Here is a 57,671-nt window from a genome sequence, read left to right as displayed (position 1 = left end):
ACTTAATGAAAAACCGCTTTAGAGGGTATTTCCCAGTGGTCATCGATGTTGAAACCGCGGGTTTTAACGCGAAAACTGATGCACTATTAGAAATTGCAGTCAGCATGCTGAAAATGGACGAGGACGGTGTACTCGGGCTTGATAAAACGCTCCATTTTAATATTGAGCCCTTCGAAGGTGCAAATCTTGAGCCTGAAGCGCTGGCTTTTACCGGTATCGACCCAACCAACCCACTCCGTGGTGCCGTCAGTGAGAAAGAAGCCTTTTTAGAGATCTTTAAAGAAGTCAAAAAAGCACAAAAAGCGGCAGGTTGTCATCGCAGTATTATTGTTGCTCATAATGCGTCTTTCGATCACGGCTTTGTCACCCAAGCTATAGAACGTAATAGCCTCAAGCGTACGCCATTTCACCCTTTTGCCACCTTTGATACCGCGACATTAGCGGGATTAGCAATTGGACATACTGTACTAGCAAAAGCCTGTGCGATGGCTGGTATTGCTTTCGATAATCGCGAAGCGCATTCTGCTCTTTACGATACTGAACGCACAGCAGAGCTATTCTGCCTTATCGTCAATCGCTGGAAAGCGCTAGGAGGCTGGCCGTTTATTGCTGATGAAACCGATAAAAGCCTAAATGATATCGATACGACTCCTTCAGAGCCAAGTGAGCTGAGCTAATCATTTTAGATTTAGCGAACAAAAGCTTGCTGATGTAAATCGCGCTATAGCAAACAAAAAGACGAAGACAATCCATCTTCGTCTTTTTGTTTAAACTGCTAGCGCCATAAAACCAAATCAGTGACTATTCCAAGTATCCACGCTTACTTAACCACTCTAAAGCCCAGTCTTATCATCAAGCTTTAACGCATCGATTACGGCAAAGATCTGATGAAGCTCTCTAAAAAGCTGCTCAATATCATAGCTAAAATCCAACGGTTTAAGGATATCTAACTTAGAGTCAAAGTAATTATGCTTAGTGGGTATTTTCATAAACAGTTTCCCCTCTTTAAAGCTCGCTTCTAGTTGCGAGCCATAAAAACTAGATAATGACTGAAAGCGTGCCATGGTAGTTGGAGTTAACAAATAACGCGCTTCAATCTGATCACTACTATAAACCTCAAATTGACGCTCAAAGTTCACATCCTCAAGCTTCACTCGAGACAAATCCTGTTTAAAGGCTTGGTATTTATTACCAATAGCGCCCTTATCTAGCCTCACCTGAGTTTCACCAACAAATTTTTTAAAAGTATCAAACTCAATAACAATACCGTCGAAAATGGTTTTATATTTAGTTTTATTATCTTCGGTACCATTAGCTACAGATAGATTGAGCTCGCGAACAAGAAAAGCTATACCTTTATATTCACCTTTAACACTATCTTGAAAAAAGCCTCTATCGTATTTAGGCAAAATACCATACCGCTCATACTCTTTAAGCGCTGGTAGATTCTTAGGGTTAAGCATAAAGCTCTCACCAAAGTAACCCAGCACAAGCTGATGAATGACTTTAATGACGCCATCACGAAACTTAAATGTTTCGCTTCCCGCCCAAAAATTTACCGCTACGGTCACAATCATTGCAAAAATAAACAACAGCAAACCACCAACAAGCGCAAAACCATCGCCATTAGAAATAGCTAAAGCATAAAACATACAAGCAAAACCAAACAATCCTGAGAATATGGCTATATAAGAAATCGGTTGACTAATTTTTCTTCGCTCTTGGTATTTAGCGACAATAGGTATACGTTTTGCTTCATAGCGACGCCATTTGGGCGCGATGTGTTGTTGGAAGTATTGGGCAAACGAGTGTTTGTCCTCGGCCGGAATATTAAACTCCATCGGGTTCATACAATATCCTTTATGTATTAATTCTGCAGAAATCCCATTCTGCTTTTAACGCTAAAGCTTAAAAAACTCTTTTTATACAAAAAAGCTGCGATTAACGCAGCTTTTATTATGCTAACACTAACTACAACTTAATAATTATAGAGAGTCTGCATTATCAGTTAGGTAAGAAGCAACGCCTTCTGGGCTTGCATCCATACCCTTGTCACCTTTTTCCCAACCCGCTGGACATACGTCACCGTGATCTTCATGGAATTGAAGTGCATCAACCATACGGATCATTTCGTCAACGTTACGGCCTAGTGGCAGGTCATTAACGACTTGGTGGCGAACCTGACCTTCTTTGTCGATTAGGAAAGAGCCACGGAATGCAACACCCGCTTCTGGATGCTCTACATCGTAAGCTTTACAAATCTCGTGCTTAACGTCAGCAACTAGAGTGTATTGAACTTGGCCAATACCGCCCTTGTCTACTGGTGTGTTACGCCATGCGTTATGAGTAAACTGAGAGTCGATTGAAACACCGATAACTTCAACGCCACGCTTCTTGAACTCGTCCATGCGGTGATCGAAAGCGATCAACTCTGATGGACACACGAAAGTGAAGTCAAGTGGATAGAAGAATACTACAGCTGGCTTTCCTTTAATTGCTTCTGATAGGGTAAAGCTATCAACAATTTCACCATTACCTAGTACCGCAGCAGCTGTAAAATCAGGGGCCGGACGGCCTACTAATACGCTCATTTTATTTCTCCGTCTATGGATTGCTAAAAACGCTGTTTCGTTTTAAATCTAAAGCATTATAGGCAGTGTATTTCTTTGCACAAGCTATTTGAGAACAATATCACCTTTTTAAATGAACATTTGATTAACCGATTACAGTCTGCACAATAACACCAAATCCCCACATTACCATTCACACTTTATTTTCATATTTAGCTACAGCTAATTCACAAACCAGATTGAATTCAAGATATAGCTTGCTGATGCTGGACATCTGGGGCAGTAACAGGCAAAAATGGCTGAATACCTCAAATATAAGAAATAGATTAATCATATTATGAATGCTGTTGTCATCGCTGTATGCCTAATGTTAGGCCTCAGTTTAGCTAGAGTGAATATCGTCATTGCACTTACAGTGTCCGCATTAGTCGCAGGACTTGTTGGCGGCATGGATCTGCATCAAACGGTCGCGGCTTTTAATACTGGTCTTGGCGGCGGTGCTCAAATCGCCTTAAGCTACGCCTTATTAGGTGCCTTTGCTGTTGCCCTTTCCCATTCAGGTTTAACAACTTTAATCTCAAATAAGGTTATTAGCTTATTAGGTAAAGAACAAAATAGTACCAACAATCAACGAGTGCGTTGGGTGCTGCTATTATCTATTCTTGCGATGGCTATCTCTTCACAGAACCTCTTACCCATTCACATCGCCTTTATTCCAATTTTGATCCCACCTTTACTGCATGTGATGTCAAAATTAAAAATGGATCGGCGTTTAGTGGCTTGTGTATTGACTTTCGGTTTAGTGACAACCTACATGGTATTACCTGTCGGTTTTGGTGGTATCTTCCTTTACGACATCTTGTTAACCAACCTCAATAGTAATGATTTACAAGCAGTCCAAGCGCAAGTCGCGCCAGCCATGATTATCCCAGCTCTTGGTATGGTGTTCGGTTTGTTGGTCGCAATTTTTATTAGCTATCGTAAGCCACGTGAATATAAAGAAGAGCAAATTCTTGCAGCTGAGCCAGAAGAAAGTCTAAATAAACGTAATATTGCTATCGCCGCTATTGCTGTTGTTTCAACCTTAGTCGTCCAGCTTTATACTGGCTCAATGATTTTCGGTGCTTTGATTGGCTTTATTGTGTTTAGTTTCTCTGGTGCCCTCAAGCATGTTGCGGATCAAGATATCTTCAACCAAGGCGTGCGTATGATGGCCAACATTGGTTTTATCATGATCTCAGCCGCAGGTTTTGCCGCAGTGATTAAAGGCACGGGGGATGTTGCTAGCTTAGTCGAAATAATGAATACGGCGATTGGCGATAACAAAGCTCTAGCCGCCTTTTTAATGCTACTTGTCGGCTTACTTATCACTATGGGCATCGGCTCATCGTTTTCAACCATCCCTATTATTGCTGCAATCTATGTACCTTTAGCCATGAGCTTTGGCTTCTCAGTTGAAGCCACGATTGCTCTAGTTGGCACCGCGGCAGCGCTAGGTGATGCGGGCTCGCCAGCATCAGAGTCGACCTTAGGCCCAACCGCAGGCCTTAATGCTGACGGTCAGCACGATCACATGAAAGACAGCGTTATCCCAACCTTTATTCACTACAACATTCCTTTGCTAGTGTTTGGTTGGATTGCCGCCATGGTGCTCTAGGTCCTATAAAAATGAAAACAAAAAAGGAGCCATTTGGCTCCTTTTCTTATTTTGAGATTTATAAATACTTATTTAGTACCAAAAATCTTATCACCTGCATCACCAAGACCTGGCAAAATGTAGCCTTGCTCGTTTAGGCAGTCATCAATTGACGCAGTATAAAGCTCGATATCCGGATGCGCTTTCTCAAGTGCAGCAACACCTTCTGGTGCAGCTACGAGTACAAGAGCTTTAATCGCTGTACAACCACGCTCTTTTAGTAGGTCGATGGTAGAGATCATCGAACCACCAGTCGCAAGCATTGGGTCAACCACTAACGCCATGCGCTCAGGCATGTTGCTTGCAAGTTTTTCAAAGTATGGAACTGGCTCAAGTGTCTCTTCGTCACGGTAAATACCCACAACAGAGATACGCGCACTTGGAACGTGCTCTAATACGCCATCCATCATACCAAGGCCGGCACGTAAGATAGGTACTACAGTAACCTTCTTACCTTTGATCTGTTCAATTTCAACAGGACCATTCCAACCTTCAATAGTGACTTTTTCAGTTTCAAAGTCAGCCGTTGCTTCATATGTTAGTAAACTGCCCACTTCTGCCGCTAGTTCGCGAAAACGCTTGGTGCTGATATTAGCTTCGCGCATTAATCCAATTTTATGACGGACTAAAGGATGTTTAACTTCAACGACTTTCATCTTGTTCTCCTAGTTTTCTAACGTATTTTTTACGGTAAATTTTAACGATTTTAGTAGATTTGTTCGCGTAGGCAAACTTAAAGTTTCAAAAAGGCGGTAAATCGTGACCTCTGTCGCTAAGTTTATTGAAAAACTTAGCTTTCGACGCTAACCACAAGCTGGTAGAATGGCGCCGCATAAAATCCTATAACAATCTATACCCGTACCCGAAGAGGATCTCCGTGAGCACTCCTACTACCCCACTAAGCTATAAAGATGCAGGCGTTGATATTGATGCCGGAAATGCACTAGTTAACAACATCAAGTCAGCAGTAAAACGTACCCGCCGTCCAGAAGTTATGGGCAACCTAGGTGGTTTTGGTGCACTTTGTGAGCTACCAACTAAGTATAAGCATCCAGTACTGGTTTCAGGCACTGATGGTGTTGGCACTAAGTTACGTCTTGCTATCGATTACAAAAAGCACGATAACGTTGGTGTTGATTTAGTTGCCATGTGTTCAAACGACCTTATCGTTGCAGGTGCAGAGCCTCTGTTCTTCCTAGACTACTATGCTACAGGCAAACTTGATGTTGAAGTTGCTACAGCTGTAGTAAAAGGGATTGCTGAAGGCTGTGTACAATCAGGCTGTGCATTAATTGGCGGTGAAACTGCTGAAATGCCAGGCATGTACGAAGGTGAAGACTACGACCTAGCAGGTTTCTGCGTTGGTGTTGTAGAGAAAGAAGAAATCATCGACGGCACTAAAGTGCAAGACGGTGATGCGCTTATCGCATTAGCTTCAAGCGGTCCTCATTCAAATGGTTTTTCGCTTATCCGCAAGGTATTAGAAGTGAGCAAGGCAGATCCTGAGCAAGAACTGGCAGGTAAACCTCTGATCGACCATTTACTTGAACCTACAAAAATTTACGTAAAATCACTGCTTAAGTTGCTTGAAGAGCACGATGTTCATGCAATGTCACATATTACAGGTGGTGGCTTCTGGGAAAATATCCCACGCGTACTACCTGAAGATTGCAAAGCAGTGGTAAACAGCGACACATGGCAATGGCCAGTCGTATTTAACTGGTTGATGGAAAACGGTAATATTTCAGAATTTGAAATGTATCGTACCTTCAACTGTGGTGTTGGTATGGTTGTCGCCCTACCAGCAGATAAAGTCGATTCAGCCTTAACACTGCTAAATGCAGAAGGCGAAAACGCATGGTTAATCGGAAACATTGCCAAGCGTAACGGCGAAGAAGAGCAAGTGGAGATCCTGTAATGCCCCAGAGTTGTCGCGTTTTAGTATTAATTTCAGGTAATGGCAGTAATTTGCAAGCCATTATCGATGGTTGCGATGATAACCTTCAAGCCGAAGTTGTTGGTGTCATCAGTAATAAGCCCGACGCCTACGGATTAGTTCGCGCTCATCACAACGAGATTGATACCAGCTGCGTGATAGCTCACACAGGTGAAACTAGACAAGAGTACGATGCACGCTTGCTTAAAGTGATAGAAAAGTACCAGCCAGATCTTGTGGTCTTAGCAGGCTTTATGCGCATTTTAAGTGACGAATTTGTGCAACGTTTTGAAGGTAAGATGGTTAACATCCACCCTTCACTCTTGCCTAAATATACAGGTTTGAACACCCACCAACGCGCAATCGATGCAAAAGATACCGAGCATGGAGCAAGCGTGCATTTTGTTACGCCAGAGCTTGATGCCGGTCCAGTGATCTTACAGGCTAAAGTCCCCGTTTATGAAGACGATACTGCCGATACATTGGCAGAACGTGTTCACGAACAGGAACATGCTATTTACCCGCTAGTCGTTAAATGGTTCAGCCAACAACGTTTAGCAATGCTAGACGGCATCGCCCAGCTTGATGGTCAAGCACTACCGGCTAACGGTTATGCTGCTGACTAAAGAAATGTTTAAATAGCAAAAATACAAAGGCACCTTAGGGTGCCTTTTATAATCCATTTATAAAACCCTGCTAAGTCATCTACTTAACTTCCACAATATCGCCTGGCTGCCAACTCTTATCAAACCAAGATTCTAATGGGCCATAGAGACGTAACAAAATAAACCAACCTTTATTGGGTACTGTTTGGATCCAGTTACTCTCTTTGCCTGTAGGAGCCTCAGGACCGAAGTAAATATCCACGGAACCATCGGCATTTTTGGTCAAATCGTCACGCTGATTATTTCGACTTGGGAATTTCTGTCCGGTCTGCAACTCCGAACGAGTTTGCGTATCATAAGCAACCACCGACCAGAAGTTCTTTGCTGGAACATCGGCAGGAATATTCAGCTTGTAGGTCTTGCCACCGTTCAAATACATTGAGTCTTTTGATTTATCTAGCATAGCGTATTGAGAGCCCTTTCCAATCAGCTTCAACGCCATTGCAGGGGTGTTCACCGTCGCCATATAGAAGAAGTAAGTGCGGGCATCTAAATTACGCCCCCCTTCACCATCATCAATTAACCAGCGGTAATCACCGCCAATAAAAGCCGTTTTCCAAAGCCTATCTGGATATACGTATACCGTATCATCTTGGGGTTGAAACATTAGCGCTCTTGCGGACGCATTACCGATTGCAACACCGTCTGTCAGTAAAGCGGCCATGTGTTCGTCTGGTGCAAAAGGCTTACCCTTTTGAATCCCTATACTCGCCATCAAGCCTCGAAGTTCGGGGTCGATAAATGACACAGGCTCCTTCTCTAGTACTGGCTGGATCTCTTTGAAGAAGTGAAAATCATTGGCATGCACCGTATTAAACTCTAAGCCACTGCCCGACTGAAACTCCATCTTTGGCGGCTGACTCTGCTTGGCCAGAGGATAGATTTTTAGGTGTTGCTTAAATGCTTGAACGGCTGAATCTGTCTTACCATCTTTTAAAAAGCCGCGCGCAATGAACCAATTGGTATAACTTGTTGAACGCGAAACAAAGTAACCTTCTGGCACCTCACCTTTGTAATCAGGAGGTAAAATCAGGTATTTGCCCCCTTTACCTTTATCAGGCCCCACGATTCCCATATCCGTAACAAAACGGAAAAAGGCATCATTAATCGTAGTTGGTCCCATTCCAGCTGGCACTTCAACAACAGTGGGGCCATCACGTTCAAGGTCTAAAAATGCTGAAGCATAAACCGTGTCGGTATTACCGGTTAAGAAAAGTGGATTTGAGTCCATCAACTTATCAAACAGTAGTACTTGATTTGATTGACTGACCCCTAGACTTTCATGGCCAATTCGTAGCGCTTCTACAGAAGCCATAGGGATCGCATTTAAAAACGTTTCAGTTGCACGAATAGTATTGAGGTTGTCATAAATTTTACGACTAGTCTCAACCGTTGGCGCTCCGTCATGGAACTCCAATGTACCGATACTCGTTTCAACCTTGGTAGGTGTCATGATGTTAGCAGGGATCTTGTTGTTATAACCTGGAGTAGAGTTATCTGCCGCCAGTAACGGTGATGACAATCCCAACAGTAGAGCGGTGGATGCTAAAACTGACTTGAAAGCAAGTTTGGTATTCATTATCGTCCTTAGTTTTATTTCACTATCATTCCTTTACCTTACAGACTAGGAGCTGAATAAAAGCTGGTCAATACAAACATTGACTGTAAGCGGCCTGAAGTCCGATTACTTTATTCCTTCTCTTCAATCACTTCTCAATATAGACGACTCATCCTTCGCTAACACCACACAGTTACGCCCCTGCCTTTTAGCAAGGTAGAGCGCCTTATCTGCACTATCAAGCACGAGTTGCCAAGATTCAACGAGGGTCAGTGCATCTATAGGTTGCCCGACGCCAACCGAAACGGTTAAGTGCAATTGCAACTCTGCAACCTCAATTATCGCTTCGCAGATCGCTTGACGAATACGCTCGAAGTGCCCTGTCAGTGCTGATACCGTTTGTGGACAAGAGGTCTCAGGCCAGCTAAGTAATAAAATAAACTCTTCTCCTCCCCAGCGAATAAGCAGGTCATCTTTTCGGATCTTGCTCTGGATTAGTTGGCCTACCCGAACTAACACCTCATCACCGATATCATGACCATAGGAGTCATTGACCCTCTTAAAGTGATCGATATCGATAATAGCTAGACACACCCTAGTATCTTTAGATGTTGGTAGTTGCCCTTGCTGCGCCAAATAATCTAAGAAGTAGCGACGGTTATATAGCCCAGTTAAGGTGTCTAGGTTAGACTGCTTATATAGCTCTCGATTAGAACTTTGTAGATTCTTATTATCATTTTCAAGTCCGTAACGCTTCCAGATCAACAGTGAAATGGAAATCACAGACACGAAAATAATAAAGAAAAGTAGCTTTTCGCGAAGTTTTTGTTCCGCAAGTCGGGCATCTTGCGCATCATTCTCAGCTTTTAACACCGCAAGCTCCTGCTGGCGATATTTCTCTTGATAACTTTTACTCAACTCAAGGCTCATCTTGGCTCGCCTATCAAACAGTAAAGCTTTATCTTCTTCGTTAGCCTTACGCTGATAATCCAATGCGCTTTTATAATCTCCCTGCGCCTCATAGACTAAGGCATAAGTATTATAGGTATCAGCTAATCCCGCCCTTGTACCTATTTGGCTATATAAGGTCTCACTCTTTACCAACGCCACGAGAGCATCATCAACTTGCCCCAAATTAAATAAAGCCTTAGCCAATATTCTGCTACAGTCACTTTCAAATAACAGATACCGATTTACAGAGGCGAGTGCAACACACTCTCTACCTATATCAACGGCCAACTGATATTGCTCTATCGAAAGGTAATAATGCGCCCAAGAGGTCTTGGTATTCACCTTCACGCGCAAATTGCCACTTAACTCAGCATTTTTCTGGGCAGCGATTAAATAGGGAACGCTCTCACGCACCCTACCTAATTGATCTAATATAAAAGCGGCATTGTTATTAAATACACTGAACTGCTCATAGCTGCCGCCATATTCGTCAATATGTGCTAACGCCTCATTATTAGAGTCCCAAGCTTTATCCCACTCCTGAAGATCGACATAGATAACCGCAACATTAGACAGAACCTTACTAACATAAGGATCAGCCGGTTGTGATCTAAAGATATCGAGAGCGTTTAGATAATACTCAAGTGCAACATAGTACTGATTTTGAAAATAATAAAGCGCTCCTTTGGTATTAAAAGAACGCCCTGTCAGATGGTCGAAATTAGCAGCCTTCGATAAACGAATGGCGTCATCAACCAAAGCCAATCCATCTTTAAAACGACTCTGTTTAACAGCAAAAGTAGCCTGCCACATTTTCGCTTCGGCGATCAGCCAAACTTTATTTAGCCTTTGTCCCGCAGTCAGCATCTTTGATATCGCAAGCTCAGCGGCCTCTGGACTGCCATTTGACATCTCTATGTCATGTAAAATGCGATAATAGGCAAATGCATGATGAGCTGACTGCTGCGCCTGCTCTTTGGGGATCTCTTGCGCCAATTGATGACGTTTATGGTCCGGATCAAGGGTCTTATCATTAAGCAAAGCCAAAATCCGCTGACCATTGCTTAATTTTTCGATGGTATGTAGTGGTGAAAACTCGGCTGCATTCACCGCAATAGAACTGCATACCAGAACCAAAAAAATAAAAAACGTAATAAACTTTTCCATAAGAGTATCACTGGTTTTGTATAAGAATGGCAACACAACCTAAGGTTTACAAACCTATATTAGGGAAGTAAAACATAATGTTAGTGGCTTTCTATCTTCATAATTTAATCAATAAAGACACAGTATCTTAAATACCACTAAGGTCAATCAAATTATAACAACTCATCAATTACTACCAACAATACCAACTCAAGCCACTAATACTTGAATCTTCACTGTCCCACGTGATGACATTGTTAGTATCAGCTCAATAAGTTAAGACGAGTGTACTGAGCCCTCAATTAAACCAAGTATTAAGCAGCTAATCGCTCGCGCAATATTAAGTAACATTTTTACAAATAGATTATCAGCTCGCCCCCTTGCCATAGGGGGTAATCTTCCTCCATCATGCCTATTAATACCGCTAAAAAGTCTAAAACAACAATAATAGGACCTATTCATGCGTTCAATTTTGCCTCTTTGCGCACTCGCCTTACTAAGTGCTTGTAGCCAACACCCAAGTAATATTAGCAAGCCAAACGACGTCACCTTCGATGAGGCTCGCTTTCGCCAAGACATAAAAAACCTCGCTTCAGATGAATTTGAAGGCCGCGCGCCGACAACCAAAGGCGAGCAGCTAACACTGGATTACCTGAGTAATGCATTCGCAAAAATGGGGTTAGAGAAACCTAACGGCAAAGATTACCTCCAGGCGGTACCAATGGTGAGTTACACCGCATCGGAGCAGCAGGAAATTCAATTAGGAGAGCAACAGCTTAAATACCGCCAAGATGTGGTATTAGGTAGCCGTCATGATATTGCAAGCATAGATATCAACGAGGCACCGCTGGTATTTGTCGGATACGGTATTAATGCGCCAGAGTATCAATGGAATGATTATCAAGATATAGATATGCACGGTAAAATAGCGGTGATCCTCGTCAATGACCCAGGTTTTGCTCGGCCCGACTCTGGCAAGTTTAATGGTAAAGCCATGACCTATTACGGCCGCTGGAACTATAAGTTCGAGGAGGCCAGTCGCCAAGGCGCCTTAGGCGCAATTATCATTCACGACACTAAGCCTGCTTCTTACCCTTGGTCCGTCGTGGAAAACAGTTGGACTGGCGCTCAACAAGATTTGGTACGTAGCCCAGCCGAACAAGCACAGCGTGTACAAGTCGAAGGTTGGATCACCTATGATGTAGCCACCGAGCTATTTGATCGTTCGGGTTTGTCACTAGCAACCATTTCAGATCGGGCAGCCGCCAGCGCCATCAATCTAGCGTTAAACCAAACCGCCTCAATTGCCTTTGAAAATAGAGCCGAGTATGCCAACAGCTACAATGTCGTTGCTACCTTGCCCGGTAGTAGCCGCGCAGATGAACATATTCTGTTTACCGCTCATTGGGATCATATTGGTGTAGATGCCAGCAAAGATGGCGATCAGATCTACAATGGCGCCCTCGACAATGCCTCTGGCACCGCAGGCATATTGGAAATTGCGCGCCAGTTTGCCAAGCAAGCTAAAAATGGTCACCCTCTCGCACGTTCAGTCACCTTTATCGCCACGACAGGCGAAGAACAAGGCCTATTAGGTTCTCGTTATTACGCTGCCAACCCTATCTATTCACTCGACAAAAGTGTGGCTGTATTCAACTTAGACAGTACCAATATTTACGGCCGAACCACTGACTACACCATAGTCGGCAAAGGTAAGTCAGAACTGGAAAACTATCTAGTGAATGCGCTCAAGAGTCAAAACCGCACCGCCAAACGCGAGAAATATCCTGAATCAGGCGGTTTTTTCCGCTCCGATCATTTCAGCTTCGCCAAAGAAGGTGTGCCAGCGGTATTTGCGGGCGGTGGCAGTGAACCAGTTGACGAGGCCACCGCACAATACAAGGCGCAGATGAAACAGAAAATGAAAGGCTGCTATCACAATGTCTGCGATGAGTATCGTGAAGATTGGGATCTTTCTGGGGCGCTGGAAGATCTAGCTATCTTCTACCAAGCCGCCTTCGAATTAGGTAACAACCACGACTGGCCCGGTTACTACAAAGGTACAGAATTTCATGCACTGCGCCCAGCACAAGAAAAACAGCCAAGCCAAGAAAGTGCCCACAAGAGCAAGGAGCTAACTAACTTCTAACTGAGCAGTGAAATACCGCTTTCCAACACGCCGACTTACAATTAACGAGTCGGCGTTTTTTTTGTTCCTCCTTAATACAACCAACTACAGACTTCTCAAACTGTAACTACTTCGTTCAAAATTCAAACTAAAAACTGATATTTATCGACTTATTTCGCCAAAGCGGTTTTAAACGCTTGTCATTGAGAATTATCCAATCTCCAACCACCCCAAACGCCACAGAAATAGATAAACCACACGATAATGCACAAAAAATTAAACAATCATCATTTGATCAGATTTAAAACCAAGATTTCACACAGTAAAAACGCAAAAATACAATAAAATCATTAAATGCAGATTTGTATTATTGAGTTTTCGATGGCAGAGTAATAGTCAATTGAGTTTAAGACAGAATTTTTTGGAGTGAGCTATGTGTTCAATTTTTGCAATTTTAGATATCCAATCTGACGCGACGCCGCTGCGCCAAGTCGCTCTAGAGATGTCCAAACTTCTGCGTCACCGAGGCCCTGATTGGTCAGGAATTTACAGCAGTGACAAAGCTATTTTGGCCCATGAACGTTTAGCCATCGTTGATATTGAACACGGTGCACAACCGCTACTTAGCCAAGATGAATCTATCGTATTAGCCGTTAACGGTGAGATCTACAACCATAAAGAGTTAAAGGCCGAGCTTGGCGACAAATACAGCTACCAAACAAACTCTGATTGCGAAGTGATCTTGGCTCTATATCAAGAGTACGGCACAGAGTTCTTAGATAAGCTCAACGGCATTTTTGCCTTCGTACTTTACGACAAGGCTCGTGATACCTACCTTGTCGGTCGAGACCATATGGGAATTATCCCACTCTACACAGGCCGAGATGCTGAGGGTAACTTCTACGTTGCATCAGAGATGAAATCGCTCATGCCTGTATGTAAAACCGTAGAAACCTTTACCCCAGGCCACTATCTGTCGAGTGAAAAAGGCGAGCTTACCCATTACTATCAACGTGACTGGCGTGAATTTGCCGCAGTGCAAGATAACCCTGCCAGCGCAGAAGATGTACGTGACGCATTAGAAGCAGCAGTTAAGCGACAATTGATGTCTGACGTGCCTTATGGTGTCTTGCTATCCGGTGGCCTCGACTCATCAGTCATCTCAGCCATCACCCAAACATTTGCTAAGCGCCGAATTGAAGACGACGGTGAGAGCGATGCTTGGTGGCCCCAGCTTCACTCGTTTGCTGTTGGCCTTGAAGGTGCGCCTGATCTTGTTGCAGCACAAAAGGTGGCCGATGCGATTGGTACTATTCACCACGAAATCACCTTTACCTTCCAAGATGGTATTGATGCGATTAAAGACGTGATCTATCACCTAGAAACTTACGATGTCACCACCATCCGCGCTGCGACCCCTATGTATTTGATGGCGCGTAAGATCAAGGCTATGGGTATTAAGATGGTGTTGTCAGGTGAAGGCGCCGATGAGCTATTTGGTGGTTACCTATACTTCCATAAGGCACCAAGCGCTCAAGCTTTCCATGAAGAACTCGTGCGTAAGCTGGACAAGCTACACCTATTCGATTGCCTACGCGCTAACAAAGCGATGGCGGCTTGGGGACTTGAGGCTCGCGTACCTTTTCTAGACAAAGAGTTTATGGATGTGGCGATGCGCACCAACCCTGACGCAAAAATGTCTAAGAACGGCAAGATCGAGAAGCACATTTTACGCGAAGCCTTTGAGCATAAATTGCCTAAAGAAGTGGCTTGGCGCCAAAAAGAACAGTTCAGCGACGGCGTTGGTTACTCTTGGATCGATGGTCTTAAAGATCACGCCGCGCAAAAGGTGGACGATCTACAATTAATCAACGCTAAGTTTAGATTCCCATACAACACCCCGGAAACGAAGGAAGCCTATTTCTACCGTACTTTCTTCGAGGAGTTGTTCCCGCTGCCAACTGCCGCAGAAACGGTACCAGGCGGTAAGTCAGTAGCTTGCTCAACCCCTGAAGCACTGGCTTGGGATGCGAGTCTGCAAGGGATCATCGATCCATCGGGCCGCGCCGTGCAATCGGTACACGATAGTGCTTATTAAGCCACAGCTCATAAACCAAAGCATTTAGCTGATCCTTGCTCAATTAAAAAGCCACTCGTTTGAGTGGCTTTACTGTTTAAAGGTTAGCAATACAAGATGATGTGTTAATTAAGCGCTTTAAAATAGTGCTGATTAATATCCACGATCTCAATAGTTACACTCGAGACCGACGCAGTGATAAGCGCAATCGCATCATACACTCGTTCAAGCAGCAGAGACTTTTGCTCATCTGTGCGCCCAGGCATGATAGCGATATTAAGATGAATAAAGTTTGCCTCATCTAAATCACCCACTTTAAAAAATTCACAACTGTGGGCACGGGTCTTGATTGCCTGAGGCTCAAACAGCTCCGACTCGACGAGGCCGCGGTGACATGCAGTCACTAGGGCTTCAATCGATAGCAACTCGGCTAAAGGTGCGGAATATTCAATCGTGCAATGGGGCATTTTCTACTCTCTTTGCTAGTAATAAAGAATAATAGGAGTTTATTCAGACCAGACGGCATATTCATTACCATTAGGATCGAGAAAGTGGAATCGCCGACCTCCCGGAAAAGAAAATATCCCTTTGCAGATCTCCCCTCCCCCTCGCACCACACTAGCTTGTGACGCCTCGAGTTCTGTAGAGTAGATCACAATCAATGGACAGCCTGAGTCCGTGGTGAATGCCTTGTCGCTAACAAAAAAGCCGCCTGTTATACCGACATCGACAAAGCAAGTGTAGTCAGGGCCGTAATCGACAAACTCCCATCCAAAAACTTGATGAAAAAACACCTTCGTCTTATCGATCTCTTTCACCGGGATCTCAAGATAGTTAATACAATGATGTTGGTTTTGACTTTGTTGCATCTATCACTCCTGTGAACCTGTGTTTACCCCTCTCGCCATTGATTAAAACATATTCAGTTTTAGATAACAGCTACTAGATAAATAGGTTAATCAAAAGAATGCAATATCCATTAAAAAGGGAGCCTAAGCTCCCTATTTCACACCTTTTAACCGTTAACAACTTAACCTTGAATAAGCGCCGCTGCTAGACCGATTAAGCCACCGAATACTCCGCCCCAGACCACTAACCAACCAAGGTGCTCACGGATCATCTCCTGCACTATCTCTTTAACAAGTTGTGGCGTTAACTCATCGAGTCTTTGGGTCACAATCTCTTCCACTTTTGCACGCATATCCGCAATCATGTTCGGCTGTTCAAGCTCGGCTTTTAGTAACTCATAAAAGTCGTCACCTTGGGCGATTTCACTCAACGAACTCTTCATTTTTTCAATAAAAGGTTCACGTAGCGGCGTTATGGCATCAGTGCCACCGAACATAGCCAGCATACCGCCAAAGGAAGATTGTGCCACGGTACTTACGAGAGCATCGAATGCTGGCGAAAGGTCAATTTTCTCAATCACTGGTTGCAGATTTAACTGCTTTTCCACACCGCCTTTCTCAGACAAGAAACGATCAATATTTTCCTCGGTAAAGAATTGCTTCATCATAAGGTGCGCAATCGCCGCCTTAAACTCCTCAAAGCGTGAAGGGACGACACCAGAGCCATATAAGCCCGGCACCTTTTCAAACAGCATATGGATAGCGAGCCAGTTGGTCACCGCACCCGATAACGCAAATAACCCCACTGTTAATACGATCGGTAAGGCAAAAAAATAGCCTACAGCAACAAGAATAGCAGCAAGCAGATTGGTGATAACACTCTTATTCAAGCTAATTCCCCAGAGCAAAATTGAAAACGCGCTATGGTATCAATCAAGAAAGACCCGAGGCAATAGCCTTACAGCCATCGAATTAGCTAAGCGTCACAAACAGCTTGTTTAATGACCAGCCTAATTATAGGTAGTGATAGTAGGTAACACTTTGTATTAAAAAAGATTAGCTCTATAAAAAACTGCGCCCCATTTATCGTTAACAAATATTTTCACTAAAAACGCCAAAAGCATATGATACACGGCTCATTTAAATGATAATAAGTCTAAAATTGAAATAGGTGTATCAGCCTTTAACAGACCCGCCTTGGGGCTCTCCCGTTAAAGCGATAAACACTCTGCCACATTTAATTCGACGAAGGTCAGTATGTCTTTTATCAAAAATTTACTTAAACCTATACTCAATGGCTATCGGCAACGCCCTAGATATCAGCGCCTGCTCATCATACTTTCTGCCATTTACCTTAGCTTTACCGCCCTTTTAGGCCTCTTAGTTCCCTATATTGTTGTCAAACAAGCGCCTAAGCAACTATCTGAACTACTGCAGCGACCAGTGACCTTAGAGCAGGTAAAGATCAATCCTTTTACCCTAGAAGTCGCTATTGATAACTTCGAGCTTCACGAAACCAATAATCTGCCCTTTATCGGCTTTAAACAGCTCACCTTTGAATACCAATTTTGGGACTCTATTTTTAATGGTGCATTTAGCGTTGCCGACATCACATTGACCAGCCCGGCAATCAATGTTGAGCGTATAAAAGCACCGCAAACATTGCGCTTTAATTTTTCAGATATTATCGACACTTTAGCTAATCGCACTAAAGAGGATGCCAGCGAAGAATCAACAAAAACGACTGCTATTCCGCATTTTATTATCTCCAACCTCGCTATCGTAAATGCTGATTTAAGTTTTATTGATCATGTCACGAATAGCCGACTACACTACCCTGAACTCAATCTAAACGTTAAGTTTTTCGATTCAGAGTATGCAATCCAAACGGCGCTAGAAAATCTTGGTGAGCAACAAAAAACTAATCACTACTCGATACAGGTGGTTGGCCGTGAAGGCGGGAATATTGCAACTCAAGGGATAGTGCAGCTGGATCCCCTTAACATTGTCGGCGACGTGCAATTAAATGACATACAGTTACCACAGTTCTGGTCGTTTATCTCTGAGCACTTTGCGCCTGAACTCACCTCTGGCCGTTTGAGTCTATCGAGTAATTACCAACTTCAGATGCAAGACAACAAATTCGAAGTCACTACAGACCTCGGACTAGTCCAACTCGACGAGGTTAACTTTGATTACCAAAAACAGTCGATAATCAAGCTGCCTATGCTTGCGCTTAAAGGGATAGCCTTCAATCTGCTGCAGCAAACTGTTACGGCTGAAAGCTTAGATACCAACGGTCTAGTCCTTAACGCTAAAGTGAATAAAGACGGTGCTGATCTTGCCACGCTATTCACTCCATTAAGTGAAACCAGCTCCGCAGCACAAGAGACTAAAGCAAAGCCCTTCACACAAGCTGTTGATAACAATCAAGACCTAGTGCAAAGCAAGTCCAGCTGGACGGCCGTACTTAAGGGGATCAACCTTAAAGATTATCAAGTCAACCTCACTGAGCAGTTGCTGACTAAAAGCACCCTTTGGCAAATAGACGACATTAACCTCACCACTGGCGCAGTAGAAGCAAGTCTGGCTAAGCCGATAGACTATCAACTGTCACTCAATATCAATCAAAAAGGGATAGTTACGACTACCGGCAGCATAGATGTATTAAAGCAGTTGGTGAACGCCAAAATGTCTGTTACCGAGTTTGCCCTGCCGCAATTACAAGACTACCTAAAGCCTTATGTAAATATCGAGCTTAAGCAAGGTGATTTTAATACCCAAGGAGAGCTTGTGATCGATGCTAAAACCGAGCAATTAAGCTATATCGGCGAGTTAGCGATTAACGATCTACTCATTAAAGACACAGTACAGAAAAAAGAGCTACTCAAATGGAAAGGCCTAGCCATCAACCGTATGGCATTTGATAAGACCGCCAACCGCCTCGATATCGACCATATAGTCCTAAATCAGCCCTTTGGCCGTATTATCATTGCTAAAGATAAGAGCACCAACATCGGCGATCTTGTGGTACAACCGCAACCCGAAGCCCCAATTGAAAAGTCTAAAAGCGCGCAAGCAAAAACCGCCGTCACCGCCAACGTGACGACTAAAAATAGCAATGACAAAGCATCTACTCAGCCTTTGGCGTTAACCATCAATAAAATCAGCTTTAAAGATGGCTCAACCTTCTTCGCTGATAACTCATTAACCCCCAACTTTGCCGCCAGCATCGAACACTTAGACGGTAGCATCAGTAAATTGTCATCAAGCAGTGAGCAAACTGCATCGGTCGATATTAAAGGTAAAATAGACCGCTATGCCCCCGTCACACTAAAAGGCGATATAAACCCGTTACTAGAACGGCCCTATCTCGATCTTGCCCTAAGCTTTAAGCATGTTGAGCTAACCTCAGTGAACCCATACTCGGGTACCTATGCCGGCTATTACATAGATAAAGGATTGCTTTCTTTAGATCTAAAATATCGACTCGATGACAACAAATTAGTCGGTGACAACCACTTGGTGGTAGACCAGTTAAAACTGGGAAAACCCAGCGACAGCAGCCTAGCAACTACCTTGCCGGTCACCTTAGCCATCGCACTACTGCAAGATAGGCATGGAGTGATTGATTTAGGCCTGCAGGTTTCTGGCGATGTTGACGACCCAAGCTTTAGCATTGGCAGCATAGTGATGAAAGCCTTTACTAATGTGATCACCAAAGCCGTGACCGCTCCCTTTAGTTTGCTCGCCAATTTACTTGGTGCCGATGAAGGGGAACTCGATAAGATCAATTTCGCTGCAGGTATCGCAACTCTAGACAATAGAGAGCAAGAAACTTTAGACAAGTTAGCCGAAGGACTGAATGACAGGCCCATGCTGACCCTCAATGTTGAGGGAGGCGTTAACATGCTTGAAGACAGCCATGCTCTCAATGAACTTAAGCTTAAACGTAAACTGGCCCAAACCGCACAGCTTGATATCAAGACACTTCCAGTAGCACTTTCCCCAAGTAGCTACCCTACAACAGGGCCGCTATCTGATGCACTCATTGCTCTGTATGAGACAGAGCTTGGTCGTTCGGCTCAGGCTGTAAAAGATAAGATAGTGGCAGAACATCAAGGGGAAGAAAAACTAACCCCAGAGCAATTATCTCAGCGCTGGCATATGGCGCTGTATAACTTTACCTTAGGCGCCCAACGTATTGCCGAGGATGCACTCGGAAAGCTGGCTCAACAACGGGCAACTGCGGTGAAAACCTACTTAATCGAAAAAAGAAATATCGCGCCGGAAAGAATATTCCTGCTCGATAGTCGAGTCGAGCTTAACACTGGCTCAAGCCAAGCCTTGTTAACCTTGTCCGCCAAGTAAGCTTATCTTTAGATGAAACACAAGCCACAGAAGGCACACTAATGATTAGTGTGCCTTTTTATTCTCCTTGCAAAATAGTCTCTCTTTCACTTTTGTTATTAGATTTAATCAGTTAATGTCGATCCTATGACCTAAGTCTATACATACTCATTCGCAGCTAAAATCTAAGGAGTGATAGATGAAACTCGCCCTACTGAGTGATCCGAATACCGAAAATGCCCAAGCGGCAATCAATGCGCTACTACAATCGCTCATTAGCATTAATAAGCATTCGCCGTTAAGGGTTGGCTATATCGCATCGCAGCCCGATCCACATCGAGAGTTCTATCAACAAGCTCAGCAAATGTATCAAGCCCTCGGTGCCGAACTCAGTGTTTATCTCGAATTAGAGGGAGGATTTTCACAACAATCTCTCGAATGCTTACTAAACTGCGATGCCATTCATCTCTCAGGCGGCGATACTTACCGTTTCTTAAAGGGCCTTAAAAATAGAAAGCTATTGCCGGTGCTGCGCCAGTACGCCATTAATGGCGGTGGCCTTATCGGCATTAGCGCTGGAGCTATGATTATGACCCCCTCGATTGCAAGTGCCAGCCTTTGTGGCGATATCAACCACTGTGGGCTCGATGATTTAAGCGCCCTCAATCTCGTGGACTTTATGTTTACACCTCATATTGACCAAGCACAGCTGCAAAGCGACCAATTTCAACAACAGCTAGCTGTATTCAAGCAGCAACTCTGTTTATGCCCAGATGATTCCAGTCTCCTATTCATTACAGGTAAAGTTGAACAACTCGGCGTTTGTCAGTGGCATTTATTGTAAAAATGAAAAGTGCTCTTTATCCAATACTTTCAACCCTGTAACACTTGAGTTAAAATCTGCCCGAGTATCAATACATCAGAGGTAGTTAATGTTTATTATTCGTTGGGTATTAGGTCGTATCATTTTGTTTTTAAACTTTATTTTTGCGCCTAAAAAACTGAAGCGTCCACAAGAAGAGCAACAAAGAATTAACAGCGAAACCAGCAACATGACTATTTACGAGTATAAGGCATGCCCATTTTGCGTAAAGGTTCGTCGCTCACTGCGCCGTCAAGGCTTAAATATCGTCACACTCGATGCCAAGCAAGAACCGCACAAGAGTACATTACTAAACGGTGGTGGCAAGCTGCAGGTCCCTTGTATGAAAATTGAAGAAAACGGCCAATCGACTTGGATGTATGAATCCTCAGAGATCATCAACTTCCTCGATAAGAAATTTGCATAAGTAAAGTCTATAAAAAACAAAAGGCAGCATAAGCTGCCTTTTTCATCTCTATCTCAAGCCGATATTTCTAGGCTACCTAGCATTTGTTGGTGCAATCAGTGTCGCGTTATCTGGCAGGTCTATATGGGCGATATCTTCACGCCTCATCATCTAGCCTCATCGCCTCTTTGATCTCATCACTGCTAAAACCTTTACGGGATAAATAAGCGTATGCTTTAGACTTCTGTTTATAGTCAGTTAAGTCATAACGCTTTTTAGCTAGCTCCTCTTTGCAACTGTGATAAAAATCGACATCCCCAGTAAGCGTCAGTTGATACAAAGTCTCTTCAAAATCGCTCAAATCAATCAGTCGCTGCTTTAGCTCCTGCTCAATAAGAGTCAGACCTTTACCTTTGTTATATAACTTGATTATTTCACTGCTTAAGTCGACTTTATCCGCCTTCACCGCCAATTTACTGCGCAGAGTGTCACGCTGTGGATGCTGTGATAAGGCGTGCTCTATCTCTACTCGAGAAAATCCTTTTGACGTCATCTGAGCGAAGACTTTCTCTTTGTTAGTGCCATGAAAGTTATCATACTTGCCGAGAAGCCTAGATGTAGCCATCTCAAAGGTATCGACATTTTGCTCATCCATCACCCGCTCTATGGCGCTATCGATCTCAGAAATGGAGACGCCCCGCTGCTGTAATTTGCGCCTTATAGCACCTGTGCCTAACTCATGGCTAAAGGCCAGCTCGCAATAGCGTACTGCAAATTCAAAATCACTTTTTAGATAGCCGCTCTCAATAAGTCTAGCCAGTACAGTATCGATCCACTCTTGATTTTCGGTTTTCCGTTCAAGCTTGCTGCGAATTTCATTGATAGTGAAATCTTGCTGGCTTAGATGCCAATAAGCACTATTAAAAACATTATCGATGGTTTTAGCTTGACGTAGTGGTGGGCGCTGCATAACAAATTGAACTTAAATTGAAAAGTAACCAGAGCCAGTGTAGCAGATCCCTGCTCAGTTAAAGAATATTCAGTTAAAGAATAAAGAGTAAGAAATAAGAGTTAAGAGTACAAAGAGACGCCGAGAGAGCCCTGACTCGGCGTTCGTTTTCAAAAAATTATCTCACCTTATTGATCATGCCTTTAAGCACAATATCGTGGTAGCTCACCAATCCCGCTATCTTACCGCTCTCAATCACAGGCGCCTTAGTAATACCAAAACGCTCAAATAGACGCGCACTGTAACGCACATCCATCGTACCGGGGACTGATAGCACGGGCTTGACCATGATCTCATATACATTGACTCTCTCGGGCGATCTATCCTGTGCCAGCACTTTCTTAGCAATGTCACTCATCAGTACCATGCCAAATTCATCATCGTCATGGCGTTTATTAACAAACAGCACGTTTACCTTGCTTTTAACCGCGTGTTCAATGGCATCGGCCACGGTTTTCAACCCATCAATCATGGCGTAATCTTGACTCATGACATCATGATTTCTGACTAAGTTTTCGCTTTTCATATTTGATCCTCAATATCATGAGTAAGTTTTTGTACTTGATGGGCAACGCCAACGGCGTCTTCCACATCAATTTGAATCGCAATGCCTTTACCCGAATCGCTGTCAAAACCGCCAACTTCGCTGACCGTTTCTAATATCGAGCGACATAGGTGCTCTTCAACCAACAACAACACCACGTCACGCTGCACGTCTAACGATAGGCCCATAAAAGTTTTCTGTTTATTCAGCCCTTCACCACGAGCGTGATTAATAACTGTCGCCCCCGTCGCTCCTTTACTGCGAGCCGCATCGAGGATCGAATCGGTACAGGCGTCATCAATAAACACCAAGATCAGTTTAAAGCGCATTATCTCGCTCCTTTTGGGTTCTATTCTTAAGTTCCACTAACTGGGCATAGCCCATCACAGTGATCATCGGAAATAAGCTGGCAAAGGCGATAAGGCCAAAGCCATCAATCAGTGGGTTGCGCCCATCGACATTGGTGGCAAGTCCCAGACCTAAGGCTGCCACTAACGGCACGGTAACGGTGGATGTGGTCACTCCGCCAGAATCATAAGCCAGAGGCACTATGGTTTTAGGCGCATAAAAGGTTTGGATCACCACCAGCACATAGCCCGCCATGATGTAGTAATGAATAGGGTCACCCACAACGATACGAAAACAACCTAACGCGATACCAAAGGCGACACCGATTGCCACCGAAATACGTAAGCCCTGAATACTTATGGTGCCACCGGAAACCTGATTTGCCTTTATCGCAACCGCGATAAGTGATGGCTCAGCAATCGTGGTACTAAAGCCTATCGCCGCCGCAAAAATATAGACCCAATAATAGTCCTGCCAGCCATTAACGGTATTTTCAAGATCGTCTTCATGGATAAACTCATGGGAGGTGAGCTGCTCGGCCATACTCTCACCGATCGGAAATAGTGCCATCTCAAGACCCACTAAGAAAAAGCTTAGTCCTAAAATGACATAAACAAAGCCAGCAGCGACGCGGCGCCAATTTGCCACGGGCCTTCTCAACACACCAAGCTGAAAGCCAAATAGAATGATCGCAATAGGGACCACATCCCTGATGGTCACCAGCAAGGTATCGAGTACTTGCTGCAACATATCCATTAAAGCACTCCTTTTAAAGCACCAGCATTCCGTAGATCAGCACAAAGATCATCGGCATTAAGCTGGCAAACGCGATCAAACCGAAACCATCAAGCATGGGGTTACGCCCCTTAATCACAGTTGCCAAGCCCACACCTAGAGCAGTCACTAAGGGGACAGTAATCGTAGACGTCGTCACCCCGCCCGAGTCATAGGCGACACCTATGATGTTTTCTGGGGCAAATGAGGTCAAAATCATGACGATGATATACCCTGAAATAATCAGGTAATGGATCGGCCAGCCTTTTAAGATTCTGACCACCCCCAGTAAAATTGCCAGCCCCACCGAAAGCGCAACCGTTAGCCGCAATCCCAAAGCATAGCCATCCATAGATTCTTCGGTCGGTGCTATTGCTCCAGCATCAGCGGCAACCTCAGCCGCCTCGTTTGCGACGGCGGTTAATGCGGGTTCAGCGAGCGTTGTACCAAAGCCAAGAGAGAAAGAAAAAACCACCAGCCAAAAAACACTGCCTTTACGCGCTAGGGCATGTGCTAAAGACTCCCCGATAGGGAACAGCCCCATTTCGAGACCAAATACAAAGAAAGTTAAACCGACGACGATGAAGACAAGGCCGATGAGTATAGAAAAGAGGTTATCTGGTGCTTGCTGTAGCACAAATACCTCGAAAAAGCAGACCACCAAGATTATCGGGATCAGATCTTTAAAACTACTAAACAAGGCTTTGAAAAGCTGATTAATTGAAGCCATAGTCACTCCTTTGAGGCCACATTTTCAGTGTGCCAAAACCAGCAAAGATAACAACAAACAATTAACAAACGTTGCAATAAATTTGAGCTAGATCAAGCCAGACTCGAGTGAACCAGCCAAATTGGACCTTGGCCACCCGAAAATTGAATCACGCATAATGAAAAATGGCCACACGGCATGTTATACCGTGCTCATCAGTGCCTGGATTGGCGCATTATCACGCGCAAAGTTTAATTAACAAGCTAAACGCTACAAATACCCAAACTTAATAAGCACATTTTTAGCAAGATCCACTCAAAAAAGATTAAAACCACGCCAGAAAGATAAAATTAGAGAAATATTTTCACTCTATTAGTGAAAATCAATCAAAAATGGAAATATTCGATTGACAGCTTTCACCCACAAATGTTTCTATATAGTCACTGAAACAAACAAGATGAATTTTAAATGACACAGTTTATTACTTTCCAAAACATTAATTGGTGGTGGCACTTCCCAAATTAGCGGGTGGTGTGGAACTGTGTGCTCAGAAAACTGAGTCAAGATTCAACAAGAAAGCCCGCATACACTGCGGGCTTTCTTGTATCTAAGCGATAATAAAATAAGCAAGAAGAGAGAAAACCCGAAGCGGCAGGCTAAAAAAGTGAGATAAAACAATGAACAATGCAAGACCCTATAAGGCAGGAGCATAAGCATGGAACACACTATCGCTAAGGTTATCACCCAAAAAGCGGCGCTGGCGTATCATGACGATCCACTTAGTCTATACCAGCATGTAACTCAAGATGCCCCTCACACCATGCTACTGGAATCGGCTGAAATTGACAGCAAAGACCACTTAAAGAGTATCGTGCTGACCCACGCTGCAATGATGATCCGCTGCAGTGGCTACCAACTTGAATTTAGCGCGTTAACAGGCAACGGTAAGACACTAATCTCGCCTATTAAGTCCTTTTTCGAGCAAGCCTTTCCGACCACGGTAATTAACCATTTTGATGGCTCAAGCTTAAGCCTTACCTTGCAAAAAGAGTCTAACCAACTCGATGAAGACGCGCGCCTAAAGTCGACCTCTCCTCTCGATGGTCTGCGAGCGCTAGTTAAGCACATTCGCTGCGATGAAAGCCCTGAGTTTGAAGATCTGTTTTTAGGTGGTGTACTCTCCTATGACTTAATCGACACCATCGAGCCACTGCCAAGAGTGCCACAAGGTGATAACAGCTGCCCTGACTACCTATTTTATCTCGCTGAAACCTTAATTCTTGTGGATCATCAGCAGCAAAGCGCTGAAATCATCACTCACCAATTTGTTTCTCAAGCACAAGGCACCGTAGATAGCATTACAGCCACACAGACGCAGCGTATAGCTCAGATACAGCAAGCTTGCCAGTCATTAGCCCCCATTGCCGAATTACAAGCCATCGAAGCAGAAACGCAAGTGAATATCTCTGACAGTGACTTTAAAGACACGGTCAATAGCTTAAAAGAACACATCATCGCTGGTGACATTTTCCAAGTGGTGCCGTCACGCAGTTTCAGCCTACCTTGCCCCAATACATTAGGTGCCTATCGCGCACTGAGACTGACAAACCCAAGTCCCTACATGTTCTACTTTCGCGGAGATGACTTTACGCTATTTGGTGCGTCTCCAGAGAGCGCCCTTAAATATGAGGCTAAGAGTAACCAAGTAGAGATCTATCCCATAGCTGGCACGCGAAAGCGGGGCAAGACAGCCAACGGCGACATAGATTTTGATCTCGATAGTCGCAACGAACTTGAACTGCGCCTTGATAAGAAGGAGCTATCTGAGCACATCATGCTTGTAGACTTGGCCCGTAACGATATCGCTCGCATCAGTCAAAGTGGCACTCGCAAAGTACCTGAACTATTAAAAGTAGATAGATACTCCCATGTGATGCACTTAGTTAGCCGTGTCACCGGCCAACTAAGAAGCGATTTAGATGCTCTGCATGCCTATCAAGCCTGTATGAATATGGGCACCTTAACAGGAGCCCCCAAAGTGAGTGCGGCACAGCTTATTCGCTTAGCCGAAAAAACACGCCGCGGCAGCTACGGCGGCGCAGTAGGCTACCTAAATGGCCTTGGTGATATGGATACCTGCATTGTTATTCGCTCGGCCTTCGTCAAAGATGGTACAGCTTATATTCAAGCCGGAGCTGGCGTGGTATTCGATTCAGATCCCCAAGCTGAAGCCGATGAAACTCGACAAAAAGCACAAGCCGTTATTTCAGCCATTAAGATGGGAGGTGGGCTATGAAAATCTACCTGTTAGATAACTTTGACTCCTTCACTTACAACCTAGTGGATCAGTTTAGAAGCCTAGGCTATGAAGTTGTAATTTATCGTAATGATGTCGATGCCAACTTTATCGCTAACAAATTGCTCAATGAAACCGTACCTGCGGCACTTGTGCTGTCACCAGGCCCAGGTGCGCCCCATGAAGCTGGCTCGCTAATGGCTTTAATTGAATGCGTTGCAGGCAAGGTGCCTATGTTGGGGATTTGCCTTGGACATCAAGCCTTGGTTGAGCATTACGGTGGTAAGGTTGAGCGCGCAGGACAAGTGGTTCACGGTAAAGCTAGCCCAACCTTTCATAACGGCACAGATATCTTTGCAGGCCTCCCCTCACCGCTTCCTGTTGCCCGTTATCATAGCTTAGTGGCAACCCAGATCCCCGAGTGCCTAGAGGTCATTGCGACCACAGAAGAGATGCCGATGGCTATCATTCACAGAGAAGACAAAGCGGTGGGTTTTCAGTTTCATCCAGAATCCATTTTAACCACTTTAGGTAGCCAGCTGTTAGTGCAAAGCTTAGGGTACTTATCTAACGCACTAGCCGACAATAGCCGCGATAACGTAGAAGGATAAGATAATGAGTCAAACAGAAATCACTCACACTAAAGTTAAGTCTGCTGAAGCGCTTATCGAATCCCTCTATCGCGGAGAAAGTTTAACCAGGCAAGAAGCAAAAACACTATTTAGCCGCATTATCCAAGGTGAGATGAATGAAGTCACTATGGCGGGTATGTTGGTAGCAATGAAGATGCGCGGTGAAACCATCGATGAGATCTCTGGCGCAGCCGATGCACTAAGAGCGGCAGCCAAAGCTTTTCCTACACCGAACAAAACGACTGCGAGCAAAGGCATCGTCGATATCGTAGGTACTGGCGGCGATGGCCACAATACCATCAATATATCCACCACTGCCGCGTTCGTTGCCGCAGCAGCGGGGGCCAATGTCGCTAAACACGGTAATCGCAGCGTCTCAAGTAAATCCGGCTCGTCTGACTTGCTAGCACAATTTGGTATCGACCTAACCATGGCTCCAGAAACCGCCCGCGATTGCTTAGACGAGTTAGGGCTGTGCTTCCTGTTTGCACCTCACTACCACGGCGGCGTCGCCCATGCAGTGCCTGTGCGCCAAGCGCTTAAAACCCGCACCCTATTTAATGTGCTTGGGCCGCTCATTAACCCATCCCACCCTGACTTTATGCTGCTAGGCGTCTATAGCTCCGAGCTTGTTGCCCCCATCGCAGAGGTGGTTAAGGCTCTTGGTATTAAGCGTGCTATGGTCGTTCACGGTAGCGGCCTCGATGAAGTCGCACTACACGGTGATACCTTAGTGCATGAGTTAAAAGAGGGAGAGATCAGCGAGTACCGCATTAACCCTGAGATGCTTGGTGTCCCAAAAGCAGAGCTTAGTGATTTAGAAGGCGGTGCCCCTGAAGAAAATGCTGAGTATACCCGCGCCATCCTTAAGGGCACAGGTCAAAGTGCCCATATGAATGCTGTCGCCATAAATGCAGGCTGCGCCCTCTATGTTGCCGGCATTTGTGATGACATTAAATCAGGTACAGCGTTAGCATTAGAGACGATAAAGAGCGGTAAAGCCTACGAATTATTGACCCAGCTTGCTAACGCTAGCCAAGCTGACAAAGGAGCATAATGTGAGCACGGATCTACGAGATACAAGAGTAGCCAAAGAAAGCAACGTATTAACTAAAATTGTTGATACCAAAACGGCTCACATTGCGTCACTTAAGCTACGCTTTCCTGAGGCAAACCTTACCCCTAAAGTGTCTGACAGAAGTTTATTTGATGCCCTAAAAGCCCCAAATGCTGGGTTTATTTTAGAGTGTAAAAAAGCCAGTCCATCTAAAGGCTTAATTCGTGGCGTGTTTGATGTCGATGCTATTGCCGATGTCTATAACCGCTACGCAGCAGGCATCTCGGTATTAACCGATGAGCAGTTCTTCCAAGGGGACATGGACTATATTCCACGAGTGCGTGCTCGTGTTACGCAGCCAATCTTGTGCAAAGACTTTTTCGTTGATGAGTATCAGGTCAAGCTTGCCGCTCACCAAGGCGCCGATGCCATCTTATTGATGCTATCGGTACTGGATGACACACGTTATCAAGCCTTAGCAGCCGAAGCCGCTACATATCACCTCGATATCTTAACAGAGGTCAGCAACGAAGCTGAGCTGACTCGCGCCATTGAGCTTAATGCCAAGATAATCGGTATCAATAACCGCAACCTACGCGACTTATCTACCGATCTTGCGACTACAGAAGAACTCGCGCCGCATATTCCTGCCGACAGAGTGGTGATCAGCGAGTCTGGGATCTATAACCAAGCACAGGTTCGCCGTTTAGCGCCCTTAGTCGATGGTTTCTTAGTTGGTAGCTCGTTAATGGCTGAGGATGATCTCGACCTAGCCTGCCGTACCCTAACTTTTGGGCACAATAAAGTTTGCGGTCTAACCCGTATCGAAGACATGCTCGCTGTCGCAAAAGCGGGCGCTGTCTATGGTGGACTCATTTTTGCCCAAAAATCACCACGATCTGTAACTTCCGAGCAAGCAAAAGAGTTAGTCAAGCAATTACATCAAAGTGGCACCAAGCTCAAACTAGTTGGGGTATTTGTCAATGAAGCCGTCGATGTTATCGCAAATTTAGCAATCGAGTTAGGTCTGTTTGCGGTGCAGTTACACGGTAAAGAAACAGCTCTTGAAGTGAGTCAGCTAAAAGCGATTTTTACAGAGCAAGACTGCCGGACTCAAATTTGGAAAGCGGTTGCGGTCGATGTTGAAAGTAACAACGAGCTAATTATTCCGGAAGGTATCGACCGAATCGTTTTTGATAGTAAGTCAGACGGTCAATTTGGCGGTACAGGCCAAACCTTTGATTGGCAAAAGGCACTGCCAAACCGAGATACGGCACTACTCGCTGGCGGCTTAAGCCCAGATAATGCAGTGCTAGCCGCAGCCCAAGGCTTTTACGGCTTAGACTTTAACTCTGGTCTTGAGCAAAGCCCTGGCATAAAAGATTTTGGCAAAATATCAGCCACGTTTACCCAGCTACGTCAGTACTAAGCTAGATAATACTAGTACAACAAGCTAAGCAAGAATATCGCCACATGCTGAACCGGCCTGTGGCCACAAAATGAAAAGAGACAGGACAAGATTATGAGCAAGTTAAATCCCTACTTTGGGGAATATGGCGGCATGTACGTACCACAAATTTTAATGCCGGCCTTGAAGCAGTTAGAAACCGCCTTCATCGAAGCCCAAGAAGATGAAAGCTTCCAGAAAGAGTTTACCGAGCTATTAAAGAACTACGCGGGTCGCCCAACAGCATTAACGCTGACCCGCAACTTAAGTCCTAATCCGTTAGCCAAAATCTACCTAAAGCGTGAAGATCTACTTCATGGTGGTGCCCACAAGACCAACCAGGTATTGGGTCAGGCCTTGCTAGCCAAGCGCATGGGGAAAAAAGAGATCATCGCCGAGACTGGCGCGGGACAACACGGTGTGGCAACGGCTCTTGCCTGTGCCCTACTCGGTCTTAAGTGTAAGGTGTATATGGGCGCAAAAGATGTTGAGCGTCAATCACCAAACGTATTTAGAATGAAGCTGATGGGCGCAGAAGTGATCCCTGTAACCTCAGGTTCAGCCACCCTAAAAGATGCCTGCAACGAAGCTATGCGCGACTGGTCTGGCAGCTACGATAAAGCTCACTATCTACTGGGTACGGCCGCAGGGCCACACCCATTCCCAACAATTGTGCGTGAGTTTCAGCGTATGATTGGCGCAGAAACCAAGAGCCAAATTCTCGAGCGTGAAGGTCGTCTGCCGGATGCGGTTATCGCCTGTGTCGGCGGTGGCTCCAATGCCATCGGTATGTTTGCCGACTTTATCGATGAAGAAGAGGTCGCACTCATTGGTGTCGAGCCGGCGGGTAAAGGCATAGATACGCCAATGCACGGCGCGCCACTTAAGCACGGCAAAACCGGGATTTTCTTTGGTATGAAAGCGCCATTGATGCAAGACAGCGAAGGGCAAATAGAGGAGTCGTACTCTGTATCGGCAGGGCTTGATTTCCCATCGGTTGGGCCGCAGCATGCTCACCTTGCAGCCATTGGCCGCGCGACTTACGAGTCAGCAACCGATGATGAAGCACTCGAAGCTTTCCAGCTACTAGCACGGTCAGAGGGGATTATTCCAGCCCTTGAGTCGGCTCACGCACTGGCTTATGCGGTGAAGCTTGCCAAAGAAGCGACTAAAGAGACTCTATTAGTGGTCAACCTATCGGGCCGCGGTGACAAAGATATCTTCACCGTTGCAGACATTCTTGAAAATCAAAACCAGAACAGCTAGGAGAGTGGCAATGAGTCAACGTTATCAGGCAGCCTTTGCCGCCCTAAATGAGAAAAACCAAGGCGCATTTGTGCCATTCGTCACCTTAGGCGACCCATCACCTGAACTATCACTTAAGATAGTAGATACCTTAGTGGAAAACGGTGCCGATGCCCTCGAGCTTGGCTTCCCATTTTCAGACCCATTAGCCGATGGACCTGTTATTCAGGGGGCTAACCTGCGCGCCTTAGCCGCGGGCACAACGCCAAGCCAGTGCTTCGAGATGCTAGGCACCATTCGTGCTAAATACCCTGACCTGCCTATCGGCTTACTTTTATATGCAAACTTGGTTTACGCTAATGGCATCGATACCTTCTATGCAAAATGCCAAGCCGCTGGTGTTGACTCTGTATTGATTGCCGATGCGCCAGTCGAGGAGGCCGCCCCCTTTATCGAGTCAGCCAAAGCCCACGGCGTATGCCCAATCTTTATCGCGCCGCCTAATGCCGACAGCGACACGCTCAAGCAGGTCAGTGAAAAAGGAGAAGGCTACACTTACCTGCTATCACGCGCGGGAGTTACCGGAACTGAATCGAAGGCAGGTATGCCAATAGATGACATTCTCACTCGTCTAAAAGAGTTTAATGGCGCGCCACCGCTACTCGGTTTTGGTATTGCTGAGCCAAATCAAGTCAAAGCCGCTATCGATGCGGGAGCTGCTGGCGCCATCTCTGGTTCTGCTGTGGTTAAGATTATCGAAGCCAATAAAGACAACGAGACAACCTTGTTAAGCACTCTCGGTGAATTTACCCGCAACATGAAAGCGGCGACGGCTCGCTAATAATATAGCCTCGCAGATATAAAAATAGCGCCTTGATGGCGCTATTTTTGTTTAAAAGCTCAATTCAATAATCGACTACTCATTAACCAATTACTTGAGCATCTCAGTCTTATTTCAGCATCTCGTTGACGCGAATGACCTGCGCGCGATAACCCGTGGCAAACATATCATGACTATCGATATTGATGCGTACCGCAGGCTTTGTTTCGCCATATCTGTGCTCAACCAGAATGGATTGCACCTTACCAGTGGTGTCATCCATCTTCAGGTTGCCGTAACCGCCTCCCAAACCAAACAGGCCTGCTGAGGCGAAGTAGCTCATCATGCTGTCTTTATCGGCTTGGTATTTTACAATAGAGGTCACTGGTGAGTAGCCTTCATAGCCAAGCTCATCTTTACCGTATTCCCACACCTGCTGAACCGTCATGTTTTGCTCATCGATTTTATACTCTACTGAGCGCGAGTACTTTTCGGTAGCAAACATAGGCTGGCCTAAATCGCGGCCATCGCCGTTATCAAATACAGTTAGGGTACCCTTCTCTGGGACTAAATAAGCAGTATGTGATGTCCAGCTAAAGTCAAAGTCTTTATCCTGACATGCGCCCTTTTCATTACACCAGATCGGCTCACCGTCTGCCGTAATAGGTTTAAGTAGTTTATCTTGGAACTTCTCGCTCCAGCCCTTGCTGGCACTTAAGATCCACTTAACTTGCTTATTACGACCAATTTTAATCACCGCCGACTGATGGCGCGAGCTGATGATAATGCTGTCGTCAGCAGGATCATACTCAATAGAGTTAACATGAGCCCAGTTACGACCGGTTGCTACTCCATGAATGTCACCATATGGCGCCTTTGCTAAGTCTTCCTCTGTGGTTTGATGACCCGCATCGTCAAGGTTGATGTTTAGACATACCGCGCCCGCATCCAGAGATAACAGCGCCGCGTCACGCATTGGATCTAAGATGGTGTTGAGATCCCAGTAATCCACCAACTTACCCGTGTTATCCACCTCGATAATTTGGTCACGCACAGTGTTAACCAAACGGCCATCTGCGGTACGGTAGTCTTTAGCGGCAGCGCGAATAAACACGTTACCATTCGCCCCCTCAATACCTTCGTGTGAGGCATCGATAAAGTTACCCGGTAAGTTATGCTCAGAGATCATCCGCCCCATAATCGACATCTTCTTCCAACCTTGGCCTTGTACCCACACCATGTTGCCGTCTTTAGTGACGTTCATGCCCATGGCATAACCAGCATTGTCATAGCTTTTCGCGTCATGAGTGGTATAGGGATTCATATACCAGCGAATATCACCCGCTGTATCAATAATGAAGAACCCAGGTTTACCATCCCAAGAAAATGCCCCGGGCGCATCGACATTGTTATGCATCAGCGGTGCAGCTTTACCGTCGGCATTGGTCCAGTTTACAAAGTACAATCTGTCTTTAAAATCGGCATCGACATGCTCAACTTCAACCAGTGGCGCTTTAGCCCACTGACTTTCAGAAAATCCCATATCAATATCGGGGGTTAGCATTTTATAGTCGTGGGATTTACGCTCACCATTCTCCGTCCACTTAACGGTAAAGTGGTTCATAAACGCTGGATAAAGACCAAAAATAGGCACGCCGCCTTCATCCATCACCCGCATATCATCGACTTGGTAAGTCAGACTCACACCATCTTCATCATTAGCATGTACGGTGACTTCAACGCCTGAAATAGTATGACCCGCTAGGGTGACTAAAGCGGTTAGCGGCGCGTTTTCATAAGGGTTATGAATGATATAGCCTAACGGAGCACCATCAACTGGCTTAGGCTTCATACCATCAATAGAGGCAAAAACTTGGGTGCCACACAGACTAAGGGATAAAGCTAATGCGGGTAGCATTAAAGAGGGTCTAGACATTTAATTGATATTCTCAGCGAGTCAAAAACTGAGGCCGATTATAATCAGCAAATTCAATTAAAGTAGCTGCCTAATTAACACAACGGCGAGTATATTTTGAGTTTGATGTAAGGATCACGCTTTAGCTATCTCAATGCAGATAAAGCAAACTTTCATTAAATACCATTGTCGTTTATCCATACACTAGGCATGCTGCTTACTCGTCCATATTCTCCTTGGTGATATTGTGCTTTTTGGCGTACCACATCGCCATGGGCACTTCGATAATCAGGTACATAATCAAGGTAAACCAGAACCAATTAACATCCAGTAGCAACAAGCTAAACTCTTCGCCAGAGCCCCAATATTTCCCCCCTACCAGCGTTAATACAAATGCAGAGATGGCAATATCACACCAAAGCAAGCGTGTAATATCGCTACCTGCTACTTTAGGGTAGATAGACAGATAACTCACCACTACAACCACGGCAATAAGTGCGACAATCGATAATTCTGCCATAGCCATTAATTAAAACTCCAAAGTCAAAAGTTAGTCAGAAAAGGTCAGCTAGCACAATTTATCCTCAAAAGCTTACTTCCTTTTCAATTTAGTGCATATCAGCACTTGCCATCAAATCGTTTATATCCCTGCACCTCAATTTAACGATAATGTTCTTACGTGCTGTAAATCAAAAACGCAGCCATGAGGCTGCGTTTTAATTCTGTTGGAGGCGCTAAAAGCAAATAGCTTAGAAACGTCCTACCAAGCCCAAACCTAGACCAACGCCATCATAGTCAGAATCCAGGACTTTTGAAACTTGAAAGTTTGCCGAAAAATTGTCTGAAATGCGCAGCCAATAAGCTGTCCGCACATCAAATGCATCATCGAGGTCGCTATTGGTATAACCCACACCTACAGACCAAGAGTTGTTAACGTACAAGTCTGCCCCCAGATTTACTACATCATCAAACTCGTTATGCGCCCAGTTTGCGCTTAAATCGATGCCAGCAGTAGATTGAAGAGCAATGTAACTACGCACTTTTAAACCGTATGTTTCAGTGAAGTTATCATCACCATCTTGATAAAACGCAGATACTGCAGAGCTATCGTTAAAGTAATAACCCACTTCAGCTCCATAAGTATTGAAGTCATAGCTTGCTACATCAAACTTTTGATAATTAGCAGCAACGAACCAATTAGAATCAAAAACAAATGTACCATCGACACCATAACTATCAGTATCAGTTGGATCGAAGTTTTGATAGTTTGCTCCGACATTTGATTCTTGTGCTAAAAATCCGTTCAGCGCATAAGGTGTTTTGCCTTGCTCAACACTTTTGAAATAGTAACGATAGTTCGCGTTCCAAAGACCGTCACTCACTTCTTCTGAATTAGTTGCATAACTAAGACTAGCTTCATGTTGATAGTTGTGATCTTGAGCTGCTGCAGCACTTAGGCTGGTAAGGCTGAGAAGAATTGCTAAAGCTGTAGTTGTTTGTCTCATCAATTTATTCCCTTATATTGTGTTTAATGCTAAGAGATAATGATGTGCAGGTATATTGATAAGCATAGGCAGATCATATGCCATCCTTGATATAACTCAGTGATTAAAACCATAATCACTGCTGCCCTCCTAGCGATGCACACAATAATTGAATCGTTGACAAAATGAAACACTAAAACACGATAGAAACTTACAAAAACAACAAAAACTGCAAAGCTTTACACCCTCGAAAAACAACATAAACACAACAGTATCAAGCACCCTACATTTTGATCACATAAAAGATGGTAATCCTCCGTGCTTTTAAACATAGATGCAGTGAAGTGTACTTAGACACAAAAACGCAGCCATTAGGCTGCGTTTTATTAAATTTATTTTTGAGAGACTCTAATCACCGAAGTCATCAAGTAAAATGTTCTCAGGCTCTACCCCTAGGCTTTCTAGCATGGCGATTACCGATGAGTTCATAATCGGAGGTCCACACATGTAAAATTCACAATCTTCAGGCGCTTTGTGATTTTTAAGATAGTTTTCAAACAGCACGTTATGAATAAAGCCAGTGTAACCTGTCCAGTTATCTTCAGGTAGTGGATCAGACAGCGCTACATGCCAAACGAAATTGTCGTTCTCAGCCGCTAGGGTATCAAAATCATCTTGATAGAAAACTTCACGGGTTGAGCGCGCACCGTACCAGAAGCTCATCTTACGCTTGGTCTTCACACTCTTAAGCTGGTTAAAGATATGCGAACGCATCGGCGCCATACCTGCACCACCACCAATAAACACCATTTCAGCGTCGGTCTCTTTCACGAAGAACTCACCGAATGGGCCAGAGATAGTTACCTTGTCACCCGCTTTCAAGTTAAAGATATACGATGACATCTTACCCGGAGGGACATTATCACTTGGTGGCGTAGCGATACGCACATTAAGCATGATGCGGCCCTTCTCGTCTGGATAGTTTGCCATTGAGTAGGCGCGCAGCACATCTTCATCGACTTTTGAAACTAGCTTGAAGAGATCGTACTTTTCCCAATCATCACGATATTCAGCAGGAATATCGAAATCGGCGTATTTCACTTCATGTGCAGGGGCTTCAATCTGAATATAGCCACCCGCTTTAAAAAGCACATCCTCACCCTCAGGCAGTTTAAGCAGTAGCTCTTTAATAAAGGTTGCTTGGTTATCATTTGAGATCACCTCACACTGCCACTTTTTAACGCCGAAGATCTCCTCTTCAACCTCTAGCTCCATATCGGTTTTCACCGATACCTGACAAGCTAGGCGACAACCCTCTTTCGCTTCTTTCTTAGTAATATGGTCGCGCTCTGTCGGCAAGATTTCACCGCCACCAGATTTAACCTTTACTCGGCACTGACCGCAGGTACCACCACCGCCACAAGCAGATGGGATAAAGATATTCTTGCCAGCAAGTGCGCCTAGCAACTTGTCTCCGGCCTGCGTCGAAATACTTTTCTCTACATCATCATTAATGCGAATGTTGACGTCGCCTGTAGAGACCAATTTGCTCTTGGCGAATAAAATCACCATTACCAATATACTCACCACTAAGGTGAACATACCGATACCAATTGCCATTTCCATCGAATCTACCTTTTGTTTAATTCGTTTTCATTAAAGGGGTTTCAAGACTCAAAACACCGTTAAATAGAAATTCCGGAGAAAGCCATAAAGCCTAATGCCATCAAGCCCGTCGTAATAAACACAATGCCTATACCCTGCAACCCTTCAGGGATAGCATGAAACTTCATGCGTTCTCGCAGACCGGCTAGCATTACAATCGCCATTGCCCAACCAAAACCTGAACCTAAGGCAAATACCGTCGACTCTGCGAGAGTGTAATCACGGTTCGCCATAAAAATCACGCCAGCGAAAATTGCGCAGTTCACTGTCAATAGCGGCAAGAAGATACCGAGCGAGTCATACAGAGCTGGAATGTACTTATCTAAGAACATCTCCAAAATCTGCACTAAGGCTGCAATCACACCGATAAAGGTAATGAGCTGCAGATAACTTAAATCCAGCGCTGGGTACCCAGCCCAAGCAAGCGCGCCAGGCGCTAATACATTGGCATAGATCAGTTGGTTAACTGGTACTGCAATAGTCATCACTACGATAACCGCGATACCAAGACCGAAAGAGGTTGATACCTTTTTCGATACCGCCAAGAAGGTACACATGCCCATAAAGAACGTTAGCGCCATGTTGTCGATAAACGCGGCTTGAATAAACAGATTAATATAATGTTCCATATTGACCCTTAGCCTCGCTTACGTTGAATGACGTTGATTGACCAGATCATTAGGCCAATAAGGAAGAAAGCGCTCGGTGGCAACTTGAACATCTCGTTTGCAAGATACCAGCCGCCATTCTCAACGGTTTGTAAAATCTCATGACCAAACAAGGTGCCACTGCCTAGCAGTTCACGAACAAATGCCACACCCAGTAAAATCACGCCATAACCCATAGCATTACCCACGGCGTCCACAACCGCCAAATGAGGCGGATTCTTCATTGCAAACGCTTCGGCACGGCCCATGATGATGCAGTTGGTGATGATCAAGCCAACAAATACCGATAGCTGACGCGATAGCTCATAAGCAACATCTTGCAACACCATATCCACCACGATTACCAGTGATGCAATCACTGTCATCTGGGCGATAATACGCACGCTGTTTGGAATGAGTGCACGAATGGTCGAGATAATCAGGTTTGAGAACACCAATACAAAGGTTACCGCCAGCGTCATCACTAACGCGGTCTGCATCGAGTTACTCACGGCTAACGCCGAACAGACACCTAGCACCTGCATAGCAACGGGGTTGTTGCTAAAAATAGGTCCAGTTAATATGTCTTTAGTCGAAATAGTTTGAGTACTCATCCTTTATACCTCCGACGCTTTTAGTTTTTGGAAGAAGGTTTCAAAACCTTCATTACCGAACCAGAACTGTACGGCTCGCTGTAAGCCACGTCCGGTCATAGTAGCGCCACTCACAGCGTCAACACCGTGAACGTCACCTTCTTTAGCGCCGCCTTTAACGACTTTAAAGGCTACTTTGCCCTTCTCATCGAAGATCTGCTTGTTATGCCATTGAGATGTCCACTCAGGATCGTTCAGGAAGTCACCGATCCCCGGTGTTTCACCGTGCTCATAAATCACAATATTTTCGATGGTATTGAGATCAGGCTTAAGTGCTACAAAGCCGTAGATCATCGACCATAAACCTTTACCATAAATTGGCACCACAACACTGCTCAGCTTGCCGCTATCATCAAACACCTTAAATACACGCACTTGATCGGCACGGGATTTAATTTTTGCGGTGTCTTTCTTCGGCTTGCTAGATGTGTCTGGATTGATCGCAGCCATGCGCGGATCAAAATCCATCACATTGGCGCTCGAATCCACCTCACCGGTATCTAGCGAGACCAGTTGTGGCTTAACGTCTTTTGCAAACAGCGCTCTGAAATCTTTATCACCGCTGATATCGATATCTGCAGCAAGCAGTACATTTCGCATCAGCTCATCGCGCTTCTTCACTAACTTGCGCTCTTTAAGCACTTCTGCCGTGCCCGTGATCATAAATGAGCACAGTAAACATAGGGTCACAGTAAAAATCATGGTGCCCATAAAAGAATCTTTCTTAAATGCCATTACGCTTTATTCTCCGTATTGACCTGAGGATTCGCACTCTTTGGTGTCCGATAGATGACATATTCAAATATCGCTTCCCAAACATTGGCAATTAACATCATCGGCATCGCCAATAATGACGCACAGCCGCTTTGCATCGAATAAGTTCTATTATCCATGGCGCTTAAGCCTCCGCTTGATATTGGCCTTGGCGACCAAATAATCGAAGATAGGAGCCCACAGGTTGGCAAATAAGATGGCGAGCATAATGCCTTCAGGCATTTTTGGGTTCACCACTCGAATAAGTACTGTCATAAAACCAATCAATAACCCGTAAGCAAGCTTACCTTTACGGGTATAAGAGGTAGTTACAGGATCGGTGGCCATAAACATCATACCGATAGCAAAACCACCCGTGACGAGGTGCCAAGTCCACGGCATTGCAAACAATTCATTCTTGCTTGAGCCGATAAGGTTGAACATGGTCGCTGTTACTATCATACCGAGCATCACACCCGCTACGATTCGCCAATCAGCCAAACGTGTCAGGATAAGGAAACTACCGCCAAGTAATAGTGCTAAAGTACTGGTTTCACCAATTGCACCGGCAGTAAAACCAAAGAAGTGGTTCCACCAGTTAGGGTCACTAAAGGCATTAAACCAAGCATAATCGGCAAAGCTCACCTTACCTGCTGCGGTTTGCATTAAGGTCGTTGCGCCAGAGAAACCATCGACAGCGACGAGCTGACTCACAGCGGTCACTTGTGATGGGTAGGCGAAATAGATAAAGGCTAAACCTGCAAGCGCTGGATTTAAGAAGTTGTAGCCCATGCCACCGAAGACCTCTTTTGCCATGATCACACCAAAGGTGATCCCCATGGCGACCAACCAAAGTGGCGTTGAGACAGGTAAAATCAAGGTAAACAGTAACGCGGTAACGAAGAAACCTTCGTGTAACTCTTGACCACGAACCTTGGCGAACACCATCTCCCAAAATAGGCTGACAGCCAATGCCGTTAGGTAGATAGGCGCATAGAAACTCAGGCCGTAGAGGAATAAACCGATAAAGCCAGTTTGCTCACTCATGGCACCAAAAATCAGATTAAAAGGAATAAGCTGCCACACATCTGCTGTAGCTAAACCCGATGCAACAGCAATCTGAGCTTGAAGGCCTATGTTGTACATACCAAACAAAATAGCGGGTAATAGACATAGTCCTACTATGGTCATGGTGCGTTTTACATCGATCGCATCACGAATATGTACTTTACCTTGGGTGCTGCGACCGTGGGCAATCAGCAGCGAGCTAAGGTAGCCCTTAACCGAGTTACCCGGAGCATAATAATCCTCTTGGATATCAGGTTTTTTATCTTGCTGACTCATTACCCTTCCCTCTCAATAATCTCTAAACAAGCACGCAGCTCTTTGCCAAAGTCATACTTGCCTGGGCAAACAAATGTACACAGTGCCAAATCTTCTTCATCCAGCTCTAATGCACCTAAAGCTTGCGCCTCATCTGTATCGCGAACCACTAAATCTCTCACCAACAGGGTCGGTAAGATATCCAGAGGCATGACGCGATCTAGCTGGCCAAAGGCCATCATGGCGCGAGCCGAACCACCAGTGTGCGTTGTAAAGTCGAACAACTGCTTGGCTCCCTTGAGACGAGATGTAACCGCTCGGGTAATAGAGAACTTTTTAGAGCCGCCACGAACCCAAGGCAATAACTGATGCTTAGCATCTTCTTGCAATACACTGATTTGGTTATGGAAACGGCCTAGGAAGTCATGAGGTCCTATTGCAGTATGACCCGACAACACTGAGCCTGACACCACCCGAGAGAAGCCCGCTTTAAGCTCTCCTCGAATAACTTCTGATAGCTGTGCGCCCGCTTGAATGCGAAGCAAGCGTGGATGAATCACATCGGGGCCGGCCAATGCGACAACACGGTCAGTATAAAGCTCACCCGTTAAAAACAGTTTGCCGTAGGCGATAACGTCTTGATAGCCAAGGTGCCACACTGGGCGCTCAAGGCTGGCAGGCAAGACGAAATGAATATGGGTGCCAACGATCCCCGCTGGATGAACACCAGCAAAGTAGTGATTGCTGACTTTGGGTAAGTCATGACCCGGCAATGGTTCACCTTGCTCTTGGCATAGGTGTACCTTTCCATCGGTCAGCTGGCTCAATACCTGTAGCCCCGCCGCAAAGGCTTCCGTCTGCTCAGCAATAACGAGTCTAGGCTCTGCGGCCAATGGATTTGAATCCATTGCGCTAACAAATATACCAGCAGGGCTGCTATCTAATTGAGGAGCTTTAGAAAAAGGGCGAGTACGTAGCGCGGTCCACAAACCGCTTTCAACGAGCTTATCTTGTACGGCTTGACGACTTAGAGAGCCAATATCTTCACATGCTGTAAAGTTTTTAGCCTCAGTGCCATCACATTCAATAACGATGGATTGAAAAAGTCTGCGTTCACCACGATTAATAGCGATGACCTTACCACTTGCGGGCGCGGTATAAATGACGCCGGTATTTTTTTTATCTTCAAAAAGAGCCTGGCCCTTTTGAACGCTATCCCCGACCTCGACAAGCATAGTGGGTTTCAAGCCGACATATTCTTCACCGAGCAAAGCGACATGAGATGCCTTAGGGCCATCATGGATAACTTGCGAAGGTTCACCGGCTATGGGCACATCTAAGCCCTTTTTTATCGTTATAACTTGGTTTGAGTAACCTGCCATCACTAAAATCAACCGTTAAAAAATTGGATGCACAATAGTAAATGTTTGTTAACTAACATTCCGAGCTAGACTTCACACTTTGCGGCCAAAATTGTAAGTTACCAACAAAAAAAGAACGTTTGCAGGGGGCGTTTCGTGACAGACATTCAAAACTATCAGCAAAAAATGCTACTTATGTAGTTTTAATACGTAAATAACATAATAAATAACCAATAGGGCTAACAACTGTGGAGTTACAGACTAAACTCTATGAAAATTCATTTTTAACAATAAGATAAGAATCAGACTGTCATGTAACACCTATGGTGATAGCCCCTCAACCTAACGCCATAGCTTGGGAACAGCAGTAAAATTACACAACAAAAATAACACTAACGTGACTTGCTTTCAGTTCCAGCGCTTATCACGAATTTTTCTCATCTTGCTCACTACGACTATAGCGACTTTAGCTACTCAGCTAACTTCAACTCTCGGTTCTTTGCCCCTCAACCTCGTCCTCAGCATTAATCGAAAGCTATCGCGTCATTCATTAGCCATCGACTGCGCCAAATTTGCCAAGCTGCACTAAACTTATCATAAGGCTGAATATTGGATGCTCATTTTGCTATCACACAGATTGCCCGCCTTTATGTCACTGCTACTGGTTGCAATTTTTCTGCAACTATCATTTTGTTGTGCCAGCAGTTACGCCGACACAGCACAAGAACAGAGCTTAAACTCAAGGCCACAAGTCTTAGTTCTGGAGTTTGAAGGCGCCATCGGCCCGGCAACCAGTGAGTACCTCACTCAGGGAATTGAACAAGCGAACGCAAGCGCAGCACTTGGAAGTGGCGATGTCGAGCTGATCGTTATCGTGATGGACACCCCGGGAGGCCTAGTCTCCAGTCTAAGAGATATCAACCAAACGATTCTAAACTCCTCAGTGCCTATCGCCTGTTTAGTCGCGCCGCCAGGTGCCAGAGCGGCGAGTGCTGGCACCTATATTCTTTATGCCTGCCATATCGCCGCTATGGCCGATGCCACCACCTTAGGCGCGGCAACCCCTGTCAGTATTGGTCCGGGTAGCGCACCGACGCCAGCCCCCAAAAAAGATCCACAGGATGAAGAAAAAACCACCCCAAGCAGCCCTAGTGCTATGGAAAAGAAAGTGCTCAACGATGCTATCGCTTATATAAGGGCATTAGCGCAGCTTCGCGGTCGTAACGAGCAGTGGGCCGAACTCGCGGTAAAAGAAGCGGCAACACTGACGGCAAAAGAAGCTCTTGAAAAAAATGTCATCAATCTCATCAGTCCCGATGCCCCAAGGTTGGTGGCAGAGCTAACGGGTTGGCAAGTGGAAATAAATCATCAGCAACACACGCTGGCATTAGATAACGCCGAGCTACATTACTTAAGACCCGACTGGCGTAACCGTATCATCTCCACAATCACTAACCCCAACGTGGCTTATATTCTTATGTTAATCGGGATCTACGGTATCTTGCTCGAATTCTATAGCCCGGGGATCGGTGTCGCTGGCGTGACGGGAGCCATTAGCTTACTTATTGCCCTCTATGCTTTTCAGATGCTTCCCATTAGCTATGCGGGCTTAGGCTTGTTACTGCTCGGGATCGCACTGATCACCATAGAATCTTTCGCCCCCAGCTTTGGCATATTTGGCTTGGGGGGCATCGCCGCCTTTGCCATCGGCTCCTTGTTCTTACTCGATACCGAAACCGATCACTTTGCACTTTCACTGCCTCTCATCGCTGCAGTGTCGGTGACTGTGACATTCATGTCGCTATTGGTACTGGGCACGCTATGGCGTAGCCGAAAGTCACCAGCGGTCAGTGGAGATGGTCAGATCGTCGGTCAGACTGCTGTGGTCGTCGATGACTTTACCCTGTCAGATCTCGAGAAAAATAGAATCGAAAGAGAAAAACTACCGACGGATGTACTTGAAGCCCACAATGTAAACGACATTCAGTCTACCTATAAAGGCTTTGTGCTGCTTCATGGTGAGGTTTGGGCGGCCAACTCGCAGTCAGCGCTTCACAAAGACCAGCAAGTTATCGTTATTGTGCGCCACGATCTTTCACTGGAGGTCGAACTGCCTCCAATTTCTAATCAAGCATTGCTCAATAGCTAAGGAATCGAATATGGAACCCATTGTCAGTAATGGCAGCGTCTTTATCGGCGTATTAACCTTCCTGGTTGTCGCCTTACTCGTCAGCATGTTTAAGATCTTAAGAGAGTATGAACGCGGTGTGATCTTCCTCTTAGGCCGTTTTTATATGGTAAAGGGGCCGGGGTTGATCATAGTGATCCCCATAGTGCAACAGATGGTACGAGTCGATTTGCGTACTGTCGTGATGGATGTACCGACTCAGGATGTGATCAGCCGCGATAACGTCTCAGTAAGGGTCAATGCGGTGATCTACTTTAGGGTGATCGATGCTCAAAAAGCGATTATCAATGTTGAGGATTACCTGCAAGCCACATCACAACTGGCACAAACCACCTTACGTTCGGTGCTCGGTCAACATGAACTTGATGAGATGCTGGCCAATCGAGAGATGCTCAATACCGATATTCAAGCCATTCTTGATACCCGTACCGATGGCTGGGGGATTAAGGTATCTAATGTCGAGATCAAACATGTGGATCTAAACGAAACCATGATAAGAGCCATCGCTAGACAGGCCGAGGCCGAACGTACTCGTCGAGCCAAGGTGATCCATGCGTCTGGTGAGATGGAAGCCTCTGCGAAATTAGTTGAAGCTGCCGAGAAACTCTCCTCCGAACCCAACGCCATCTTACTGCGTTATTTGCAAACCCTCACCGAAATCGCCGGAGAGAAGAACTCCACCATTCTGTTCCCCCTCCCTATGGATCTACTCAAGGGCGTGTTAGGCGATCAAGATAAAAAACCGTAGCAAGATAATAAGGTTTTAAGGCCAGCGTTTCATTTTGCTCTAAAAATGCAAAAGCCCTCTAAAAAGAGGGCTTTCTATTGTTAACTAACTGGTTAACAAGCTCGCGAGAGCTAAATAGGCTTAGCTATTAGCATTCGCCTGTGCCGCCACTGCAGGGATCTCAGTTTCAGGGTTAAACTTATCGATAACCACAGCACAAACCGCATCGCCAGTAATGTTTAGCGTCGTTCTGATCATGTCAAACACACGGTCAAGAGCAAACAGTAGTGGTAAGCCTTCAATTGGAATACCAGCAGCAACTAATACCGCAATCACGAGGAATGATGGACCCGGTACACCCGCTTGGCCAATCGCACCTAGTGTCGAGGTGAAGATAATCGCAACGTAAGCGGCAAGACCTAACTCAACATTGAACATCTGAGCGAAGAATACTGCAACTAGACCGTAGTAGATAGCGTTACCACTCATGTTAATGGTGGCACCTAATGGCAATACAAATGCGGCTGTCGACTTAGATACACCTAGCTCTTTCTCACACACTTCTATGTTCACAGGCAACGCAGCCATAGATGAAGCAGTAGACATCGCCAATGCTTGTGGCTTCTTCATTGCCGATAGGAACTTGCCAACCGGAACGTTAGAGAAGAACTTCACCATCAATGGGAAGAAGATAAAGCCGTAAATTAAGATAGCGGCAACATAAACCACAAACAGGTTCAGTACCACAGTCAATGATTGGAAACCAAAGGTACCAACAGAGTCAGCCATCAAGCCAAACACACCAATTGGCGCAATCAACATCACGATGTTAATCATCCAAATAAAGGCTTCAACAATAGTATTAAGTGCAGAAGTGATCGGCTTAGCAGCGTCTTGATTAACTTTAGTTAGTGCGATACCAAAGAAAATACAGAACACCAAAATTTGCAGAATGTTGCCGCCAGTTAACGCCTCAAACACGTTAGTTGGAACCATACCGATAATGGTATCGGCTACACCTGGCAGTGCGCCCTGCTCAGCGGTTACAGCAGCCAGACCCGCTGTATGCTGTGAAAAGTCCATACCAACACCTGGCTGGAAGAATTCTCCCATCACCAGTGCCAAGGTTACAGCCAATGCTGACGTCGCCATGAAGAAAGCGATGGTGCCAATACCGACTTTACCCGCCGATGGACCGGCGCCTAGACTCGCGGCACCAGCGATAATCGATACCGCAACTAACGGGATCACCAACATTTTGATTAAGTGAATGAAAAACGTACCTAACGGAGCAAAAATAGAGGCATCGTGCCCCATCACCATACCCACTATCGCTCCCAAGACCATGGCTACAACGACTTGGAATCCGATATTTTTATAAAACTTTTTCTTTATGTTCAACACCCTAGCTCCATCACAGACTTACTTTATAAAAGAGGGATCTATCCCTCTTTGATTATTTAATGCAAAAATAACATGCAGCATTGTCAATTAATGTGATTCACTAACGAGTTATGACTAATTACGATAAATAATAAAATTTATCTGCCCTGCATTGAACAATCATCAAAAAATGGCGCCATAAAAAATAGAAAGTTCATTAATCAAAATCTAGTGTTACAAACAATGGTGCCACCGCAACCAACGCACAACCCGAGCCAACAATTACACAACACTCATGCTTAAAAATAACTCACAGTATCACCTATTAAAGCAAAGCCATTCAGGCTCTGCTCACTTAAAGTGGATATTTGTCACCATTGCACCTGCTCTATTTCAAAATACCGACTCGATACCTTGCCTGATCACGCAGCAAAGTATAGGTAAAAACGGCTTACATTTTGACTCAGCCAACAGTCGCACATTCTTGTTGTCACAGCATAATTGCTAACTATTTTCACAGGCTAACTGGCTAAATTCTGTCTATTATTAAAGATGCACTTAAGCCTATTAAATCCCCCACTATATAAGTGAGGAGATAGTGCGTTATCAATGATGTTTCACGCCTTATTTTCACAGAGGGTATTATTATGCGTACTCGCCAGATTTTGTGCCCAACTGACTTTTCAGAAACGGCATCCCACGCCCTAGGCTATGCCATCGAGATGGCAAATTTATATCAAGTCAATATCCGCTTGCTACATGTGATGAGTAAACCCTACGGCGAACACCATTACGACATTGTGGTAGAAAGTCTTGAAGAGCTACAAACTCAGCTAGAAGCCTATTCAAACGAAAAACTCGATGCTCTGGTGAAGGAAATCGAGCCTCAGCTTAATAAGACACTGCAAGTTAAAACCGCAATTAGAAGCGGTGATACCTTTGCTCAAATTCTCGAAGACAGTATTGAGAATGATGTCGGCATGATAGTTATCGCCAGCCATGGCCATACAGGCCTGTCTCATATGCTCAACCCTAACGTATCAGAACAAATAGCAAATAAAGCCAAATGCCCTGTTTTGGTGGTTAAATGATTAAAAGAAGGTTCTAGGTTCTAGGTTCTAGGTTCTAGGTTTTAGGTTTTAGGTTTTAGGTTTTAGGGAAAGCTCAGACGGAACAAGTGTAAACGGATAGTACTAAGACGAACGCTTCGCTCAATAAAACAGAAAAGACTAAAGCTTTATATAGAAACGCTGCGCCCTAGAACCTAACATTTGCTTCTTTGTAGATCGGCATTTATGCCGTAAACCTAGTATCTGAAGCGCCGTTATGTTTAGCTGTATCTTATCTCCAGTACAGCATTCAAGTAGCCAAATGAATAGCACAAAAGAATCAACTGATAAGCTAACTCAATCACTCACAGGTGGTTGCCTATGCCGCAAGGTGCAATATCGCGTGACGGGCCTTCCCTTCGATGCAGACTTTTGCCATTGTCGGCACTGCCAAAAAAGTACCGGCTCTGTTGTTGGTGCCTGGATGGATTTTAAGCGGGAGCAAGTCGCCTGGCTTACAGAGCCCCCAACAGAGTATGCCTCATCCGAACATGTTCGGCGCGGCTTTTGCCCCCATTGCGGCAGCCAGCTTAGCTTTCGCGATCTGCGTTATGAGCAATACCTCACCTTAAGTATCAGCACACTCAATGAGCCAAATGCCATCAAACCAAATTATCATATCTACACCGACAGCCAACTTGAATGGTTTAACATTCAAGACAACTGCCCAAGGTATGATAAAAACAGAGGGTAAAATGAAGGTGCTAGGTCAGGAAAATAAATCAGAATATGAACTGGCACTAGATTTGTCTTACCCTAGGATCTATAAGCGTAGCGCCCTCGCTCCTAGCCAAATATAAGCCCATGAACTGTAAAATCCTGTAATCTCACTGCTAACTTACGTCGATATACGTTATGCTGGCTCATATAAACCAAAAACTCGAACAAAAAACACCTATGCGCTTAACTTCACGGCTTTCAGCTTTGCCTTTTATTGTCCTACTGAGTACGTTAGTGGGGGCTTGTAGTAGTAAGCCCGATATCGAACCCGAAGAGTTTGCAGGACAAGTTTCCGACTCCTTTAGAACCGATATCATGAGTAATGGCTTAAAGCTATTTACCTACCGCGCCATCCTCACCGCAGATACACCACAAAGTGCACCTTTACCACATGAGGTACGCTCAAACCAGAAAAAACGCTCACGCACAAAGCAAGGTTATCAAGGGCCAGATCTAAGCGGTTGGACGGCGCAAGTAGAGCATGGTTTACAACAAACTATTAAGATGAACGGCTATTGCCGCGATGGCTATATCGAGCTTTATCGCAGCATTCAAGTTGACCGCGGCACCATACGTGGTGAGTGTAACGATGGCGCCGATGAAGCGGATCTCGCTAAGTTTGATTTTTAAGATTTCTATTGAGCACTTATATGGACAGTTTACTTAAAACTGTCCATATAAGTGCATGAAGTATAAAACTTTCAAATGCTAAACAATTCACATTAAAGGTGAAAACTCCACCAAATAATCCGCTCTTTTGTAGTTAACCTATCTATGTCATTTTTAGGTTCTCTCTTTAATAAAAAAGGACTAAGATACCTAGGATTGGGGAGTAGTCACTCTGTCGCGCCGTCGTCATTCCGTTGCTTTTGCTTCCGGCTCGCGAGAACACATTAACTCATGTGTTTTGACAAGACCAACAACACGTATTTGCTTTTATCATTTTAGCTATGCGGTTGGTCAGGTGCACCCAACTTTCCTGTACCATCCGCCTGTCGGAGGTATCATGTCCTTAAATGAACTCTTTTCAGGTTATCAAGGCCTACTTATTCTCACTCTGTTGATGCTTAGCATCGATTTATTACTCACAAGAGGCAGGGTCAATTTTCGTTCAGCCATAGTGTGGAGCGTGTTCTGGTTTTCGCTGGCATTTTTATTTGCAGGAGCGATTTACCTCTTTTGGCCAGAAATGTCGCCAGACAGTCAAATTTCGTCAAGGGAAGCCACCACAGCATTTATCACGGGTTATCTTCTTGAAAAGTCACTGAGCGTCGACAACCTATTTGTTTTTGCGCTGATCTTTAGTCAGTTCAACGTACCAGAAAAACATATTCCTCGGGTTCTGATGTTAGGTATTGTAGGGGCACTAATATTGCGCGGCATCATGATTTCAGTTGGCGCACCACTGATTGCAGAATTCCACATGATACTTTATGTGTTCGGCTTCTTCTTAATTTGGACTGGTATACAACTTTGGCGTCAGCATGCTCAAGAGAGCACATCGTTTTCAGACAGTATCGCCGTTGGTTTAGTGAAAAAATGTTTGCGGATCAGCCCAGATTACCATGGGAGTAAGCTCTTTATCCGCGATAACATTGGAATATTGGCAACCCCAATGTTAGTCGTTGTCATGGTCATTGCGATGACAGACATAATGTTCGCCTTGGATTCAATCCCTGCGATCTTTGCGGTAACACAGGAAGCGTACTTGGTACTTGCTGCAAACGTCTTTGCCTTATTAGGTCTACGTTCGCTGTACTTTGTTCTCGGTGGTATGTTGAGCAAATTTGCTTATTTGCACCATACGTTAGCGTTCATGCTGTGCTTTATTGGTATCAAAATGCTGCTGATTGATACCCCATTTGCTATAACAACATCAGTGTCTTTAGCAGTCATTGTCTCTTCGCTTGCAGCAGGTATTGGCGCATCCATTTGGAAACAGCAGCAATTGGAAAAAATTAGTAAACAAGCCCTTGCACTTAAGCTAACTCAAAAAGACTGATAAGCAGATACGGCTCTGTTCAACCATAAGGTGGTGATAAATAGCGGCGCGTTCAAGTAATCAAAAAGGTGTAGCAGCCCTTTAAACAAGACGATATTTGTCACCGTCGAGCGACTTTAAAAAGTTACAGCGCCTCACGGCTATGGCAGGTATAGCGATACTGCCTTATACCTGCCACAGAGGGAGCTGACAGATGTCATTAAGTTGTAATAGCGTATATGCAAGTGAAATATCTAGTCCAATAAAGATAACAAATCACCTCTTAACATGGTTCTAGTGACTAACTTTAAGGGATTAACTTTAAGGGGCTAACTTTTAGGGGCGAACTTTAAGGAGTAAGTTTGATGCTGTACTTAACTTGTAAAATGCCAATTCCATCTCTGCAAGTTTTAAGAGAAACTTGCTAAGTTCACGTTAAGTAAATATCCCTCAAAAGCACATTTACTCGGACTACCAAGCTCATTATGATGCGCGCACCTAAACTTTTGGAATACCACCAAGATGCGCACCACATTTGTTCTTTTCGCCCTGCTCTACTCTGTGTTCTGCTCTCTATTCACTATCAATGCCGCTGCTCAGCCTCTAGCTAAAACCAGTGAAAATACACAAGTTCAGCCTATCGCTATTTTGGGTGCGATGGATGCTGAAATTGAAAAGCTACTACCTGAAATTAACCAGCGTCAAACTCACACTATTGCCAAGAACACATACTACACTGGCCTAATTAATGGCAAACCTGTTGTTGTGGCACGTTCTGGCGTAGGTAAAGTCAATGCAGCTATCACCACTTATGTGCTGATTAATCACTTCGACGTTAATAGTATTATTTTCACCGGTATCGCGGGTGCGGCTGGGCCTAAACTGAATGTTGCCGATGTGGTGATCTCAACGGCCCTAGTGCAGCACGATGTTGACTTAACCGCCTTTGGTGCGCCGAAAGGTCAGCTTGATGGTTATGATGATCGCCTCTTCTACGCCGATGAAAAGTTACAAGCGCTAGCGCTTGAAGCGGCAAAGGACTCGGTCGGTGCAGCGCGCGTGCACTCTGGCATTATTGCAACGGGTGATCAGTTTATTGCCGATAAGGCAGTGGTCAGCATGCTACTTCAAGAGTTCAACGCTATTGCGGTTGAGATGGAAGGTGCTGCAGTTGCGCAAGTGGCCGACATGTTTGACATTCCACTCGTCGTTATTCGTACCATCTCTGATAAAGCCGATGGCTCAGCCCACCTTGTTTACGAAGAAGCCAAACAAGTGACTGCGGACAATTCAGTTGCCATCACCTTAAATATGCTAAGTAAAATGTAAGCTAGCGTATCACTGTCTAAATCGAGATAAAGAAAGGTGCAAAATTTTTGTTCGCGCCTTTCTTAGAACCCCATAAACAAATTAAACCATTACAATTCAGACGGTTAAGCAAAAACCTCCAGTAAAGTTTATTTATTTTAAATCTATTTTAAAAATATATCGTCTTTTTGAATCCTTGCTCGTCTTATAGAGGTAAACACAAAACCGTGATCCCTTTTGGAGCAACAAAATGATAAAACTGATCAGCTTTAAAAACTGCCCGTTCGTACAACGCGTGATGGGCGCGCTAATAACCAAAAATGTGCCATTTGAAATCGAGTACATCGAGCTAAGCAACAAACCACAATGGTTTTTAGATATCTCTCCCAATGGCCAAGTACCTGTGTTAATCACAGAAACAAACAAAGTGCTGTTCGAATCTGACGCTATTGTTGAATATTTAGATGACAAATATGCGCCGATAGAAAATGTCTCGCCAGAACAAAAAGCACTCGATCGTGCTTGGTCATACCAAGCAAGTAAACACTACATGGCTCAATGTGGCACTATGGCCAGTAAAGATAAACAAACATTCGATACTCGATTGGAAAACTTGCAAAAGTCATTCGCAAAGGCTGAACAACAACTCAATGGTTCTCAGTTTTTTAAAGGGGATTATATTTCTAATGTTGATATTGCTTGGCTGCCCTTACTACATCGTGCGGCCGTAATAAAGCAGCAAGCCGGATTCGACATGCTGACAGGGTTTCCGAAAGTGCAAAACTGGCAGGCAGCATTGATAGGATCTGGACTTGCTGAAAAAACCGTTCCACAAGATTTTGTAGCAGTGTTCAGCCATTTCTACCTGAGTAATACCTATCTCGCGGCAGTGATGAATGGAACAGAATGCAATAACAGCAATCGTTGCACGCCAGAAACAAGCTCCTGTTGTCAGTAATCAATAACATGTAGCTCACTAATCACAACTTGTACAAGGAGTACGCCTGCATTGGCCAGCTTGCTCCTTGATACGAGTTTTTAACTCATGAATCCAAACTTAGCTCCCCCCAAAGGTACACTATGCTTGTATTTAAACCTGCTCTTATAAAGATAGATAATAGAGAAGCGTTACTCACACCGGAGGATAAAAACCTGGTAGAAATGGCGCGCAAGGTCAATATTAACATTCCGGCGCCATGTCTAAAAAACCAACGAAAGCGTGGCTGTTGTAGAGCTTGCTTAGTCGAAATTAACGGCCAAAGCGCTTATGCTTGCTCAACAAAGCCCACAGCAGGAATGGTGGTCACTGTGCGAAGGAAAGATTTAGATGAAGTTCGTAAGAAGGCTATAAAAGACTTTAAGCTACAAGTTAAGCCAGCCGTTAATCCTGCCTGCTATTGTGGTTAAACCAAGCTATGTCATATATAAAACATACAAAAGAGCAGGTTGTCGCATCATCAGCTCTGGTAACTGTATAATTAATTTGTGGTCGAAATAACTTACAGTCCAATATGGGCACGAATAAGCCACATCGGCGTCACAGCAAGAGAGTCAAAGCGAGTTAATGAGTATGCGTTTAGAATCCATTTGGACTGAATATCAATCAAGTCTTAAAGCTTTTTTACATCGAAAAGTTGCCAACACTGCGGATGTCGAAGATCTTTTACAAGAGATCTTAATCAAAACACATAAGAGCCTACAAACCGTTACCGACAGCAGTAAAATCAAGCCATGGATATTCCAAATCGCCAACAATACCATCATCGACTTTTATCGTAAAAATAGTCAATTGAGCAAGTTAACAGCCGATGACTTATGGTATGACGAACAAGATGAAGCGCTTATCATTAAAGAACTTTCTCATTGCCTATTGCCATTTATTAAGCAACTGCCAGAAGAAGACGCTAAGTTATTAATTGCCATTGAAATTGACGGTACGTCACAAAAAGATTTTGCCGAGCAAAATCAGCTAAATTATTCAACCTTGAAATCTCGGGTTAAACAAAGCCGAAAAAAACTCTACCAGCTATTCAACAGCTGTTGTGAGTTCTCAATTGATAGCAAAGGCAACATTATGGAATATCAATCAAAATCAGGCCACTGCGATCGCTGTTAAAAGCAGCGATTCTTATTTTTAATTAAAACCCGTAAATAAAAAGGCGCTAATCCATTGATAAAGAACCTTTTTACTTACGAGCCAATATAAAGTTAACCAGAAGCTGCAATGGCCTCAGCCTTCTGACTAAAGCTAACCTTGCCAAAATCTTCTAAAATCGCGTAACAAGCAGGCACCATAAACAGCACCAATGCCGTTGAAGCAAAAATACCGAACACCATAGACACCACCAGAGGCTGCAACACCTGCGCTTGAATACTGGTTTCAAGTAATAGAGGTAACATACCCGCAGCTGTGGTTAAGGACGTAATAAACACCGCCCTAAAGCGCTCTTTGCTAGCGCTCACTACTGCTTGATGCACTGATTGCCCTTCCTCTACATGGTAGCGAATATACTGCACCAGCAAAATTGAGTCGTTAACCACCACACCAGCAAGCGCCACAAAGCCCATAATTGATGGCATACTCATGGAGTAACCCAGCAACAAGTGACCCCAAAGCACGCCAATTAAGCCAAGGGGGATAACTGCCATCACCACCAAAGGCTCAATGTAGCTCTTAAACTGCAAACTTAAGATGGCAAATACAGCCAAAAGACCGACAATAAAACCACTGGCCATAGAGTTTTGCGTGGTCTTACTTTCTTTCACTTCGCCCTCATAGCTGACTCGAATACCGGGATAGCGCTTTTTCAACTCAGGCAATAACTCGGCCTTAAAGGCATTGTTAATCTCGCTCGCATTGGCTAAGTGAGTATCCACTTCACCAGTAATGGTGACAAAACGCATACCATCGAGACGCGAGATCTTCACATAACCACGCTGCCACTCAAAATCGGCCACGGCAGAAAGTGGCACCTGCTCGCCAGCACTGCCGATGGTGATTGGGAAGTTGGCGAGATTTTCAAGTTTGGCCGCATCGGTTTTATCTAGCTGCACATCTATTTGAATGCTTTCTGGCCCCACCTGAATATTATCGGCAGTCTGATGAAAGTAGGCACCGCGCAGCTGACTAGCGAGCATCATACCGTTGACCCCAAATGCTTCTGCGCCGGGTTTCAGAGTCATCAGAATCTCTGCCTTACCCGGCCGCATACTGTCCATCACGCCTGATACGCCGTTAAAGCCTTGCAAGTATTGTTGAACCTCAATTGAGGCTGACTTAAGCTCGTCTAAATCATCCCCTCGGACGCGGATTTCAATCGCACGCCCCGCAGGTCCCATCTTAGGTTGCTTATAGACAATTGCAATTGGGTCGACCATCTCACCTACGCCCTGCTGCCACTCTCGAATAAACGTGCTCATCAAGGTTTGGCGAACTTCAGCGCTCAAGAGATCGATTTTCACCGTGGCCACATGGGCACCACTTTCTCCCGCATCGGCGTTAAAGTTAAAGCGCTCGGTGATATGCTGAATGAGTCGCTGACCGTCCTCTTTCTGACTGTATTTATCATCTAACGCCTTAGCGACGCTGACGATTCGGTTAACCACATGCTCGGTCTGCAGCAGCGTTGAACCCGGCGGCAAGATAATGCGCGCCTCGGCCACATCACCATCAAGCTCGGGGAAACCGACAAACTTAATCGCGCCGCCTGCAACCAGTGAGATAGAGATAAATAACAGGCTTATCACCGACCCCATAAACACATAGCGCCAGTTAATCACCCACTCTACTGCCGCCACTAATTGCACGGTTCTAAAGTGTTCGAACTTTTGATTAAATATTTGCTTAAAGCGGCTGGTCTTACGCTCTTTTCCCTTCGCTGAGTGGGCCAGATGATTGGGTAAAATCAAAAATGCTTCCACAAGGCTGATGGTTAAGATCAGCAGTAAGGTTTGCGGCACGACTCGTAGCACCTTACCCATGTCGCCTTCCATAAAGGCGATACTGGAGAAAATAAATACCGTGGTTAAGAATGACGAAACAACACCGGGCAGCACACGCTTTACACCTTGAATCACCGCATCGGCCTTGCTCATGCCACGTTCAATGTGAGCAGCAATCGACTCGGCTATTACGATAGCATCATCCATCATAATACCAATCGCCATCAAGAAGGCCACCAGCGTCATGATGTTGATGGTTAAGCCGACCTGCGCCATAAAGAAAAGGCTCCCCATAAAGGCGATGGGTAGGCCCATGGCCACCCAGAATGAGTAGCGTAGGCTGAAGAACAGCCACATACACAAGAAAACGAGTACCACCCCCTGCCAACCGTTTTTAATCAGCATGGTTAAGCGATCCCACAGCAAGGAACTCAAGTCGTTAGAGGTGCTAATGGTGATACCATTTGGAGTACGCAGTTTCTCGGCGTCTAAAAAGCCGATAATCTCCTCTTTGAGACGCAGTGAGTCCTGAGACTTATTTTTAAATACAGTTAAAATTGCGGCTTGCTCACCATCGAAGCGAATACTCTCCTCATCGAGCTCAAATCTGTCAGTAATGGTGGCGATATCACGCAAGCGCACCACACCACCCTGCGCATCGGAACGAATAACGATATTAGCAAGACGCTCAGGCTCCACCTCCCGCTGATCAAAGCGAATAAGAATGTTCTTACTTGGTGTCTCAACCGTACCGCTTGGCAGCTGCACGTTTTGCTGCTCAATCTGTTTAGCCACATCCGCAACACTCATGCCTAAGCGCTTGATAGCGCCAAGCGAGATCTCTACCAATAACTGATGGGATGAGAAACCCGAGATCTCAACCTGACTAATGCTGGTATCAAGCTTCAAACGACGTTTTAAATCTTCCGCATAGGCTTTCAGTTCCGGCTTGCTGGTCGAGGCAGATACGGCGATATCTATGATGCGTTCATTAAAATCCAGCTCTTCGACGATCGGCGGCTCAATTTCCGCTGGGAAGTCCTTAATGGCGGAGATCTTAGTTTGCACATCCACTAGGCTACGGCTCAAATCTGCTTTATCGTCAAGCTTGAGTGTCATGCGTGCCACGCCTTCTAAGGCATCACACTTGGTCTCGATAATACTGCCAAGACTGTCGACGGCATCTTCCATTCTAAGGCAGAGATTCTCCTCCACATCTTGTGGGGATGCGCCAGGCAACACCACCTGTGCGGTAATATAACTTTTGGAAAACTCGGGAAACGTCTCGCGCTTAAGCTCAGGCAGCGCCTTGATCCCCAACACGATAAACGCCAGCATCAGCATCGTTGTGGCAGTGGGGTGACGAACAAAAAATCCGATCACGGCTGCATCTCCCCTGGAGCAGTTTCAGCTCCCTTAGTATCACTGCCTTGATTGCGCAGCGCCATGCCATTAACCGCTGGAATAAGGTCAGTTAATACTAACTGCATACCATTAACTAACTCACCTTGCACCGCCGCTTGCCCCTCTTGGCGGAACAGCACTTGCACATCTATCAGCTGCAGTCGGTTATCCTGATCCATGATATAGAGCTTCTCACCATGCAGTGCACGCTCAGGCACCATCCAGTAGTCACGCTCACCGCCTTTAATTCGGGCACTGACAAACATACCGTTCACCAATGGTGGCGACTGACCTATTTTTAGCTCACGGTACTGCTGCTCCACCTGTAACACTATGCTGACGGTGGCTAATGTTGGATCCACCGTTTCGCCAATGCGGGTAATTTCAGCTGGCCAACTAAAAGAGTAAGTGGCCCCTTTTAAGGTGATCTCTGCCGTTAACCCCAAGGTTTCGGCGCGAGGTAATTCATGGCCTTGCCCTTGCGGCTGAGTCACCGTCTTCATTAAGGTCATCACATCACCAAGCGATAGCTGAGCCTCGACCTCCATCACCTCTATGCCATTGATACGTGCAAGCACCTGCTGCGGCGACACCACTTGGCTAGCTTCAACGTTGACCTCGGCAACGCGCCCTTCAAAAGGCAGTCGAATTTCGGTCTTGGTTAGCTGACTCTGAGCTTCCTGCTCACGAGCAACCGCTTGTAGTAGTTGTGCTTCAAGAATTTGTGTCTCGTTGGGCATTAAAGTCAGGGAGTTGTCTAGCTCTTGCAGCTTCTGCTGTTGAGCGAGCAGGTTTTGCCTTTCACCATCGAGCTCTGATTGCGAGATAAGGTTTTTCTGACGCAGTGTCTCTTTACGCTTTAAGTCAGATTTGACCAAGTCATAGCGATTATTTTCAATCTCAAGCGATAACTGCAGGTTTTGAAGTTGTAGCTTCTTGCCTTCTAACTGCCCCTCAAGCGCCTTACGGTCAGCCTGTGCCTGAGCCAAGCGGATCTGATAATCCAGCGGATCAATTGCTAATAATAGCGTGTC

Annotated in this window: 51 protein-coding genes and 1 other annotated feature (2 of these 52 cut by a window edge); of the genes, 25 read left to right on the top strand and 26 right to left on the bottom strand. The window is 45.1% G+C overall.

From position 1 onward, the window contains the following. A protein-coding gene (rnt, locus tag K5Q92_RS04075; RefSeq protein WP_220767776.1) for a ribonuclease T crosses the window boundary here: on the top strand, positions 1-677 show its 3' portion. The gene continues 22 nt to the left of window position 1, outside the view; 677 of the gene's 699 nt are visible here — the last part of the coding sequence; its start codon lies off the left edge, out of view; the stop codon is at positions 675-677. Between the two features lie 156 nt (positions 678-833). Here the strand turns inward: rnt and K5Q92_RS04070 are convergent, their stop codons facing one another. Both K5Q92_RS04070 and K5Q92_RS04065 read right to left on the bottom strand, forming a co-directional pair. Further along, positions 834-1,850, bottom strand: a complete 1,017-nt coding sequence (locus K5Q92_RS04070) for a DUF3137 domain-containing protein (protein WP_220767775.1) — start codon at positions 1,848-1,850, stop codon at positions 834-836. 135 nt (positions 1,851-1,985) lie between these two features. Continuing rightward, positions 1,986-2,591: a peroxiredoxin gene (locus K5Q92_RS04065; protein WP_220767774.1), complete on the bottom strand. Its 606-nt coding sequence runs from the start codon at positions 2,589-2,591 to the stop codon at positions 1,986-1,988. Positions 2,592-2,907: 316 nt separating this feature from the next. Between K5Q92_RS04065 and K5Q92_RS04060 the strand changes: the two genes are divergently transcribed. After that, on the top strand, positions 2,908-4,227 hold the full coding sequence (locus K5Q92_RS04060; protein ID WP_220767773.1) for a Na+/H+ antiporter family protein: 1,320 nt from the start codon (positions 2,908-2,910) through the stop codon (positions 4,225-4,227). A gap of 68 nt (positions 4,228-4,295) precedes the next feature. Here the strand turns inward: K5Q92_RS04060 and upp are convergent, their stop codons facing one another. After that, on the bottom strand, positions 4,296-4,922 hold the full coding sequence (upp, locus tag K5Q92_RS04055) for a uracil phosphoribosyltransferase (RefSeq protein ID WP_202720057.1): 627 nt from the start codon (positions 4,920-4,922) through the stop codon (positions 4,296-4,298). Positions 4,923-5,143: 221 nt separating this feature from the next. Here upp and purM point away from each other — a divergent pair, with 221 nt between their 5' ends. Both purM and purN read left to right on the top strand, forming a co-directional pair. Continuing rightward, positions 5,144-6,184 (top strand): phosphoribosylformylglycinamidine cyclo-ligase, encoded by a 1,041-nt coding sequence (gene purM / locus K5Q92_RS04050; RefSeq protein ID WP_028767329.1) that lies wholly within the window; start codon positions 5,144-5,146, stop codon positions 6,182-6,184. Then, on the top strand, positions 6,184-6,828 hold the full coding sequence (gene purN / locus K5Q92_RS04045) for a phosphoribosylglycinamide formyltransferase (protein WP_220767772.1): 645 nt from the start codon (positions 6,184-6,186) through the stop codon (positions 6,826-6,828). The genes purM and purN overlap by 1 nt, the downstream gene beginning before the upstream one ends. A gap of 79 nt (positions 6,829-6,907) precedes the next feature. Here the strand turns inward: purN and K5Q92_RS04040 are convergent, their stop codons facing one another. Next, positions 6,908-8,446 (bottom strand): DUF1254 domain-containing protein, encoded by a 1,539-nt coding sequence (locus tag K5Q92_RS04040; RefSeq protein ID WP_220767771.1) that lies wholly within the window; start codon positions 8,444-8,446, stop codon positions 6,908-6,910. A 123-nt stretch (positions 8,447-8,569) separates the two neighbouring features. Beyond that, the gene (locus K5Q92_RS04035) at positions 8,570-10,543 is read right to left on the bottom strand and encodes a GGDEF domain-containing protein (protein ID WP_220767770.1); all 1,974 of its coding nucleotides are present in this window, start codon (positions 10,541-10,543) and stop codon (positions 8,570-8,572) included. A 439-nt stretch (positions 10,544-10,982) separates the two neighbouring features. Between K5Q92_RS04035 and K5Q92_RS04030 the strand changes: the two genes are divergently transcribed. Beyond that, positions 10,983-12,671: a M28 family metallopeptidase gene (locus K5Q92_RS04030; protein ID WP_220767769.1), complete on the top strand. Its 1,689-nt coding sequence runs from the start codon at positions 10,983-10,985 to the stop codon at positions 12,669-12,671. A 412-nt stretch (positions 12,672-13,083) separates the two neighbouring features. Further along, entirely contained in the window at positions 13,084-14,748 is a 1,665-nt protein-coding gene (gene asnB, locus K5Q92_RS04025) for an asparagine synthase B (protein ID WP_220767768.1), read from the top strand. Positions 14,749-14,852: 104 nt separating this feature from the next. Here asnB and K5Q92_RS04020 read toward each other — a convergent pair whose 3' ends face one another. The 3 genes from K5Q92_RS04020 to K5Q92_RS04010 all read right to left on the bottom strand — a co-directional run bounded on the left by K5Q92_RS04020 (position 14,853) and on the right by K5Q92_RS04010 (position 16,465). Beyond that, the gene (locus K5Q92_RS04020; protein ID WP_220767767.1) at positions 14,853-15,194 is read right to left on the bottom strand and encodes a 5-carboxymethyl-2-hydroxymuconate Delta-isomerase; all 342 of its coding nucleotides are present in this window, start codon (positions 15,192-15,194) and stop codon (positions 14,853-14,855) included. A 39-nt stretch (positions 15,195-15,233) separates the two neighbouring features. Continuing rightward, a complete protein-coding gene (locus K5Q92_RS04015) occupies positions 15,234-15,596 on the bottom strand; it encodes a VOC family protein (protein WP_220767766.1) in 363 nt (120 codons plus the stop codon). 161 nt (positions 15,597-15,757) lie between these two features. Further along, positions 15,758-16,465 carry a DUF445 domain-containing protein gene (locus K5Q92_RS04010; protein WP_220767765.1) on the bottom strand — a complete coding sequence of 236 codons (708 nt, stop codon included), beginning with the start codon at positions 16,463-16,465 and terminating at the stop codon, positions 15,758-15,760. A gap of 367 nt (positions 16,466-16,832) precedes the next feature. Here K5Q92_RS04010 and K5Q92_RS04005 point away from each other — a divergent pair, with 367 nt between their 5' ends. From K5Q92_RS04005 to K5Q92_RS03995, 3 genes are all read left to right on the top strand, one after another. Then, a complete protein-coding gene (locus K5Q92_RS04005; RefSeq protein WP_220767764.1) occupies positions 16,833-19,946 on the top strand; it encodes a DUF748 domain-containing protein in 3,114 nt (1,037 codons plus the stop codon). Positions 19,947-20,124: 178 nt separating this feature from the next. Next, positions 20,125-20,769 carry a Type 1 glutamine amidotransferase-like domain-containing protein gene (locus K5Q92_RS04000; protein ID WP_220767763.1) on the top strand — a complete coding sequence of 215 codons (645 nt, stop codon included), beginning with the start codon at positions 20,125-20,127 and terminating at the stop codon, positions 20,767-20,769. Between the two features lie 88 nt (positions 20,770-20,857). Further along, positions 20,858-21,214: a glutathione S-transferase N-terminal domain-containing protein gene (locus K5Q92_RS03995; protein ID WP_220767762.1), complete on the top strand. Its 357-nt coding sequence runs from the start codon at positions 20,858-20,860 to the stop codon at positions 21,212-21,214. Between the two features lie 136 nt (positions 21,215-21,350). On the opposite strand, the gene K5Q92_RS03990 is transcribed toward K5Q92_RS03995, so the two are convergent. The 5 genes from K5Q92_RS03990 to K5Q92_RS03970 form a co-directional block, all read right to left on the bottom strand. Continuing rightward, positions 21,351-22,163, bottom strand: coding sequence for a RecX family transcriptional regulator (locus K5Q92_RS03990; protein WP_220767761.1), 813 nt, complete (start codon positions 22,161-22,163; stop codon positions 21,351-21,353). A gap of 157 nt (positions 22,164-22,320) precedes the next feature. After that, the gene (locus K5Q92_RS03985; protein WP_220767760.1) at positions 22,321-22,728 is read right to left on the bottom strand and encodes a CBS domain-containing protein; all 408 of its coding nucleotides are present in this window, start codon (positions 22,726-22,728) and stop codon (positions 22,321-22,323) included. Next, positions 22,725-23,075 (bottom strand): P-II family nitrogen regulator, encoded by a 351-nt coding sequence (locus K5Q92_RS03980; RefSeq protein WP_220767759.1) that lies wholly within the window; start codon positions 23,073-23,075, stop codon positions 22,725-22,727. Before K5Q92_RS03980 ends, K5Q92_RS03985 begins: the two co-directional genes overlap by 4 nt. Further along, a complete protein-coding gene (locus K5Q92_RS03975) occupies positions 23,065-23,850 on the bottom strand; it encodes a DUF1538 domain-containing protein (protein WP_220767758.1) in 786 nt (261 codons plus the stop codon). The genes K5Q92_RS03980 and K5Q92_RS03975 overlap by 11 nt, the downstream gene beginning before the upstream one ends. 13 nt (positions 23,851-23,863) lie before the next feature. Beyond that, positions 23,864-24,598 carry a DUF1538 domain-containing protein gene (locus K5Q92_RS03970; RefSeq protein WP_220767757.1) on the bottom strand — a complete coding sequence of 245 codons (735 nt, stop codon included), beginning with the start codon at positions 24,596-24,598 and terminating at the stop codon, positions 23,864-23,866. 474 nt (positions 24,599-25,072) lie between these two features. Next, positions 25,073-25,182, top strand: a sequence feature (Trp leader region). A 110-nt stretch (positions 25,183-25,292) separates the two neighbouring features. Between K5Q92_RS03970 and K5Q92_RS03965 the strand changes: the two genes are divergently transcribed. The 6 genes from K5Q92_RS03965 to trpA all read left to right on the top strand — a co-directional run bounded on the left by K5Q92_RS03965 (position 25,293) and on the right by trpA (position 32,095). After that, entirely contained in the window at positions 25,293-26,873 is a 1,581-nt protein-coding gene (locus K5Q92_RS03965; RefSeq protein ID WP_220767756.1) for an anthranilate synthase component 1, read from the top strand. Further along, the gene (locus tag K5Q92_RS03960; protein ID WP_220767755.1) at positions 26,870-27,484 is read left to right on the top strand and encodes an aminodeoxychorismate/anthranilate synthase component II; all 615 of its coding nucleotides are present in this window, start codon (positions 26,870-26,872) and stop codon (positions 27,482-27,484) included. Before K5Q92_RS03965 ends, K5Q92_RS03960 begins: the two co-directional genes overlap by 4 nt. 4 nt (positions 27,485-27,488) lie before the next feature. Then, the gene (gene trpD / locus K5Q92_RS03955; protein WP_220767754.1) at positions 27,489-28,562 is read left to right on the top strand and encodes an anthranilate phosphoribosyltransferase; all 1,074 of its coding nucleotides are present in this window, start codon (positions 27,489-27,491) and stop codon (positions 28,560-28,562) included. A 1-nt stretch (position 28,563) separates the two neighbouring features. Next, on the top strand, positions 28,564-29,991 hold the full coding sequence (trpCF, locus tag K5Q92_RS03950; protein WP_220767753.1) for a bifunctional indole-3-glycerol-phosphate synthase TrpC/phosphoribosylanthranilate isomerase TrpF: 1,428 nt from the start codon (positions 28,564-28,566) through the stop codon (positions 29,989-29,991). 93 nt (positions 29,992-30,084) lie between these two features. Beyond that, positions 30,085-31,275, top strand: coding sequence for a tryptophan synthase subunit beta (gene trpB / locus K5Q92_RS03945; protein WP_220767752.1), 1,191 nt, complete (start codon positions 30,085-30,087; stop codon positions 31,273-31,275). A gap of 10 nt (positions 31,276-31,285) precedes the next feature. Continuing rightward, on the top strand, positions 31,286-32,095 hold the full coding sequence (trpA, locus tag K5Q92_RS03940) for a tryptophan synthase subunit alpha (RefSeq protein WP_220767751.1): 810 nt from the start codon (positions 31,286-31,288) through the stop codon (positions 32,093-32,095). 109 nt (positions 32,096-32,204) lie between these two features. On the opposite strand, the gene K5Q92_RS03935 is transcribed toward trpA, so the two are convergent. From K5Q92_RS03935 to K5Q92_RS03890, 10 genes are all read right to left on the bottom strand, one after another. Beyond that, positions 32,205-34,010 (bottom strand): aryl-sulfate sulfotransferase, encoded by a 1,806-nt coding sequence (locus K5Q92_RS03935; protein ID WP_220767750.1) that lies wholly within the window; start codon positions 34,008-34,010, stop codon positions 32,205-32,207. A gap of 196 nt (positions 34,011-34,206) precedes the next feature. Further along, positions 34,207-34,515: a hypothetical protein gene (locus K5Q92_RS03930; protein ID WP_220767749.1), complete on the bottom strand. Its 309-nt coding sequence runs from the start codon at positions 34,513-34,515 to the stop codon at positions 34,207-34,209. Positions 34,516-34,738: 223 nt separating this feature from the next. After that, entirely contained in the window at positions 34,739-35,494 is a 756-nt protein-coding gene (locus K5Q92_RS03925) for a putative porin (RefSeq protein WP_220767748.1), read from the bottom strand. 387 nt (positions 35,495-35,881) lie between these two features. After that, the gene (nqrF, locus tag K5Q92_RS03920; protein ID WP_220767747.1) at positions 35,882-37,099 is read right to left on the bottom strand and encodes an NADH:ubiquinone reductase (Na(+)-transporting) subunit F; all 1,218 of its coding nucleotides are present in this window, start codon (positions 37,097-37,099) and stop codon (positions 35,882-35,884) included. A 59-nt stretch (positions 37,100-37,158) separates the two neighbouring features. Beyond that, positions 37,159-37,767, bottom strand: a complete 609-nt coding sequence (nqrE, locus tag K5Q92_RS03915) for an NADH:ubiquinone reductase (Na(+)-transporting) subunit E (protein WP_220767746.1) — start codon at positions 37,765-37,767, stop codon at positions 37,159-37,161. Between the two features lie 8 nt (positions 37,768-37,775). Further along, the gene (locus K5Q92_RS03910; protein WP_220767745.1) at positions 37,776-38,399 is read right to left on the bottom strand and encodes an NADH:ubiquinone reductase (Na(+)-transporting) subunit D; all 624 of its coding nucleotides are present in this window, start codon (positions 38,397-38,399) and stop codon (positions 37,776-37,778) included. Between the two features lie 3 nt (positions 38,400-38,402). Then, positions 38,403-39,173 carry a Na(+)-translocating NADH-quinone reductase subunit C gene (locus K5Q92_RS03905; RefSeq protein WP_220767744.1) on the bottom strand — a complete coding sequence of 257 codons (771 nt, stop codon included), beginning with the start codon at positions 39,171-39,173 and terminating at the stop codon, positions 38,403-38,405. Further along, positions 39,173-39,331 carry a hypothetical protein gene (locus K5Q92_RS03900; RefSeq protein ID WP_220767743.1) on the bottom strand — a complete coding sequence of 53 codons (159 nt, stop codon included), beginning with the start codon at positions 39,329-39,331 and terminating at the stop codon, positions 39,173-39,175. The genes K5Q92_RS03905 and K5Q92_RS03900 overlap by 1 nt, the downstream gene beginning before the upstream one ends. Then, on the bottom strand, positions 39,324-40,535 hold the full coding sequence (locus K5Q92_RS03895; RefSeq protein ID WP_220767742.1) for an NADH:ubiquinone reductase (Na(+)-transporting) subunit B: 1,212 nt from the start codon (positions 40,533-40,535) through the stop codon (positions 39,324-39,326). The genes K5Q92_RS03900 and K5Q92_RS03895 overlap by 8 nt, the downstream gene beginning before the upstream one ends. After that, a complete protein-coding gene (locus K5Q92_RS03890; RefSeq protein ID WP_220767741.1) occupies positions 40,535-41,896 on the bottom strand; it encodes a Na(+)-translocating NADH-quinone reductase subunit A in 1,362 nt (453 codons plus the stop codon). The genes K5Q92_RS03895 and K5Q92_RS03890 overlap by 1 nt, the downstream gene beginning before the upstream one ends. Positions 41,897-42,488: 592 nt before the next feature. Between K5Q92_RS03890 and K5Q92_RS03885 the strand changes: the two genes are divergently transcribed. After that, positions 42,489-44,024, top strand: coding sequence for a nodulation protein NfeD (locus K5Q92_RS03885; RefSeq protein ID WP_259649480.1), 1,536 nt, complete (start codon positions 42,489-42,491; stop codon positions 44,022-44,024). Positions 44,025-44,034: 10 nt separating this feature from the next. Then, positions 44,035-44,811 carry a slipin family protein gene (locus tag K5Q92_RS03880; protein WP_220767740.1) on the top strand — a complete coding sequence of 259 codons (777 nt, stop codon included), beginning with the start codon at positions 44,035-44,037 and terminating at the stop codon, positions 44,809-44,811. A gap of 120 nt (positions 44,812-44,931) precedes the next feature. Here K5Q92_RS03880 and K5Q92_RS03875 read toward each other — a convergent pair whose 3' ends face one another. Beyond that, positions 44,932-46,194, bottom strand: coding sequence for a dicarboxylate/amino acid:cation symporter (locus tag K5Q92_RS03875; protein ID WP_220767739.1), 1,263 nt, complete (start codon positions 46,192-46,194; stop codon positions 44,932-44,934). A gap of 626 nt (positions 46,195-46,820) precedes the next feature. Between K5Q92_RS03875 and K5Q92_RS03870 the strand changes: the two genes are divergently transcribed. The 8 genes from K5Q92_RS03870 (at position 46,821) to sigZ (ending at position 53,407) form a co-directional block, all read left to right on the top strand. Further along, positions 46,821-47,264, top strand: a complete 444-nt coding sequence (locus K5Q92_RS03870) for a universal stress protein (RefSeq protein ID WP_220767738.1) — start codon at positions 46,821-46,823, stop codon at positions 47,262-47,264. A gap of 280 nt (positions 47,265-47,544) precedes the next feature. Beyond that, positions 47,545-47,976 carry a GFA family protein gene (locus K5Q92_RS03865; protein WP_220767737.1) on the top strand — a complete coding sequence of 144 codons (432 nt, stop codon included), beginning with the start codon at positions 47,545-47,547 and terminating at the stop codon, positions 47,974-47,976. Between the two features lie 161 nt (positions 47,977-48,137). Further along, entirely contained in the window at positions 48,138-48,632 is a 495-nt protein-coding gene (locus tag K5Q92_RS03860; RefSeq protein ID WP_259649479.1) for a hypothetical protein, read from the top strand. Positions 48,633-49,008: 376 nt separating this feature from the next. Further along, positions 49,009-50,004 carry a TerC/Alx family metal homeostasis membrane protein gene (locus tag K5Q92_RS03855; protein ID WP_220767736.1) on the top strand — a complete coding sequence of 332 codons (996 nt, stop codon included), beginning with the start codon at positions 49,009-49,011 and terminating at the stop codon, positions 50,002-50,004. 501 nt (positions 50,005-50,505) lie between these two features. Next, positions 50,506-51,312, top strand: a complete 807-nt coding sequence (locus K5Q92_RS03850; protein ID WP_220767735.1) for a 5'-methylthioadenosine/adenosylhomocysteine nucleosidase — start codon at positions 50,506-50,508, stop codon at positions 51,310-51,312. A gap of 229 nt (positions 51,313-51,541) precedes the next feature. After that, entirely contained in the window at positions 51,542-52,249 is a 708-nt protein-coding gene (locus K5Q92_RS03845; RefSeq protein WP_220767734.1) for a glutathione S-transferase family protein, read from the top strand. A gap of 122 nt (positions 52,250-52,371) precedes the next feature. Continuing rightward, positions 52,372-52,698 carry a 2Fe-2S iron-sulfur cluster-binding protein gene (locus tag K5Q92_RS03840; protein ID WP_220767733.1) on the top strand — a complete coding sequence of 109 codons (327 nt, stop codon included), beginning with the start codon at positions 52,372-52,374 and terminating at the stop codon, positions 52,696-52,698. 157 nt (positions 52,699-52,855) lie between these two features. Continuing rightward, positions 52,856-53,407, top strand: coding sequence for an RNA polymerase sigma factor SigZ (gene sigZ / locus K5Q92_RS03835; RefSeq protein WP_259649478.1), 552 nt, complete (start codon positions 52,856-52,858; stop codon positions 53,405-53,407). A gap of 92 nt (positions 53,408-53,499) precedes the next feature. On the opposite strand, the gene K5Q92_RS03830 is transcribed toward sigZ, so the two are convergent. Next, positions 53,500-56,616 carry an efflux RND transporter permease subunit gene (locus tag K5Q92_RS03830; RefSeq protein ID WP_220767732.1) on the bottom strand — a complete coding sequence of 1,039 codons (3,117 nt, stop codon included), beginning with the start codon at positions 56,614-56,616 and terminating at the stop codon, positions 53,500-53,502. Beyond that, on the bottom strand, positions 56,613-57,671 hold the 3' portion of the coding sequence (locus K5Q92_RS03825) for an efflux RND transporter periplasmic adaptor subunit (RefSeq protein ID WP_220767731.1). It continues 285 nt past the right edge of the window; only the last 1,059 of its 1,344 coding nucleotides appear in the window; its start codon lies off the right edge, out of view; the stop codon is at positions 56,613-56,615. Before K5Q92_RS03825 ends, K5Q92_RS03830 begins: the two co-directional genes overlap by 4 nt.

Origin of the sequence: Shewanella sp. MBTL60-007 (genome assembly GCF_019654915.1) — a bacterium.
In the GTDB taxonomy this organism is placed as follows: domain Bacteria; phylum Pseudomonadota; class Gammaproteobacteria; order Enterobacterales; family Shewanellaceae; genus Shewanella.
The sequence above is the reverse complement of the archived record's forward strand: the minus strand, read 5'-3'. Positions and strand labels throughout refer to the sequence as shown.

What these genes read in the sequence shown, in the direction of transcription:
- K5Q92_RS03985 (WP_220767760.1), bottom strand. Translation starts at nt 22,728, where the DNA reads ATGAAAAGCGAAAACTTAGTCAGAAATCATGATGTCATGAGTCAAGAT.
- K5Q92_RS03965 (WP_220767756.1), top strand. Translation starts at nt 25,293, where the DNA reads ATGGAACACACTATCGCTAAGGTTATCACCCAAAAAGCGGCGCTGGCG.
- K5Q92_RS04015 (WP_220767766.1), bottom strand. Translation starts at nt 15,596, where the DNA reads ATGCAACAAAGTCAAAACCAACATCATTGTATTAACTATCTTGAGATC.
- K5Q92_RS04040 (WP_220767771.1), bottom strand. Translation starts at nt 8,446, where the DNA reads ATGAATACCAAACTTGCTTTCAAGTCAGTTTTAGCATCCACCGCTCTA.
- K5Q92_RS03960 (WP_220767755.1), top strand. Translation starts at nt 26,870, where the DNA reads ATGAAAATCTACCTGTTAGATAACTTTGACTCCTTCACTTACAACCTA.
- K5Q92_RS03970 (WP_220767757.1), bottom strand. Translation starts at nt 24,598, where the DNA reads ATGGCTTCAATTAATCAGCTTTTCAAAGCCTTGTTTAGTAGTTTTAAA.
- upp (WP_202720057.1), bottom strand. Translation starts at nt 4,922, where the DNA reads ATGAAAGTCGTTGAAGTTAAACATCCTTTAGTCCGTCATAAAATTGGA.
- K5Q92_RS03895 (WP_220767742.1), bottom strand. Translation starts at nt 40,535, where the DNA reads ATGAGTCAGCAAGATAAAAAACCTGATATCCAAGAGGATTATTATGCT.
- K5Q92_RS03870 (WP_220767738.1), top strand. Translation starts at nt 46,821, where the DNA reads ATGCGTACTCGCCAGATTTTGTGCCCAACTGACTTTTCAGAAACGGCA.
- purN (WP_220767772.1), top strand. Translation starts at nt 6,184, where the DNA reads ATGCCCCAGAGTTGTCGCGTTTTAGTATTAATTTCAGGTAATGGCAGT.
- K5Q92_RS03865 (WP_220767737.1), top strand. Translation starts at nt 47,545, where the DNA reads ATGAATAGCACAAAAGAATCAACTGATAAGCTAACTCAATCACTCACA.
- trpD (WP_220767754.1), top strand. Translation starts at nt 27,489, where the DNA reads ATGAGTCAAACAGAAATCACTCACACTAAAGTTAAGTCTGCTGAAGCG.
- K5Q92_RS04060 (WP_220767773.1), top strand. Translation starts at nt 2,908, where the DNA reads ATGAATGCTGTTGTCATCGCTGTATGCCTAATGTTAGGCCTCAGTTTA.
- K5Q92_RS04065 (WP_220767774.1), bottom strand. Translation starts at nt 2,591, where the DNA reads ATGAGCGTATTAGTAGGCCGTCCGGCCCCTGATTTTACAGCTGCTGCG.
- K5Q92_RS03935 (WP_220767750.1), bottom strand. Translation starts at nt 34,010, where the DNA reads ATGTCTAGACCCTCTTTAATGCTACCCGCATTAGCTTTATCCCTTAGT.
- asnB (WP_220767768.1), top strand. Translation starts at nt 13,084, where the DNA reads ATGTGTTCAATTTTTGCAATTTTAGATATCCAATCTGACGCGACGCCG.
- K5Q92_RS03925 (WP_220767748.1), bottom strand. Translation starts at nt 35,494, where the DNA reads ATGAGACAAACAACTACAGCTTTAGCAATTCTTCTCAGCCTTACCAGC.
- K5Q92_RS03990 (WP_220767761.1), bottom strand. Translation starts at nt 22,163, where the DNA reads ATGCAGCGCCCACCACTACGTCAAGCTAAAACCATCGATAATGTTTTT.
- K5Q92_RS03840 (WP_220767733.1), top strand. Translation starts at nt 52,372, where the DNA reads ATGCTTGTATTTAAACCTGCTCTTATAAAGATAGATAATAGAGAAGCG.
- K5Q92_RS04000 (WP_220767763.1), top strand. Translation starts at nt 20,125, where the DNA reads ATGAAACTCGCCCTACTGAGTGATCCGAATACCGAAAATGCCCAAGCG.
- nqrE (WP_220767746.1), bottom strand. Translation starts at nt 37,767, where the DNA reads ATGGAACATTATATTAATCTGTTTATTCAAGCCGCGTTTATCGACAAC.
- K5Q92_RS03900 (WP_220767743.1), bottom strand. Translation starts at nt 39,331, where the DNA reads ATGGATAATAGAACTTATTCGATGCAAAGCGGCTGTGCGTCATTATTG.
- nqrF (WP_220767747.1), bottom strand. Translation starts at nt 37,099, where the DNA reads ATGGAAATGGCAATTGGTATCGGTATGTTCACCTTAGTGGTGAGTATA.
- K5Q92_RS03995 (WP_220767762.1), top strand. Translation starts at nt 20,858, where the DNA reads ATGTTTATTATTCGTTGGGTATTAGGTCGTATCATTTTGTTTTTAAAC.
- K5Q92_RS03905 (WP_220767744.1), bottom strand. Translation starts at nt 39,173, where the DNA reads ATGGCATTTAAGAAAGATTCTTTTATGGGCACCATGATTTTTACTGTG.
- K5Q92_RS03850 (WP_220767735.1), top strand. Translation starts at nt 50,506, where the DNA reads ATGCGCACCACATTTGTTCTTTTCGCCCTGCTCTACTCTGTGTTCTGC.
- K5Q92_RS04070 (WP_220767775.1), bottom strand. Translation starts at nt 1,850, where the DNA reads ATGAACCCGATGGAGTTTAATATTCCGGCCGAGGACAAACACTCGTTT.
- K5Q92_RS03980 (WP_220767759.1), bottom strand. Translation starts at nt 23,075, where the DNA reads ATGCGCTTTAAACTGATCTTGGTGTTTATTGATGACGCCTGTACCGAT.
- K5Q92_RS04005 (WP_220767764.1), top strand. Translation starts at nt 16,833, where the DNA reads ATGTCTTTTATCAAAAATTTACTTAAACCTATACTCAATGGCTATCGG.
- K5Q92_RS03845 (WP_220767734.1), top strand. Translation starts at nt 51,542, where the DNA reads ATGATAAAACTGATCAGCTTTAAAAACTGCCCGTTCGTACAACGCGTG.
- trpB (WP_220767752.1), top strand. Translation starts at nt 30,085, where the DNA reads ATGAGCAAGTTAAATCCCTACTTTGGGGAATATGGCGGCATGTACGTA.
- K5Q92_RS03910 (WP_220767745.1), bottom strand. Translation starts at nt 38,399, where the DNA reads ATGAGTACTCAAACTATTTCGACTAAAGACATATTAACTGGACCTATT.
- K5Q92_RS03880 (WP_220767740.1), top strand. Translation starts at nt 44,035, where the DNA reads ATGGAACCCATTGTCAGTAATGGCAGCGTCTTTATCGGCGTATTAACC.
- K5Q92_RS03855 (WP_220767736.1), top strand. Translation starts at nt 49,009, where the DNA reads ATGTCCTTAAATGAACTCTTTTCAGGTTATCAAGGCCTACTTATTCTC.
- K5Q92_RS03885 (WP_259649480.1), top strand. Translation starts at nt 42,489, where the DNA reads ATGCTCATTTTGCTATCACACAGATTGCCCGCCTTTATGTCACTGCTA.
- K5Q92_RS03860 (WP_259649479.1), top strand. Translation starts at nt 48,138, where the DNA reads ATGCTGGCTCATATAAACCAAAAACTCGAACAAAAAACACCTATGCGC.
- K5Q92_RS03975 (WP_220767758.1), bottom strand. Translation starts at nt 23,850, where the DNA reads ATGGATATGTTGCAGCAAGTACTCGATACCTTGCTGGTGACCATCAGG.
- K5Q92_RS03930 (WP_220767749.1), bottom strand. Translation starts at nt 34,515, where the DNA reads ATGGCTATGGCAGAATTATCGATTGTCGCACTTATTGCCGTGGTTGTA.
- trpA (WP_220767751.1), top strand. Translation starts at nt 31,286, where the DNA reads ATGAGTCAACGTTATCAGGCAGCCTTTGCCGCCCTAAATGAGAAAAAC.
- K5Q92_RS04035 (WP_220767770.1), bottom strand. Translation starts at nt 10,543, where the DNA reads ATGGAAAAGTTTATTACGTTTTTTATTTTTTTGGTTCTGGTATGCAGT.
- K5Q92_RS03890 (WP_220767741.1), bottom strand. Translation starts at nt 41,896, where the DNA reads ATGGCAGGTTACTCAAACCAAGTTATAACGATAAAAAAGGGCTTAGAT.
- sigZ (WP_259649478.1), top strand. Translation starts at nt 52,856, where the DNA reads ATGAGTATGCGTTTAGAATCCATTTGGACTGAATATCAATCAAGTCTT.
- K5Q92_RS04020 (WP_220767767.1), bottom strand. Translation starts at nt 15,194, where the DNA reads ATGCCCCATTGCACGATTGAATATTCCGCACCTTTAGCCGAGTTGCTA.
- K5Q92_RS04030 (WP_220767769.1), top strand. Translation starts at nt 10,983, where the DNA reads ATGCGTTCAATTTTGCCTCTTTGCGCACTCGCCTTACTAAGTGCTTGT.